At 62.0% G+C, this 56,452-nt stretch carries 52 protein-coding genes (1 of these 52 cut by a window edge); 26 read left to right on the forward strand and 26 right to left on the reverse strand.

All coding sequences use genetic code 11. The features are described 5' to 3' along the window. Positions 1-3,304 (forward strand): beta strand repeat-containing protein (locus FHR70_RS01855; protein WP_183446528.1); only part of this gene is annotated, 3,304 nt, incomplete at its 5' end. 411 nt (positions 3,305-3,715) lie between these two features. Here the strand turns inward: FHR70_RS01855 and FHR70_RS01860 are convergent. After that, positions 3,716-4,093 (reverse strand): hypothetical protein, encoded by a 378-nt coding sequence (locus FHR70_RS01860; protein ID WP_183446530.1) that lies wholly within the window; start codon positions 4,091-4,093, stop codon positions 3,716-3,718. Between the two features lie 201 nt (positions 4,094-4,294). On the opposite strand from FHR70_RS01860, the gene FHR70_RS01865 reads away from it, so the two are divergent. Beyond that, entirely contained in the window at positions 4,295-4,435 is a 141-nt protein-coding gene (locus FHR70_RS01865) for a hypothetical protein (RefSeq protein ID WP_183446531.1), read from the forward strand. A gap of 281 nt (positions 4,436-4,716) precedes the next feature. Then, complete coding sequence (locus FHR70_RS01870; protein WP_183446533.1) at positions 4,717-5,376, forward strand: transglutaminase-like cysteine peptidase; 660 nt, start codon at positions 4,717-4,719, stop codon at positions 5,374-5,376. Positions 5,377-5,433: 57 nt separating this feature from the next. On the opposite strand, the gene FHR70_RS01875 is transcribed toward FHR70_RS01870, so the two are convergent. Next, the gene (locus tag FHR70_RS01875; protein WP_183446535.1) at positions 5,434-6,036 is read right to left on the reverse strand and encodes a hypothetical protein; all 603 of its coding nucleotides are present in this window, start codon (positions 6,034-6,036) and stop codon (positions 5,434-5,436) included. A gap of 185 nt (positions 6,037-6,221) precedes the next feature. Between FHR70_RS01875 and FHR70_RS01880 the strand changes: the two genes are divergently transcribed. Beyond that, complete coding sequence (locus tag FHR70_RS01880) at positions 6,222-7,892, forward strand: methyl-accepting chemotaxis protein (protein ID WP_183446537.1); 1,671 nt, start codon at positions 6,222-6,224, stop codon at positions 7,890-7,892. A gap of 82 nt (positions 7,893-7,974) precedes the next feature. On the opposite strand, the gene FHR70_RS01885 is transcribed toward FHR70_RS01880, so the two are convergent. After that, entirely contained in the window at positions 7,975-8,424 is a 450-nt protein-coding gene (locus FHR70_RS01885; RefSeq protein WP_343058701.1) for a response regulator, read from the reverse strand. Between the two features lie 165 nt (positions 8,425-8,589). Here FHR70_RS01885 and FHR70_RS01890 point away from each other — a divergent pair, with 165 nt between their 5' ends. From FHR70_RS01890 to FHR70_RS01900, 3 genes are all read left to right on the forward strand, one after another. Then, entirely contained in the window at positions 8,590-8,982 is a 393-nt protein-coding gene (locus tag FHR70_RS01890; RefSeq protein ID WP_183446539.1) for a response regulator, read from the forward strand. Positions 8,983-9,021: 39 nt separating this feature from the next. Continuing rightward, positions 9,022-9,444 carry a response regulator gene (locus FHR70_RS01895; protein WP_183446542.1) on the forward strand — a complete coding sequence of 141 codons (423 nt, stop codon included), beginning with the start codon at positions 9,022-9,024 and terminating at the stop codon, positions 9,442-9,444. Positions 9,445-9,657: 213 nt separating this feature from the next. Next, entirely contained in the window at positions 9,658-10,071 is a 414-nt protein-coding gene (locus FHR70_RS01900) for a response regulator (protein ID WP_183446544.1), read from the forward strand. 443 nt (positions 10,072-10,514) lie between these two features. Here FHR70_RS01900 and FHR70_RS01905 read toward each other — a convergent pair whose 3' ends face one another. Further along, positions 10,515-13,985 (reverse strand): indolepyruvate ferredoxin oxidoreductase family protein, encoded by a 3,471-nt coding sequence (locus FHR70_RS01905; protein ID WP_183446546.1) that lies wholly within the window; start codon positions 13,983-13,985, stop codon positions 10,515-10,517. Positions 13,986-14,143: 158 nt separating this feature from the next. On the opposite strand from FHR70_RS01905, the gene FHR70_RS01910 reads away from it, so the two are divergent. Next, positions 14,144-14,599, forward strand: a complete 456-nt coding sequence (locus tag FHR70_RS01910; protein WP_183446548.1) for an Lrp/AsnC family transcriptional regulator — start codon at positions 14,144-14,146, stop codon at positions 14,597-14,599. Positions 14,600-14,605: 6 nt separating this feature from the next. Here FHR70_RS01910 and FHR70_RS01915 read toward each other — a convergent pair whose 3' ends face one another. Beyond that, a complete protein-coding gene (locus FHR70_RS01915; RefSeq protein ID WP_183446550.1) occupies positions 14,606-15,031 on the reverse strand; it encodes a PaaI family thioesterase in 426 nt (141 codons plus the stop codon). A 108-nt stretch (positions 15,032-15,139) separates the two neighbouring features. Next, positions 15,140-17,167: a phenylacetic acid degradation bifunctional protein PaaZ gene (gene paaZ / locus FHR70_RS01920; protein WP_183446552.1), complete on the reverse strand. Its 2,028-nt coding sequence runs from the start codon at positions 17,165-17,167 to the stop codon at positions 15,140-15,142. 204 nt (positions 17,168-17,371) lie between these two features. Here paaZ and paaX point away from each other — a divergent pair, with 204 nt between their 5' ends. The 7 genes from paaX to FHR70_RS01955 all read left to right on the forward strand — a co-directional run bounded on the left by paaX (position 17,372) and on the right by FHR70_RS01955 (position 22,993). Beyond that, positions 17,372-18,268, forward strand: coding sequence for a phenylacetic acid degradation operon negative regulatory protein PaaX (gene paaX / locus FHR70_RS01925; RefSeq protein ID WP_183446554.1), 897 nt, complete (start codon positions 17,372-17,374; stop codon positions 18,266-18,268). 221 nt (positions 18,269-18,489) lie between these two features. Further along, positions 18,490-19,485: a 1,2-phenylacetyl-CoA epoxidase subunit PaaA gene (gene paaA, locus FHR70_RS01930; RefSeq protein WP_183446556.1), complete on the forward strand. Its 996-nt coding sequence runs from the start codon at positions 18,490-18,492 to the stop codon at positions 19,483-19,485. A 14-nt stretch (positions 19,486-19,499) separates the two neighbouring features. Continuing rightward, positions 19,500-19,790: a 1,2-phenylacetyl-CoA epoxidase subunit PaaB gene (gene paaB / locus FHR70_RS01935; RefSeq protein WP_114944017.1), complete on the forward strand. Its 291-nt coding sequence runs from the start codon at positions 19,500-19,502 to the stop codon at positions 19,788-19,790. Further along, positions 19,790-20,548: a 1,2-phenylacetyl-CoA epoxidase subunit PaaC gene (gene paaC, locus FHR70_RS01940; RefSeq protein WP_183446558.1), complete on the forward strand. Its 759-nt coding sequence runs from the start codon at positions 19,790-19,792 to the stop codon at positions 20,546-20,548. Before paaB ends, paaC begins: the two co-directional genes overlap by 1 nt. A 13-nt stretch (positions 20,549-20,561) precedes the next feature. Beyond that, the gene (gene paaD / locus FHR70_RS01945) at positions 20,562-21,077 is read left to right on the forward strand and encodes a 1,2-phenylacetyl-CoA epoxidase subunit PaaD (protein WP_183446560.1); all 516 of its coding nucleotides are present in this window, start codon (positions 20,562-20,564) and stop codon (positions 21,075-21,077) included. 17 nt (positions 21,078-21,094) lie between these two features. Then, on the forward strand, positions 21,095-22,171 hold the full coding sequence (paaE, locus tag FHR70_RS01950) for a 1,2-phenylacetyl-CoA epoxidase subunit PaaE (protein ID WP_183446562.1): 1,077 nt from the start codon (positions 21,095-21,097) through the stop codon (positions 22,169-22,171). An 18-nt stretch (positions 22,172-22,189) separates the two neighbouring features. Further along, complete coding sequence (locus FHR70_RS01955; RefSeq protein ID WP_183446564.1) at positions 22,190-22,993, forward strand: Phenylacetic acid catabolic protein; 804 nt, start codon at positions 22,190-22,192, stop codon at positions 22,991-22,993. 29 nt (positions 22,994-23,022) lie between these two features. Here the strand turns inward: FHR70_RS01955 and FHR70_RS01960 are convergent, their stop codons facing one another. From FHR70_RS01960 to paaG, 4 genes are read right to left on the reverse strand one after another with little or no spacing between them, the layout of a single operon-like run. Next, positions 23,023-23,658, reverse strand: a complete 636-nt coding sequence (locus tag FHR70_RS01960) for a TetR/AcrR family transcriptional regulator (RefSeq protein ID WP_183446566.1) — start codon at positions 23,656-23,658, stop codon at positions 23,023-23,025. Between the two features lie 8 nt (positions 23,659-23,666). Continuing rightward, a complete protein-coding gene (paaK, locus tag FHR70_RS01965) occupies positions 23,667-25,022 on the reverse strand; it encodes a phenylacetate--CoA ligase PaaK (RefSeq protein WP_425487833.1) in 1,356 nt (451 codons plus the stop codon). Continuing rightward, positions 25,019-25,492 (reverse strand): hydroxyphenylacetyl-CoA thioesterase PaaI, encoded by a 474-nt coding sequence (gene paaI, locus FHR70_RS01970; protein WP_183446570.1) that lies wholly within the window; start codon positions 25,490-25,492, stop codon positions 25,019-25,021. Before paaI ends, paaK begins: the two co-directional genes overlap by 4 nt. Then, complete coding sequence (gene paaG / locus FHR70_RS01975) at positions 25,492-26,286, reverse strand: 2-(1,2-epoxy-1,2-dihydrophenyl)acetyl-CoA isomerase PaaG (RefSeq protein WP_210277446.1); 795 nt, start codon at positions 26,284-26,286, stop codon at positions 25,492-25,494. The genes paaI and paaG overlap by 1 nt, the downstream gene beginning before the upstream one ends. A 326-nt stretch (positions 26,287-26,612) precedes the next feature. Here paaG and FHR70_RS01980 point away from each other — a divergent pair, with 326 nt between their 5' ends. The 5 genes from FHR70_RS01980 (at position 26,613) to FHR70_RS02000 (ending at position 31,155) form a co-directional block, all read left to right on the forward strand. Beyond that, positions 26,613-27,779: an ABC transporter substrate-binding protein gene (locus FHR70_RS01980; RefSeq protein WP_183446572.1), complete on the forward strand. Its 1,167-nt coding sequence runs from the start codon at positions 26,613-26,615 to the stop codon at positions 27,777-27,779. A 77-nt stretch (positions 27,780-27,856) separates the two neighbouring features. Continuing rightward, the gene (locus tag FHR70_RS01985) at positions 27,857-28,729 is read left to right on the forward strand and encodes a branched-chain amino acid ABC transporter permease (protein ID WP_183446574.1); all 873 of its coding nucleotides are present in this window, start codon (positions 27,857-27,859) and stop codon (positions 28,727-28,729) included. A gap of 2 nt (positions 28,730-28,731) precedes the next feature. Continuing rightward, positions 28,732-29,679: a branched-chain amino acid ABC transporter permease gene (locus FHR70_RS01990; protein WP_183446576.1), complete on the forward strand. Its 948-nt coding sequence runs from the start codon at positions 28,732-28,734 to the stop codon at positions 29,677-29,679. Next, positions 29,676-30,458, forward strand: coding sequence for an ABC transporter ATP-binding protein (locus tag FHR70_RS01995; RefSeq protein WP_183446578.1), 783 nt, complete (start codon positions 29,676-29,678; stop codon positions 30,456-30,458). Before FHR70_RS01990 ends, FHR70_RS01995 begins: the two co-directional genes overlap by 4 nt. Further along, a complete protein-coding gene (locus FHR70_RS02000; protein WP_183446580.1) occupies positions 30,451-31,155 on the forward strand; it encodes an ATP-binding cassette domain-containing protein in 705 nt (234 codons plus the stop codon). Before FHR70_RS01995 ends, FHR70_RS02000 begins: the two co-directional genes overlap by 8 nt. Before the next feature lie 13 nt (positions 31,156-31,168). Here the strand turns inward: FHR70_RS02000 and FHR70_RS02005 are convergent, their stop codons facing one another. The 7 genes from FHR70_RS02005 to FHR70_RS02035 form a co-directional block, all read right to left on the reverse strand. Next, positions 31,169-31,387: a DUF2783 domain-containing protein gene (locus FHR70_RS02005; RefSeq protein WP_183446582.1), complete on the reverse strand. Its 219-nt coding sequence runs from the start codon at positions 31,385-31,387 to the stop codon at positions 31,169-31,171. Continuing rightward, a complete protein-coding gene (locus FHR70_RS02010) occupies positions 31,384-32,988 on the reverse strand; it encodes an FAD-dependent oxidoreductase (protein WP_183446584.1) in 1,605 nt (534 codons plus the stop codon). Before FHR70_RS02010 ends, FHR70_RS02005 begins: the two co-directional genes overlap by 4 nt. Positions 32,989-33,021: 33 nt before the next feature. Beyond that, entirely contained in the window at positions 33,022-33,978 is a 957-nt protein-coding gene (locus FHR70_RS02015; protein ID WP_183446586.1) for an MBL fold metallo-hydrolase, read from the reverse strand. Positions 33,979-34,125: 147 nt separating this feature from the next. Then, entirely contained in the window at positions 34,126-35,016 is an 891-nt protein-coding gene (locus FHR70_RS02020; RefSeq protein ID WP_183446588.1) for a TonB family protein, read from the reverse strand. Positions 35,017-35,025: 9 nt separating this feature from the next. Then, on the reverse strand, positions 35,026-35,472 hold the full coding sequence (gene tolR / locus FHR70_RS02025; RefSeq protein ID WP_183446590.1) for a protein TolR: 447 nt from the start codon (positions 35,470-35,472) through the stop codon (positions 35,026-35,028). Beyond that, on the reverse strand, positions 35,472-36,158 hold the full coding sequence (locus FHR70_RS02030) for a MotA/TolQ/ExbB proton channel family protein (protein ID WP_183446593.1): 687 nt from the start codon (positions 36,156-36,158) through the stop codon (positions 35,472-35,474). Before FHR70_RS02030 ends, tolR begins: the two co-directional genes overlap by 1 nt. Positions 36,159-36,168: 10 nt before the next feature. After that, positions 36,169-36,543, reverse strand: coding sequence for a Tat pathway signal protein (locus FHR70_RS02035; RefSeq protein ID WP_246407781.1), 375 nt, complete (start codon positions 36,541-36,543; stop codon positions 36,169-36,171). Between the two features lie 387 nt (positions 36,544-36,930). Here FHR70_RS02035 and FHR70_RS02040 point away from each other — a divergent pair, with 387 nt between their 5' ends. Further along, positions 36,931-37,137, forward strand: a complete 207-nt coding sequence (locus FHR70_RS02040; protein WP_183446597.1) for a hypothetical protein — start codon at positions 36,931-36,933, stop codon at positions 37,135-37,137. Between the two features lie 348 nt (positions 37,138-37,485). Here the strand turns inward: FHR70_RS02040 and FHR70_RS02045 are convergent, their stop codons facing one another. The 4 genes from FHR70_RS02045 to FHR70_RS02060 all read right to left on the reverse strand — a co-directional run bounded on the left by FHR70_RS02045 (position 37,486) and on the right by FHR70_RS02060 (position 42,064). Next, the gene (locus FHR70_RS02045; RefSeq protein ID WP_183446599.1) at positions 37,486-39,003 is read right to left on the reverse strand and encodes a UxaA family hydrolase; all 1,518 of its coding nucleotides are present in this window, start codon (positions 39,001-39,003) and stop codon (positions 37,486-37,488) included. Positions 39,004-39,021: 18 nt separating this feature from the next. After that, the gene (locus tag FHR70_RS02050; RefSeq protein WP_183446601.1) at positions 39,022-40,377 is read right to left on the reverse strand and encodes a TRAP transporter large permease; all 1,356 of its coding nucleotides are present in this window, start codon (positions 40,375-40,377) and stop codon (positions 39,022-39,024) included. Between the two features lie 14 nt (positions 40,378-40,391). Next, positions 40,392-40,994 carry a TRAP transporter small permease gene (locus tag FHR70_RS02055; RefSeq protein WP_183446603.1) on the reverse strand — a complete coding sequence of 201 codons (603 nt, stop codon included), beginning with the start codon at positions 40,992-40,994 and terminating at the stop codon, positions 40,392-40,394. 74 nt (positions 40,995-41,068) lie between these two features. Continuing rightward, entirely contained in the window at positions 41,069-42,064 is a 996-nt protein-coding gene (locus FHR70_RS02060) for a sialic acid TRAP transporter substrate-binding protein SiaP (protein ID WP_183446605.1), read from the reverse strand. Positions 42,065-42,188: 124 nt separating this feature from the next. Between FHR70_RS02060 and FHR70_RS02065 the strand changes: the two genes are divergently transcribed. The 5 genes from FHR70_RS02065 to lpdA all read left to right on the forward strand — a co-directional run bounded on the left by FHR70_RS02065 (position 42,189) and on the right by lpdA (position 48,049). Continuing rightward, the gene (locus FHR70_RS02065) at positions 42,189-42,905 is read left to right on the forward strand and encodes a GntR family transcriptional regulator (protein ID WP_183446607.1); all 717 of its coding nucleotides are present in this window, start codon (positions 42,189-42,191) and stop codon (positions 42,903-42,905) included. A gap of 161 nt (positions 42,906-43,066) precedes the next feature. Further along, positions 43,067-44,299 (forward strand): 3-methyl-2-oxobutanoate dehydrogenase (2-methylpropanoyl-transferring) subunit alpha, encoded by a 1,233-nt coding sequence (locus FHR70_RS02070; protein ID WP_183446609.1) that lies wholly within the window; start codon positions 43,067-43,069, stop codon positions 44,297-44,299. A gap of 3 nt (positions 44,300-44,302) precedes the next feature. Beyond that, entirely contained in the window at positions 44,303-45,316 is a 1,014-nt protein-coding gene (locus FHR70_RS02075) for an alpha-ketoacid dehydrogenase subunit beta (RefSeq protein ID WP_183446611.1), read from the forward strand. 1 nt (position 45,317) lies between these two features. Continuing rightward, positions 45,318-46,646 (forward strand): dihydrolipoamide acetyltransferase family protein, encoded by a 1,329-nt coding sequence (locus tag FHR70_RS02080; protein WP_183446614.1) that lies wholly within the window; start codon positions 45,318-45,320, stop codon positions 46,644-46,646. A gap of 5 nt (positions 46,647-46,651) precedes the next feature. Then, a complete protein-coding gene (lpdA, locus tag FHR70_RS02085; protein ID WP_183446615.1) occupies positions 46,652-48,049 on the forward strand; it encodes a dihydrolipoyl dehydrogenase in 1,398 nt (465 codons plus the stop codon). A 33-nt stretch (positions 48,050-48,082) separates the two neighbouring features. Here lpdA and FHR70_RS02090 read toward each other — a convergent pair whose 3' ends face one another. From FHR70_RS02090 to FHR70_RS24455, 5 genes are all read right to left on the reverse strand, one after another. Next, positions 48,083-49,126 (reverse strand): adenylate/guanylate cyclase domain-containing protein, encoded by a 1,044-nt coding sequence (locus FHR70_RS02090; protein ID WP_183446617.1) that lies wholly within the window; start codon positions 49,124-49,126, stop codon positions 48,083-48,085. After that, positions 49,123-49,500, reverse strand: coding sequence for a response regulator (locus FHR70_RS02095; RefSeq protein WP_183446619.1), 378 nt, complete (start codon positions 49,498-49,500; stop codon positions 49,123-49,125). Before FHR70_RS02095 ends, FHR70_RS02090 begins: the two co-directional genes overlap by 4 nt. Next, the gene (locus tag FHR70_RS02100) at positions 49,497-52,694 is read right to left on the reverse strand and encodes a response regulator (protein WP_183446621.1); all 3,198 of its coding nucleotides are present in this window, start codon (positions 52,692-52,694) and stop codon (positions 49,497-49,499) included. Before FHR70_RS02100 ends, FHR70_RS02095 begins: the two co-directional genes overlap by 4 nt. Before the next feature lie 24 nt (positions 52,695-52,718). Beyond that, positions 52,719-53,855 (reverse strand): branched-chain amino acid ABC transporter substrate-binding protein, encoded by a 1,137-nt coding sequence (locus FHR70_RS02105; protein ID WP_246407782.1) that lies wholly within the window; start codon positions 53,853-53,855, stop codon positions 52,719-52,721. Between the two features lie 738 nt (positions 53,856-54,593). After that, positions 54,594-56,452: the 3' portion of a S8 family serine peptidase gene (locus FHR70_RS24455; protein WP_343058703.1), read on the reverse strand. 70 nt of this gene lie beyond the right edge of the window; the window shows 1,859 of its 1,929 coding nt (coding positions 71-1,929); its start codon lies beyond the right edge, outside the window; it ends in the stop codon at positions 54,594-54,596.

The following is a 56,452-nucleotide window of genomic DNA, read 5'->3' on the forward strand; positions in this document are numbered from 1 at the left end:
AGCGCTCACGGCGGATCAGATCGGCGCGATCAGCGCCAAGGCGGTCACGGGCCTGTCGGCCGGAGTGATCGGCGAACTCTCGGACACGCAGCTGGCGGCGCTCCAGCCGGCTCAGATCACGGCGCTCACCACGACGCAGGTCAAAGCCTTCACGGCCGATCAGGTGGACAAGCTCTCGGACACGCAGGTCGCGGCGCTCACGGCCGCACAGGTCGCCGCCTTCAGCAACGAGCAGATCGCCAAGCTGGATGTGTCCAAGCTCAACCTCAAGGCTGTGGCCAGCCTGTCGGCGGGCCAGATCGGCGCCCTCGACACGACCCAGACGGGCTCGCTCTCGGCCGATCAGATCGGCGCGATCGGTGCCAAGGCGATCACGGGCTTGTCGACGGAGGCCGTCGCCCAGCTCAGCGATGCGCAGCTCGGCGGGCTCAAGGCCGCGCAGATCTCCGCGCTCAGCACCGGGCAGATCCAGGCTCTGACCGCCGATCAGGTGGGTAAGCTCGGCGACACGCAGGTTGCGGCACTCACGGCCGCACAGGTCGCAACCTTCAGCAACGAGCAGGTCGCTGAACTCGCCGTATCCAAGCTCAGCACCCAGGCGACGGCCGGTCTCACGGCCGGTCAGATCGGCGCCCTCGAGACCACCCAGGTGGCCTCGCTCACGGCCGCTCAGATCGGCGTGCTCAACGCCTCCCAGGTCGGCGGGCTCACGGTGGCTGGCGCCGGGGCTCTCTCGGCCGATCAGATCGGCGCGATCAGCGTCAAGGCGATCACGGGCCTGTCGACGGCTGCGGTTGCTGAGCTCACCGATGGCCAGCTCGGCGGGCTCAAGGCCGCGCAGATCTCCGCGCTCAGCACCGGGCAGATCCAGGCTCTGACCACCGATCAGGTCGGCAAGCTGGGCGATGCGCAGGTTGCGGCACTCACGGCCGCACAGGTTACAGCCTTCAGCAACGAGCAGGTCGCCAAGCTGGATGTGTCCAAGCTCAACCTCAAGGCTCTGGCTGGCCTCACGTCGAGCCAGATCGGTGCGTTGGATAGCGATCAGATCACCAGCATCACTGCTGCCCAGGTCGCTGCAATGAACACGGGGCAGCTCTCGGCATTGGATGGCAGTGACATCCTGCTGTTCTCGGCCGAGGAAATCGGCTCCATCAGCACCAAGGCCATTGCAGGCTTGTCGGATGAGGCGATCAGCCAGCTCAGCGATGCGCAGCTCGGCGGCCTCAAGGCCACCCAGATCGCTGCATTCACCACCGGGCAGATCCAGGCTCTGACCGCCGATCAGGTGGGTAAGCTGGGCGATGCGCAGGTTGCGGCACTCACGGCCGCACAGGTCGCAACCTTCAGCAACGAGCAGGTCGCTGAACTCGCCGTATCCAAGCTCAGCACCCAGGCGACGGCCGGTCTCACGGCCGGTCAGATCGGCGCCCTCGAGACCACCCAGGTGGCCTCGCTCACGGCCGCTCAGATCGGCGTGCTCAACGCCTCCCAGGTCGGCGGGCTCACGGTGGCTGGCGCCGGGGCTCTCTCGGCCGATCAGATCGGCGCGATCAGCGCCACGGCGATCACGGGCCTGTCGACGGCTGCGGTTGCTGAGCTCACCGATGGCCAGCTCGGCGGGCTCAAGGCCGCGCAGATCTCCGCGCTCAGCACCGGGCAGATCCAGGCTCTGACCGCCGATCAGGTGGGTAAGCTCGGCGACACGCAGGTTGCGGCACTCACGGCCGCACAGGTCGGCGCCTTCAGCAACGAGCAAGTGGCCGAACTCGCCGTATCCAAGCTCACCACCCAGGCGATGGCCGGTCTCACGGCCGGTCAGATCGGCGCGCTCGAGACAGCCCAGGTAGTATCGCTGTCGACGACCCAAATCGGTGTCTTGAACGCGACGCAGGTTTCCGGATTTGCCGTGGAGGACGTTCAGGCCCTCACGGCCGATCAGATCGGCGCGATCAGCGCCACGGCCACCACCGGCCTGTCCTCGGCTGCGGTTGCTGAGCTCAGCGATGCGCAGCTCGGCGGGCTCAAGCCGGCGCAGATTGGCGCATTCAGCACGGTGCAGGTGGCGGCTCTGACCACCGATCAGGTGGGCAAGCTCGGGGAGGCGCAGGTTGCGGCACTCACAGCCGTACAGGTCGCAACCTTCAGCAACGAGCAAGTGGCCGAACTCGCCGTATCCAAGCTCAGCACCCAGGCGACGGCCGGTCTCACGGCCGGTCAGATCGGCGCCCTCGAGACCACCCAGGTGGCCTCGCTCACGGCCGCTCAGATCGGCGTGCTCAACGCCTCCCAGGTCGGCGGGCTCACGGTGGCTGGCGCCGGGGCTCTCTCGGCCGATCAGATCGGCGCGATCAGCGCCACGGCGATCACGGGCCTGTCGACGGCTGCGGTTGCTGAGCTCACCGATGGCCAGCTCGGCGGGCTCAAGGCCGCGCAGATCTCCGCGCTCAGCACCGGGCAGATCCAGGCTCTGACCGCCGATCAGGTCGGCAAGCTCGGGGAGGCGCAGGTTGCGGCACTCACGGCCGCACAGGTCGGCGCCTTCAGCAACGAGCAGATTGCCGAACTCGCGGTATCCAAGCTCAGCACCCAGGCGACCGCCGGTCTCACGGCCATTCAGATCGGCGCGCTCGATGCAACCCAGGCCGGGTCTCTCACGAACGAGCAGCTCAGTGGCTTGAACGTGTTGCAGGTTGCTGGTTTCACCGCAGCTGCTGTCCAGGCCTTCTCGGCCGATCAGATCGGATCGATCAGCGCCAGCGCAACCAGGGGCCTGTCCGCTGAGGCGCTCGGCGGGCTCACGGCGGAACAAGTCGGCGGCTTTAAGCCGGCGCAGGTTGCCGCGCTCAGCACCAATCAGATCCAAGCACTGACTGGAACGCAGATCGGCGCGTTGACCTCGGACCAGCTGGTGGCCCTGACTGCAAGCCAGGTGGGTGCGCTTAGCAACGCACAGATTGCGGAGCTGGATGCCTCCGATGTTGCGGCGCTCAGCAATCAGGCAATCGTCGGCCTGACGACTGAGCAGATAGGGAGCATGACGACGGCTCAGGTCGAGGCGATCACCTCGACGCAGGTCGCAGCCATGAGCGCAAACCAGATTGCGGCACTCAAGGATGGGGACATCAAGCAGTTCTCGACCGACGATATCGCGGCGATCAGCACGACGGCCATTGCCGGACTGTCGGCAGAGGACATCGGCGACCTCAGCTTTGAGCAGCTGACCGCGCTGACCACCCCGCAGATCCAGGCGATGAATGTTACCCAGGTCGATGCGGTGCTCGCTGCCTATCGGTCCGTTTAGCGAGGGCCAATTTGCCCTCGCGCAACGAAGGCGCGGAGACACATGACAGCAAAGGCGGCGCTTCTACAGGGAGCGCCGCTTTTTTTGGCCGGCCAAAGCCGAAGCGGATTCCGCTCAGGCAAGATATTCGACTTTCCTCAGCCGCGGCGCATTGAGGATTTCCACGATAGTCATCTAGACCGCACCCTGCCATCGAACGGGCAGGTCTCGTGCTTGAGCGCCTTGAACGGCTCAACTCCACCGAGAGCGGGACTGCGAGGTGGTAGGTAGACGACACTGGCTTCGATTGCTCAGAGCCTCTTCTCGACCCGAGCCGAAATGCAAGATGCACGTTTGCTGGACATGCGCATATCTTTTGGCGAGGCAGCTAGCTTCAGGCCGCATCTGACTTGCGTGGGTTGCTACGATGGATCAGCCCTTGGCCCGCACAGCCACGATGACGCGCTCGGACACCGGCATAGCGTCGGACGGGGCGTGGACGACGTAGACCCCGTGACAGACCCGCGTGATCTGGCGGACAGGCATATGGTGCTTGTCCGCTCCCGTCAGATAGTTCACCGTATAATAGGGCTCGCCACCCACATAGGTCGTAGACTTTGTCTTGAAGACATAGCCGACCTGGGTGGCGTTGATGCGGTACACGGATGTGGGCGGGCCGTAGGCTGCGATGCGCGACGAGATCGGCTTCCCGATGTAATCCGAGCATGACATCTCGGCCGCCTCATAGGTGGCTGTCGTGCATCCGCCGAGACTGAGAGCAGTCGCAAGTAGAATGAGAATTGGTCTCAAGCAGGCCTCCCCATGACCTGCAGACCATATCACGGAATGAATGTCGCTCCGATCCACTGGATTGAACCTTCGCGTTGTTTGGTAAAGACAACATTCGGCTGAGCCGATCCCCGACCACGCCTGCTCGTGCCAGCTTCGCACAAGGCTTCTGATGCATGGTGCATATGGAACGATGATGCCGTCGGATCTTGGAGAGATGGAATGAGTATCATTCTGGTGCCGGTTGTCGCTGTATCGCTAATCGGTCTCGTCGGCACACCCGCTCTCCGCCTCATGGCATCGTCGAAGAGGGCCAGGACCTGGGCCAGGAGCCAGAGCGGAGCGCTGCGTCGCTACTACTGAACAACACCGTCTGGGGCAGGCGAGGGACGGCGGCGCTCCAACGGGTTACTTCACGAGAGCCGGTCGCTTCCTTCGAACCAAGACATTCCTGCGAGCTGGAGAGTCGATCCCTGCGCTCCTCTTCATCCGGAGAGTATCGGACGCGGCAGAATAGTCGTTCGGCGCTCTGTTGCTTGAAGTCAACACTGCGACATCGTTCTGTCATCTTGCTCTGAATCGCGCTTGCGTAGATCTCGTACGGCTGACAGCTTTGATCAAAAGAAGCGGATGGGTGCGGGGGCATGAACAGGACCGGTTTCTTAAAGCAGACAAAACGGGGGCTACTGGCCGCCGCAGGAATAGGGGCCGCGATCCTGTCGATTGTCGCGGCGGCGAATACGGCGCATGCGTTTCCGCAGCTGAGCCTGCCGGGGATGAGCGCCGCCATCCTGTCGTCCGGACAGGCTGGACCGACGCCGGCCTGGATCACCTTCTGCAAGCAGATGCCAGACGAGTGCGCGTTCGACCCCTCTGAATCCGCTGTCATCACGCTGAATTCGGAGACATGGAAGCTTCTCGTCGATGTCAACGAGCGTGTGAACGCCACGATCCTGCCGGTGACGGATCAGGACCATTGGGGTGTGGCGGATCGTTGGGATTATCCCGATGACGGGATGGGCGATTGCGAGGACATCCAGATCCTGAAGCGTCGCATTCTCGCCGAGGCAGGTCTACCGCGCCGAGCCATGCGCATGACTGTTGTCATCGACGAACTCGGCGCCGGTCATGCGGTGCTGATGGTGCGCACCAACCGCGGCGACTACATCCTGGACAACAAGCGTCCGGCCGTCCTGTCCTGGCAGGAGACCGGCTACCGTTATGTGAAGCGGGAAGGCTCGGAGGGTGCTGCCTGGGTGTGGCTCGGCAATCAGGCCGCCCCGATCGTGACAGCCACCAAATAAGCAGGATCATCAAACAACGCATGAGCGCGAGGTGCGCTCATGCGGATCAGGAGCGTTTCAGCTCGCAGCCTTCGCGGTGGGCCGCTGGCTGATCATGGTCTCGGAGGTCAGAACGACCCAGCCATTGTCGGAGCGCTCGATCGAGATGATCTGTCCGATGCCGGGAAGGGTCATTCCCGGTGTCACCCACCAGACGCCGTCCGGACCTTCGATCAGGGCGGACTCGCTTGTGGCGCGGTGGATCACGTAGCGCTGGAACTGGCTCTGCCGCGCGATGGCGAGAAGCGCCTTGTCGGTCTTCGCTTCTACGACAGCGTCCGTGGTCTTCTGGCGATTGAGCGAACCCGTGGTCGCCGGGCTGAGATCGGCCGCACGGGCATGGTTGGCGTCAGTGCCCTTGCTCATCACCAGGCCGTTGCCCGTGCTTTGGAGATAGGCATAGCCGTCGCTGAGATAGACCGCATAAACCGGCAGGGCGACGGCCGAGAGGGTGAGCGCCAGCCCAAGACACATGACGATGCGGTCGCCCATGGCCTCGCGGGCCCGGATCAAGTCTTCCAGGCGATGCACTTTCCGCTCGCGGGTTTCGATGGCGGCTCCGCGTCCGGCCTGTCCGGCCCTGGCCACCTGCTCCAACACTTTATCGAACCGTACGCCCATGGAACCCGCCGCTATGAAAATCGACTGCAATCATTCCTATGAGGTTATGCTTAACAATCCGTCACTTCACGTAAAGAAAGCCTGTTGATAACTTTGATGGGCAGGAGCAAGCCCTGCGCAAGCATCCCGTGACTACTGTGGACGATAGTCAAACGTTACTGCGAATCAAGCCGTTTGGGGGATGCATGAAGATCAGGACAAAGATATTTGCGCTTGTTGCTGCCTTGAGCTTCGTTGCGGTAATCATCGCCGCCGTCAGCATTAGCACCCTGCAAACCTATAATCAGGCCGTCGATGACGTGAGGCTCGCCGCCACGCGGGCCCTTTACGGCGAGCGCCTGAACCGGCTGGTGACGCATGTGGTCATGGAAGCGCGCGGCATCTATGCCTCGAAGACGACGGCCGATGCCCGCAAGTTCGGCGACGGAGTGACCGCAAGCTTGAACGAGATCGACACACTCCTGAAGGAGTGGAAGCCGATCGTTCCTGACGCGCACAAGGCTCTGTTCGATGCCGTGGTCGCGGACGCTGCCGCGTTCAAGACGTTCCGGTCCGAGACCGTGCGTCTAGGTGCCGAAGTATCGCCCGAAGCCGCCAACACCCAGGGCAACAACGAGGCCAACCGCGCCAACCGAAAGGCCTTCCAGACCAGCATCGATGCCTTGACGAAGAAGGGGAGCGAGGACATCGCAGCGGTCGACCGCTATTCCGCTGAGCTCTACAGCGAGCGCTTCACCCTGCTCGTCTCCATCGCGTTGGCCGGCACGATTGTGGCCCTCCTGATCGGCTGGCTCGTGGGTCACAGGCAGATCGCCCGTCCGCTGAAGATCGTCACCGAGGCGATCCAGAAGCTGGCCTCCGGCGACTACAACCTGCCGGAGGCGAAGATCAGCAACGATGAGGTCGGCGACATCTGGAAGGCCACGCAGGTCTTCGCCGGCACCATGCAGGAGGCGGACGGGCTCCGGCGCCAGCAGGCGGAGTCCGAAAAACAGGCCGGCGAGCGCCGCAGGCTCGAGATGATGAATCTCGCGCAGAGCTTCGAGGGCAGCGTGGGCGGTCTCGTCCAGCACCTCTCCGTCGCGGCTCAGCAGATGGAGGCCACGGCCCGCTCGATGGCCACCACCGCCCAGCAGACGAACCAGCAGTCGAACGCAGTGGCGGCCGCCGCCGAGCAGACCTCCAGCAACGTCCAGGCGGTCGCCGCCGCCACGGAGGAGCTCGCCGCATCGTCCAACGAGATCGGCACGCAGGTGGCGCAGACCTCGGCTGCCGCGGCCCGGGCCGTGCAGAACGCGCGCAAGACCAACGAGCTCGTGGAGACGCTCGCCGACGGCGCGCAGAAGATCGGCGAGGTCGTTGCCCTCATCAACAGCATTGCGAGCCAGACCAACCTGCTGGCGCTCAACGCCACCATCGAGGCGGCGAGGGCTGGCGAGGCCGGAAAGGGCTTTGCGGTCGTGGCCGCCGAGGTGAAGGAGCTCGCGAACCAGACCTCGCGGGCGACGGAAGACATCACATCGCATATCAACCAGATCCAGCAATCCACCAAGGGGGCGGTCGACGCCATCCGCGAGATCGGCCACACCATCGAGGAGGTGCACCAGATCGCCACCAACGTGGCGGCGGCCGTCGAGGAGCAGCAGGCGGCCACGCAGGAGATCGCCCGCAATGTCAGCGAGGCTGCCCGCGGCACGCAGGAAGTGACCCAGAGCATCGTCCAGGTCCAGGGGGCGGCGACCCATGCCGGGTCGGCAGCCTCCCAGGTACTGGCCGCGGCCGGTGAGCTCGCGACCAACTCGTCGACGCTCACCCGGGAGGTCGAAGGCTTCCTGGAGGGTGTCCGGGCGGCGTAGCGCTCAAGAGGGGCAATACGATCGGAAGGCGCGGCGCTTCGGCCCGCGCCTTTTCTGTTGTGGGCTGCCTGCTCGGGAGCGGTCAGGCCGTCTTGGTGACGTCCTCAGCCCGTGCGCCTGGGGCGCCTGCCTCGTCCCTGAGCCGACGCGTCTCCTGGGCCTTCCTGGCCGCATTCTGGACGTAAGACACCAGGGTGGAATTCAGATAAGGCTTCGGGAGAAAGATCGCTCCGGGCGGCAGATCATCCTCCCGCGGCCATTCGCGGCCCGAGGAGACGATAATCTCCACCCCGGGCCAGCCACGGTGAACATGGCCGACCAGTTCGTAGCCGTTCATGCCGGGCGGCATCTCCACGTCCGAGAGCAGCACGTCGATGGCGACCTCGGCCTTGAGAACGCGCAGGGCCTCCTCGGCGTCCCCGGCTTCGATGACGCGGAAGTTCGCCTCCAGCAGAATATCGGCCGTGACGAGCCGCACCAGCGGTTCGTCTTCGACCAGGAGAACGACGCCTAGGGGTTGCTGGTGGGACACGGCACCGAGGGGACAAGAGGATGGGGCAGAGGGCAAACGTGGCCATTGATAGACGGTTCCACTTGAGAGAGCCAGCCCTGACCGCGTCGTGATCGGGCGCACAAGGAATGAGAACCCATGGGGCGCCACCACGTTGTCCGCCTGTTGGTTGCGTCTGGGGCAAGAATGAGTGCTGCATCCGTTACGGTTCTTCCACGCCGGATCCCACCGACCATTCTGGTCGTCGAAGGGGATGTCCGGATCCGGTACCGTGTCAGCGACGAGCTGCGGGCCTGGGGGTTCAAGGTGCTGGAGGCCGGCTCGGCCCCAGAGGCGCTGACCGTCCTCGACGCCGTCCAGGTCGATCTCCTGTTCCTCGCCCTGGACCTGCCGGGCACCGGGGGCGGCTGGGACGTGGTTCATCACATTCGCGAGAGGCCGACGAAGATGATCGTCACGTCCCGCGAGACAGGCCCGTCGGACAGCCCTGGGCCGTTTGTCCGCAAGCCCTACCAGGCAGGCGAGGTCGCTGCGCTCGCAGCCCGCAGCCTGAACTGGCCGCCACCCACACAAGCTTGACCGCAGGAACAAAGGCAAAAGCACGGCGGTTAGCTATGCGTGAGCACGTCATCCACCCATCTCTCGGCTCAGGCCGACTCCCCTCTCCAGACCATTCTCGTGGTCGAAGACGAGGTGCTGATCCGGCTCGTGATCGCTGAATACCTGCGCGAATGCGGCTACCGGGTCCACGAGGCCGTCAGTGCCGAGGAGGCCATGCTCATTCTCCAAGCGCCTGAGGTGTCGGTCGACATCGTGTTCAGCGACGTGGAGATGCAGGGGGAGATGGACGGATTCGGGCTCGCCCGCTGGGTTCGGGCCAACATGCCCGAGACCCAGGTGATCCTCACCTCCGGGGCGGATCGCTCGGCGGACATCGCCGGAACCCTCTGCGAGGCCGGTCCTCTGATGAAGAAGCCGTATCACACGCAGGATGTGGTGGACCGGATCAAGCAGCTGAAGGCCACGGCAAAGCGCTTCTGAACCTCCGTCTCATCAACCAGCTCAACACATAAGCCCATCTTTCCTCTCCCTTGTGGGAGGAGGGGATCGCGTCGCGGCCTGCCGGACTGTGGGCGACCCCTTATGCAGGTTCGGCTCCAGCACGCCCGCCTCCCGCTCGGCAATGAGTGCGCTGGAGCACCCTGCCGGCTCAACTGTAGGGAACTGGACGGAGCAATCCCCGTTTCATGCAGGATGAAACCGCACCGCCGCATTGTGAACCAGCCTGTCGTCCTGCTCGTCGAGGATGAGCCTCTCGTTCGTCTCACCCAGGTCGACATCCTCAAGGAATCCGAATTCTGGGTCATCGAGGCCCAGGACGCCGATGAGGCGTTCGAGCTTCTGAAATCGCGGCCGGAAATCGACGCCATCCTGACCGACGTCGACATGCCGGGCTCCATGGACGGCTTCGAGTTCGCCCGTCTGGTGCGGCAGGGTTGGCCCGAGGTGGCCGTGCTGGTGATTTCCGGCAAAACCGGTCCCGGACCGGGCGACCTGCCGCCCAACGCCAGATTCCTGCACAAGCCCATCATGCCCGACGACCTGATCGCGGCGCTGCAGGACGTGATGGCCCGGCGGCCGCAGAAGAGCCTGACGCCGGAGGCTTAAGGGCCGCACCTTCAGACATATCGGAACGTCGTCTGCTACCCTCCAGGTCATCACTGCCTTGCGCCGGTGATCTCCCAATTTACCCCTCTGCCCTTATCCTGAGGAGGATTGCGCGAGCAATCCGTCTCGAAGGAGGTTCCAGTGGTCTCTGGACGCTCCTTCGAGACGCAGCCTCTCGGCTGCTCCTCTGGATAAGGCCGAGGGAGACAGGCAAGTGTCATCCCCGGCGGCCGCAGGCCGGGAAGGGGATCCATAGCGCCGTGTGTGCGAGTGGATTCCCTTCCCCTCCGCTGCGCTCCGGCCGGGAATGACACCCTCAACACCATCTTCGTCATCCCGGACGGCGCAGCCGATTCGGGATCGCGTGCAGGATGGAGCGCGGGCATCCCTCCCCCTCTCCCGCAAAGGGGAGAGGGCTTCTCGCCTCCCGTCCTTTGATTCACTTACGCGTGTGCAGTCTCGCGCTGGCGCGTGTCGATCACCTCCGGCTGCTCCGCCACACGCGACCACAGGCGCTCCACCTCCGCCTGCACCCTGTGGAGAGCCGCTTCCTTCACGGGGCCGTAGCCGCGGATGTCCATCGGGGCTTTCGCGATTGCCAGTAGATCGGGGAAATGGGGCGCGTCGAGGTTTTCGAGGATGCGCTCGACCTGGGCCTCGTACCAGCCGATGAGCGCCCGCTCCGTGCGCCGCTCGGCCGTGTAGCCGAAGACATCGAAGAGCGTGCCGCGAACAAACTTCATCTTCGCCAGAACCTTCATGGGCGTCTGGATCCATTGACCGAAGGCGCGCTTCTTCGGGCGGCCTCGCGCGTCGCGCTTCGAGGCCAGGAGCGGCGGCGCGAGGTGATACTTCACCGTATAGTCGCCGTCGAATTCCTGCTGCAGCGTGTCGAGAAAGCCGGTCTCCATGTGCAGGCGCGCGACCTCGTACTCGTCCTTGTAGGCCATGAGCTTGAACAATGAGCGCGCCACCGCGTCTGTGAGCGTCTCGGAGCCGAGCGGTTCTTCAGCCTTGCGCACCCGCGACACCATCATCTCGTAGCGGCCGGCATAGAGCGCATCCTGATAATCGGTGAGGAACGCAACACGCCGGGCGATCACCTGATCGAGCGTCTCGGGTTCTTCCGGCTTGTCGTTCGCGACCTCATGCACGGCGGCAGGATCGGCGCTGAGCAGGCGCCCCCAGGCAAAGGCCTGCCGGTTGCGCTCGACCGCCACGCCATTGAGTTCGATGGCGCGTGACAGAGCTTCAAAAGAGACCGGCACGAGCCCCTGCTGCCAGGCAAAGCCCAGCATCATCACATTGGCGAAGACCGTATCGCCGAGCAGCGTCTCGGCCAACGCATTGGCATTGACGGTTGCCATGTTGCCCGCGCCGATGACGCGCTCGATGGCGCGAAGCCGCGTGCGGCTGGCGAGATCCGCATCGCGGAAGCGCACCACGTCGCCGGTCGGCATCTCGGCGGTGTTCATCACAGCCCGCGTGCCGTGTCGATAGGTGCCGGAGGCCTTGGGCGAGGAGCTGACGACAAGGTCGCAGCCGATCAGCGCATCCGTCGCGCCCTGGTCGATGCGCACCTGGTTCAGCTCGCCCGGGTTGGTGGCGATGCGCAGATAGCTCAGCACCGGGCCGAATTTTTGGGCGAAGCCCGTGAAGTCCAGCACCGACACGCCGCGCCCTTCGAGATGCGCCGCCATGCTGATGAGCGCGCCAATCGTGACGACACCGGTGCCGCCGACGCCGGTGACGAGCAGGTCGAACGGCTTGTCGAGAGCGGGCAGAGCAGGGGCTGGCAGCGTTGCGGACCGTGCAACAGCATCGAAATCCGACGTGGCTTTCTTCCGGCGCGTCGCTCCTTCCACCGTGACGAAGCTCGGGCAGAAGCCCTCAAGGCAGGAAAAGTCCTTGTTGCAGGTGGAGAGGTTGATCTTGCGCTTGCGCCCGAACGGCGTCTCCTTCGGCTCGACGCTCAGACAGTTGGAGGCCACCGAGCAATCGCCGCAGCCCTCGCAGACGAGATCGTTGATGTAGGCGAAGCGCTTCGGATCCTCCATCTGGCCGCGCTTGCGCCGGCGGCGCTTCTCGGTCGCGCAGGTCTGCTCGTAGATCAGCACCGTGACGCCGGCGATGTCGCGCAATTCCTTCTGCACCCCATCGAGATCGTCACGGTGGTGGATCGTCACGCCGTTGGGCAGATCCGCCGGTACGAATTTCTCAGGATCATCGGAGACCAGCGCAATGCGCTCAACGCCTTCCGCGCGCACACTGTGGGCGATGGCATAGACGCTGATCGGACCGTCCACCGGCTGGCCGCCCGTCATGGCGACCGCGTCGTTGAACAGGATCTTGTAGGTGATGTTGGCGCCCGCCGCGATCGCCTGTCGGATCGCCATGGAGCCGGAATGGTAATAGGTGCCTTCGCCGAGATTCTGGAAGATGTGGCCCTGGCCGGTGAACTTGGACGAAGCCGCCCAGTTCACGCCTTCGCCGCCCATCTGAATCAGCGACGAGGTCTCCCGGTCCATCCAGCTCGCCATGAAGTGGCAGCCGATTCCGGCGAGCGCCTTCGATCCTTCCGGCACCTTGGTCGAGGTGTTGTGCGGACAGCCGGAGCAGAAATAGGGCGTGCGCGTCGCGCCCGGCACCGCGATCACGCGCTCCGGATCCGGCGACAGGGCGGCGACGCGCTGCGCGAGGTTGAGATCGGGAAAGATGGGATCGAGGCGCTTGGCCAGAACGCCGGCGAGGAAGCGCGGCGTGAGCTCGCCTGTCCAGGGGATCAAGCGCTCTCCGGTCTCGTCGTGCTTGCCGACCATGCGCTCGGGCTTCGAGCCCGGATAGTCGTAAAAATACTCCTTGAACTGGCTCTCGATGATGCCGCGCTTTTCCTCGACCACGAGGATCTCGCGCTTGCCCTTCACGAACTCCATGGCGTCGTGGAGCGGCAGCGGCCACACCATGCCGACCTTGTAGATGTCGATGCCATGCTGACGGCAGGCGGCCTCGTCGAGACCGATGAGGCGCAAAGCCTCCATCAGGTCGAGATGGGCCTTGCCGGCCGTGACGATGCCGTAGGACGCATCCCGGATGTCGTAGATGCGCCGGTCGATGGGGTTGGCTTTGGCGAAGGCATAGACGGCGTGCTTCTTCGCCTCCATGCGCTCCTCGATCTGCGGCCCCGGCAGATCCGGCCAGCGATAATGGAGGCCACCCGGAGGCGGCGTGAAGTCGGGCTCGACAAACTGGCGCGGCGGGTGCAGTTCGACGGAGGTGCCGGATTCCACGATCTCGGACACGGCCTTGAAGCCGACCCACATGCCGGAGAAGCGGCTCAGCGCATAACCGTATTCGCCGAACTCGAGATACTCGGCGACGCTCGCGGGATGGAGCGTCGGCATGAACCAGCTCATGAACGCCACATCGGATTGATGCGGCATCGATGAGGATACGCAGCCATGGTCGTCGCCCGCCACCACCAGCACGCCGCCATGGGGCGAGGAGCCATAGGCGTTGCCGTGCTTCAGCGCATCGCCCGAACGGTCGACGCCCGGGCCCTTGCCGTACCAGAGGCCGAACACGCCCTCGACCTGCCGGTTGGGATCGGTCTCCACCTGCTGCGAGCCCAGCACTGCCGTTGCGGCCAGGTCCTCATTGACGGCAGGCAGGAACTCGATCCGGTGTTCCTTCAGCTGCTCCTTCACGCGCCAGAACTCGAGATCGACGCCGCCGAGCGGCGAGCCGCGATAGCCCGACACGAAGCCGGCCGTGTTGAGGCCCGCCAGCCGGTCGCGTTTGGCCTGATCGAGCACGATCCGGATGATCGCCTGCGTGCCGGTCAGGAACACCCGGCCGGTCTCGCGGGCGTAGCGGTCGGAGAGCCGGTAATCGTCGAGCGACGGAACGCGTGTCATCAGCCTGATCCCGAGGAGAGAGCCATGTCCTGGCTAAGTATGGTAATCCCGAACGGCTGGTAGGTGCTTCCTATCCGTTCCTGCACCGGGCTTCTTCGTGGTAGATGTTTCGTATCTTGGCGTTATATCTGGTAAAAATTACCAGACGGGAGGGCGCCATGCTGGAAAAGCAGGACGAGCATATTCTGGCGCAGCTGCAGAGGGAGGGGCGCACCACCAACCAGCAGTTGGCCGAGGACGTGGGCATGTCCACCTCGGCCTGCTGGCGCCGCGTGCGGGCGCTGGAAGAGACGGGCGTGATCACCGGCTATTCGGCCCTGGTGGACCGGGAAAAGGCCGGCTTCACCACCTCGGCAATCCTGCACGTCTCGCTCGAACGGCACGACGCCAAATTCGTCGACGAATTTGTTTCACGTGTAACGGCGCGCGCAGAAGTCCTGGAGTGCTTCGCCACCACGGGCGATGCCGATTATCACCTGCGGGTCGTGGTGCGCGACATGAAGGCCTACAACGCTTTTCTTGATGAGTTCATGTTCCGCCTGCCCGGCATCCGATACGTGCGCACCAACGTGATCCTGAAGGAAATCAAGACCAGCGTGGCGCTGCCGTTTTGAATGGGGCTACTTGCTGTCGGGCAAAAGCGCGTAGGCGAGCTGCGCTATGGCGACGGGCCGGCTGTCACCGGCGGTGGTGAGCGTCACGCTGCCGAACGCCATGGTGCGCCCGAGCCGCACGACCCTGGCCTCCGCCAGCACATCCGCGCTCGCCGCCGGGCGCAGGAAGTGCATGGTCTGGTCCACCGTGGTCATGGGTCGGTAGGTGCCTCCGGCGGAGGAGACCGCAAACACCATGGCGGTGTCGGCGAGGCTCATCAGCGCCTGCCCGCAGATCACGCCATTGTCGCGGCAGAGCCGCTCCGAGAACGGCATGCGCAGAACGGCGCCTTCAGGGTTGAGGCTCTCGATAGAGAGCTCGAGCGCCTGGATCCAGGGCGCGAAGACGTCCGCGAGCATCCGCTCTGCGGTGGCTTGGTCGAATGTGGACATGGATCCCCCGGTCTTTCTGTTCTTCTGGTATCCGCTACCAGCCGTGACGAAGTGGCGGATACCAGTCTTATATCAAAGCAATTGGCATGTGCTGCCAATACTCTTCCATCACGGACGCACGGCGTTCATGGTGAGGAGGTCGTAGGTCGCGACCGTCTCGTCCTTATCCGTGGTGATCTCCACGTCCCAGCGCACCTCGCCATATTGCTCGTTGCGCGGCGATTTGGATTTGGCCGTCAGCCGGACCCTGATGGTCTCGCCCGGCTGAACGGGCTTGAGGAAGCGCAGGGAATCGAGGCCGTAATTGGCCAGAACCGGCCCTAGATCGGGATCCACGAAGAGGCCCGCTGCAAAGGACAGGAGCAGATAGCCATGGGCAACCCGGCCGGGGAAGAACGGGTGATCCTTCGTGGCCTCCTCGCTCATATGGGCATAGAAGGTGTCGTCGGTGAATTCGGCGAAGTGCTCGATGTCCTCCAGGGTAATCGTGCGCTCCTTCGAGATGAAGGTCTGGCCGATGGCGAGGTCCTCGAAGTAATAGCGGAAGGGATGCCGTCCCTCCTGGATCATCGGAGCGCCTTTGATCCAGCTCTGCGTCACGCGGGAGAGCATGGCGGGTGAGCCCTGCAGGGCCGTGCGCTGCATGTAGTGGTGCACGCCGCGCATGCCGCCGAGTTCCTCGCCGCCGCCGGCGCGTCCTGGTCCACCATGGACCATGTGCGGCATGGGTGAGCCATGGCCGGTCTGCTCCTTGGCGCAGTCGCGGTCGATCAGCACCAGGCGGCCGTGGAAAGCGCCCACGCCGAAGACGAGGTCAGACGCGATGGCGGGATCGTAGGTATAGACCGAGGCGACAAGGCTGCCATCGCCGCGATTGGCAAGAGCGATGCCCTGATCGAGCCCGTCATAGCCCATGACGGTGCAGACCGGGCCGAAGGCCTCGACGCTGTGCACATTGGTGGCGCGGATCGGGTCCGGGCAATGGAGCAGGAGCGGCGGGATGAAGGCGCCGCGCTCGCGGTCCGCGCCCTCGATCGTAAAGTTGTCAGGATCACCGACGACAATGTCCGCCTCGGCCCGCAGCTTCTCCACCTGCGCCAGCACGTCCCGGCGTTGGTTGAGGCCGACGACAGGACCCATACGGACGTTGTCGAGTTCCGGATTGCCGACCGTGATTTTCGAGAGCCGCTCACGCAAGGCCTCGATCACGGCAGGCACGTGCGCGTTCGGCGCAATGGCGCGACGGATGGCGGTGCACTTCTGGCCCGCCTTGACGGTCATCTCCTTGGCGACCTCCTTGATGAAGAGATCGAATTCCGGCGTGCCGGGGCTGGCGTCGGGTGCCAGGATCGCAGCGTTGAGGGAGTCGCGCTCCGCAATGAAGCGGACAGATTCTCGGGCGATCACAGGATGCCGCTGCAGCTTCTGGGCAGTGTCGGCGGAGCCGGTGAAGGACACCACGTCTTGGCAGGTCAAATGATCGAAGAGATCGCCGGTCGAGCCGATGATGCACTGGAGCGCACCGTCGGGAAGGATGCGGGATTCTGCAATCATGCGCATCAGGGCATGCGCCACATAGGAGGTGATCGTCGCCGGCTTCGTGACCACCGGCACCCCGGCCAGGATGGCAGGCGCCAGCTTCTCCAGCATGCCCCAGCAGGGGAAGTTGAAGGCGTTGATGTGGACAGCGACGCCGTGAAGAGGGGCCATCACATGTTGGCCGACAAAACCGCCGCCCTTCGACAGGGGTTCGACCGCGCCATCGATCAGGAAGGTGGTGTTGGGCAGCTCGCGGCGGCCCTTGGAGGCATAGACGAACAGCGTGCCGATGCCGCCGTCTACATCGATGAAGTTGTCGGAACGCGTGGTGCCGGTCTGATAGGAGAGCTTGTAGAGCTGGTCCTTGCGCTCTGACAGATGAATGGCAAGACGTTTCAGAAGCTCTGCGCGCTGATGAAAGGTCATGCGCCTCAGATTAGGGCCGCCGACCTGCCGGGCGTAAGTGAGCACCTCGCCCATATCGAGACCACCACTGGCGACCTCGGCGACCACATCGCTGGTGACGGCGCTGCGAACCTCGGCGAGGTCCTTGCCGGGCGACATCCAACTTCCGCGAACGAAGCTCTCAAGTCTCATGGGGGCACCTTGGATGATGAATGGCGGCTGCATTGGCATCGCCGCACCTTTGCGGCATTATTGACCGACCGGTCGGTTAGTCAAGCCTCTTGCTGAGGCGCAGGATGGACCATGGCTCGACAAGCAAGGAGAATAATCGATAGGAGGGAACCGAAGCCTCTCAGGTCAGGACACCCCTAAGAGAAGAAGCTGGAGCAGGTTTGAATGGCCGGTTTTGTCGACACTCTCCTGGACAGGTTTCATGGGCGGACCCCGATCAGGGCGGGCTCGCTCATCGTTACGGTCTTCGGGGATGCGGTTGTGCCGCGGGGCGGGGTCTTGTCCATGGCGTCGCTCCTTGAGATCATGCGCGCCTTCCGGATCAGCGACACCCTTGTCAGAACAGCCCTGTCCCGCCTCGTGTCCGATGGCTGGTTCGAGCGGTGGAAGGTGGGGCGCAACAGCTATTATCGGCTGACACCCCGAGGGCAGGAGGCTTTCGCCCAGGCCACGCAGCGGATTTATACCGGCCCGTCCGAAGATTGGCAGGGCGCCTTCGACCTGCTGCTGCTGGAGAACACCCAGGACCGGACCGCACTCAAAGCCGAACTTTCGGGGGTTGGATACGGGGCCCTCGGGGCGGATCTCATGATCGCGGCCTCCCCGGCGACCAGGGAACCCGGCTCCGTTCTCCGGCTCTCGGCGGCGCCGGCCGATATTGAGACGGCCCGGCGACTCGTGGAACGGGCTTGGCCGCTGGACGAGATCGAAAGCCGCTACAAGCGCTTCATCGACACCTATTCGGGCACGCTGGCAGCCCTCGAGCGGGGTGCCAAGTTCACGGATCTCGAGGCCCTCCTGGTCAGGATCCTCCTGATCCACGACTACCGCCGCGCCGTCCTGAGAGATCCCCTTTTGCCGGCCCAGCTCCTGCCGAAGCCTTGGGCGGGAGACCGTGCCCGTGCGCTCTGCGGGACGATCTACAAGACCCTGTTGCCAGCCTCCGAGCGATGGATCGACAACCATGCTCAGAACCACAGCGGGCCGCTGCCGGAGGCTGACAGCGGTTTCGAAGAACGGTTCGCGTCGCTTCAAGCCGCAGCCAAGCTGAAGGCCGTCTGAAAGATAAGTTACAAGAAAATATTGAACATCACAATTTTTGTGACATATTAAGGTCAACTCGTAAGACGCTTGCGGGGCTTTTTGCCGTGCCTTGGAGCGCCAACGACCGGAACAGCGTTGACTATGCGCCTGGAAAGGCGAGAGCCGAAACCTTAGCTGCTTGGCCTTCGTCGGGAGTGGCTTAGGAGGGGTGAAACGAACGGACGATAGGGAGAAGCGCCGTGTACGCACAGATGGTGAAGACGGGCGTCGACCATATCCAGTCCAAGGAAGAGATGTCTCCCGAGGAGCGCGCCTTTCAGGATCGCGTCGATCAGGACATCAAGATCGAGCCGAAGGAATGGATGCCGGAGGCCTACCGCAAGACCCTGATCCGGCAGATCTCGCAGCATGCACATTCCGAGATCATCGGCATGCAGCCGGAGGGCAACTGGATCACCCGGGCGCCGACCCTCGAGCGCAAGGCCATCCTGCTGGCCAAGGTGCAGGACGAGGCCGGCCATGGACTCTATCTCTACTGCGCCGCCGAGACGCTGGGCGTGAGCCGCGATGATCTGATGGAACAGCTCAACAGCGGCAAGGCGAAGTATTCGAGCATCTTCAATTATCCCACACTCACCTGGGCAGACATTGGGGCCATCGGTTGGCTGGTGGACGGCGCCGCGATCATGAACCAGGTGCCGCTGCAGCGCTGCTCCTACGGTCCTTATTCCCGCGCCATGATCCGTATCTGCAAGGAGGAGAGTTTCCACCAGAGGCAGGGCTACGACATCATGATGAAGCTGGCAAAAGGAAGCTCTGAGCAGAAGGCGATGGCGCAGGATGCGCTGAACCGCTGGTGGTGGCCCTCGCTGATGATGTTCGGTCCGTCCGATGCGGAGTCGGTGCACAGTGCGCAGTCCATGCGCTGGAAGATCAAGATCAACTCCAACGACGAGCTGCGCCAGAAATTCGTTGACCAGACGGTGCCGCAGGCCGAGTATCTCGGCCTCACCGTTCCTGACCCCGATCTTAAGTGGAATGCGGAGCGCGGGCATTACGAGTTCGGCGAGATCAACTGGGATGAATTCTATCAGGTGATCGCCGGCAATGGACCCTGCAACCGCGACCGGCTTCGCACGCGGGTAAAGGCCTATGAAGAAGGTCGATGGGTGCGCGAGGCTGCCGATGCGTATGCGGCCAAGAAGGCGGCGCGGGCACAAGCCAAGGCTGCGTGAGCGGGAGACACGACATGACTGACAAGAAGGAATGGCCGCTCTGGGAGGTGTTCATCCGCAGCCAGCATGGCTTGGCCCACCGCCACGTGGGCAGCCTGCATGCGCCGGATGCCGAGATGGCGATCATGAACGCGCGCGACGTCTACACGCGCCGCAACGAGGGCGTGAGCATCTGGGTCGTCAAGGCTTCCGACATTGCGGCCAGCTCCCCGAGCGAGAAGGGCCCGCTCTTCGACCCGGCCAACAGCAAGGTCTATCGCCATCCGACCTTCTACGAGATTCCGGAAGAGCTGGGGCATATGTGATGGTCGACTCCAGCGCGCTCTTCGAATACCTGCTGCGCCTTGGCGATAATGCCCTCATTCTCGGGCACCGCCTGTCGGAATGGTGCGGCCATTCGCCGGCGCTTGAGGAGGATCTGGCGCTGTCCAACGTCGCGCTCGATCTCATCGGGCAGACGCAGCTCTGGCTGAACCTCGCCGGCGAGGTCGAAGGCAGAGGCCGCAACGCGGATAATCTCGCTTACCTGCGCGACGCCCGCGACTTCCGCAATGTGCTGCTCGTCGAGCAGCCGAACGGCGACTTCGCCGCCACCATGGCGCGCCAGTTCCTCTTTGATGCCTGGCACTATCTGCTGCTGCGGGAATTGACGGGCTCAAAGGATGCCCGCATCGCCGAGATCGCCGCCAAGGGCCTCAAGGAAGTCACCTATCATCTGGAGCGCAGCCGCGACTGGGTTCTGCGCCTCGGCGACGGCACGGAGGAGAGCCATCGTCGCATGCAGGCGGCCATCGACGACCTCTGGATGTATACGGGCGAACTGTTCGAATCCGACGAGGTCGATCAGGCGATGGTTCGCGAGGGGCTCGGGCCCGATTTCGCAACGCTGCACGAGCCTTGGCTCGGCCTCGTCCGCGCGACGGCCGAGGAGGCGACGCTGACCCTGCCGCAACCCGGCTGGGCGCAGCGGGGCGGCAAGCGCGGCCTCCACTCGGAGCATCTCGGCTATATCCTGGCCGACCTTCAATTCCTGCAGCGGGCCTATCCTAACGCCACGTGGTAAGAGGCAGACGCCGATGGCAGACAGCCTGACACAATCGGATCTGGACCAGGTGAAAGCCTGGTTGGGAGAGGTTCCCGACCCGGAGGTGCCGGCCGTCTCTGTCATGGATCTCGGCATTGTCCGTGATGTGCGCTGGGATGATGATGAACTCGTCGTCTCGATCACGCCGACTTATTCGGGCTGTCCCGCGACCAGCGTGATCGCCCTCGACATTGAGGCTGCCCTGCGGGCGAAAGGGCTGGACCGTTTGCGGGTTGAACGCAGGCTCTCGCCCCCCTGGACGACGGACTGGATTTCGCCGGAGGGGCGCCGGAAGCTCGAAGCCTATGGCATCGCGCCGCCGGCCGAGAGCGTGGGCGATACTCCTTCTCCCTTTGATCGCTTTCTCCGCAAGCCACTGGTGATCACCTGTCCGCGCTGCAAATCCGAGAACACGGATCGGGTAAGCGAGTTTGGTTCGACGCCGTGCAAGGCGCAGTACCGGTGCCGGGACTGCCTTGAGCCCTTCGATTACTTCAAGTGCATCTGAAAGCGAGCGGCTGCTCCATGACCAAGTTCTATCCCGTCACCGTTGCCGATGTCAGACGCGAGACCCGCGACGCGATCGTCCTTACCTTGGATGTGCCGGATGAGCACAAGGAAGCCTTCCGCTTCTCGCCCGGACAGTATCTGACCCTGCGCACCCAGATCGATGGTGACGAGGTGCGCCGGTCCTACTCCATCTGCGCCGCGCCGACGGAAGGCCGTTTACGCGTCGGCATCAAGAAGATCGCTGGCGGGGTTTTTTCGAACTGGGTCAGTGAACAACTGGCGCCAGGGCAAACCATCGAGGCCATGCCTCCGATGGGCAATTTCTTCGTGCCGCTCGACAAGGAGCGCAAGCGTCACTTCGTCGGCTTCGCGGCGGGCAGCGGGATCACGCCGCTGATCAGCATCGTCAAGACAACCCTCCTGGCCGAGCCGCAATCCTCCTTCACGTTGTTCTACGGCAATCGCGCCTCAAGCTCGATCATGTTCCGCGAGGAGCTGGAGGATCTCAAGAACGAGCACCTTGATCGCTTCAGCCTGATCCATATTCTCAGCCGCGAGCAGCAGGATATCGATCTGTTCAACGGCCGTCTGACGAAGGAAAAATGCGACCAGCTTCTCGACCACTGGGTCGATGCATCCTCCATCGACACGGCCTTCATCTGCGGACCTCAGGACATGATGCTGGGTGTGGCCAAGAGCCTTGAGGAGCACGGCCTCGACAAGCGCCAAATCAAGTTCGAGTTGTTTGCGACCTCGACTCCGAGCCGCCGTCAGCGCACGCCCGAGCAGGCGAAGGCCGAGGAGGCTAAGAACCTCTGCGAGGCTACCATCATCATCGATGGACGCGCCCGAAGTCTCTCGTTCGAGAAAGGCACCGCATCCGTGCTCGACGCGGCGACAGCCGAGGGACTGGAGCTTCCATACGCCTGCAAGGGTGGCGTGTGCTCCACCTGCCGGGCGATGCTGGTGGAGGGCGAAGTCGACATGGATGCGAACTTCGCCCTTGAGGATTACGAGATCGCCCGCGGGTACATTCTGACCTGCCAGAGCTATCCAGTGAGCGACAAGATCCTGGTCGATTTCGACAAGTGATTTGAGGGAGGTGCTCCCATGGTCGATGAAGACAGCCTCGTGAGTTTCGTCGCCGGCGGCGGGCGCCTGAGCGCGCCCGACAATGTCACGCCCCGCTATCGCGGCGAGCTCATGCGCCTCATGGCAATCTTCGTTGATTCCGAGATGGCTGGAGCTTCGGGCTTTGCCGATTGCATCAATTTGGCGCCTGGTCTGAAGGAGCGGATCACGGCCACGCATATCGTCCTGCAGAAGTTCAATCATGCCCAGCAAGTGCTCAGCTTGATGGAGCAGTTCGGCGCCAACACCGATCAATATGTCGGGGCTCATCCCTGGGCCTCGCGCCTCGACCGCAGCGTCAACCTTGGGCTACGGCGTATAGGCGGCGACATGCGCCTCAACGTGTTTCATTACCCGATCAACGGCTGGGTCGACGCGGTGGTGATGAACTGCCTGATGGGGCAGGCGACCGTGGTGCAGCTCGACGAGCTCACCCGCGGCTCCTACCAGCCCCTTGCCGAAACTCTCGCCACGATCCTGCCTGTCGAGAGGCGCCATGCGGAACTTGGTGAGCATGGATTGCGAGCGGCGCTGGAGAAAGGTCACGACAGGACCGATGCCCAGGCATCGGTGAACTACTGGTATCCGCGCGTCGCTGACACCTTCGGCAGCAGCACGTCGGATCACTTCACGCAGCATCGGAAGTACGCGTTGCGTCAGAAGGGCAGGGAAGAGCTGCTCGCTCAATGGCAAGGCATCGTCCACCCGATCCTCTCGCAGTTCGGCCTCATTGCTCCGGACGACACACCACATGCGATGGGTGAACAGGTCTCGTTGCAGTAATCCTTGGCCCTTTCAGGCCATTCCATGCGCTATTCGGCGGCCGTGACGCGCCGTGGCGCCGCTGCAAGTTCGGCACGGAGATTGCGGGTGCCATCCATGATCAGTTGCGACACGAGTTCCGCATAATCCGCACGCGTGACCTCGCCCGTGCTCTTGAACCAGAGATAATGCCAGTTGATCATGCCGAAGAGGGACATGGTGACCGGCTTGAGCAGCTTGGTGCCCTTCAGCTGGGGTGCAACACCCGCCACCGCATCGGAGAAGATGCGCACGAGGTCGCGCTCCATGCCCTTGAGCTCCGCCTGCCGGTCAGTCGGCAGGAGGCGCAGGCCGTTGATCTGCACATTGTGCTGCGCATCTGCGTCCCGGTAAGCCTCAAGGAGAGCCGCCACGAGACTCTTGAGGCGGTCGCCGGGAGGAATGTCCGGCTGGTCAGCGCCCTCCACCACCTCGAGCAGTTCCTCCAGGTGGAAGCGGATGACATCGAAGAGCAGTTCTTCCTTGTCCTTGTAGTAATGGTAGAGGTTTGCCTTGGAGACGCCGCACGCCTCTGCGATCTTGCTCATGGAAGCACGGTCATAGCCATGCTCGGCGAAGAGCTCGGCCGAGCGATCAAGGATCGCGCGGCGCTTGTCGTCGTAATCTGTGGCGCGGGTCCGGGCCATGGGGGCTGCTATTCTTTCGGTCTGCGGTCGATCACGCGCCTCGCCTTGCCAAGCGAGCGCTCGATGCCTTCTGGGTCAAGGACATTGACCTGAGCGGTGATGCCAATAGTCTCCTTGATGGCCTGACTCAAGCGGTCGGCTGCGGCTTTCCGGGTTTCCGGGTAGTCAGCCTCGGGCCTGATCTCGGCCTTGATCTCCATCTGATCCATGCGCCCCTCGCGGGTCAGCACGATCTGGTAATGGCCGGAGAGGGACGGGATGGTCAGGAGCTTTTCCTCGATCTGGCTGGGGAAAACGTTCACGCCGCGGATGATCATCATGTCGTCCGTGCGGCCCGTGACCTTCTCCATGCGGCGCATGGTGCGCGCGGTCCCGGGCATGAGACGCGTGAGATCCCGCGTGCGGTAGCGGATGACAGGCATCGCTTCCTTCGTGAGCGAAGTGAAGACGAGTTCGCCTTCCTGTCCGTCAGGCAAAACCTCGCCGGTATGCGGGTCGATCACCTCGGGATAGAAATGATCCTCCCAGATGTGTAGGCCGTCCTTGGTCTCGATGCACTCGCAGGCGACCCCTGGTCCCATGACCTCCGACAGGCCGTAGATGTCCACCGCATGGATATCGAACGCCTCCTCGATCTCCGCGCGCATAGCGTTGGTCCAGGGCTCTGCGCCGAAGATGCCGACCTTGAGCGAGGATTGGCGCGGGTCGAGACCCTGCTTCTTGAACTCGTCGAGGATCGCCAGCATGTAGGACGGCGTCACCATGATCACGTCCGGCTGGAAGTCGGTGATAAGCTGAACCTGGCGCTCCGTCATGCCGCCCGACATGGGGATCACCATGCAGCCGAGGCGTTCGGCGCCATAATGCGCGCCTAGGCCGCCGGTGAAGAGACCGTAGCCATAGGCGACATGCACCTTCATGCCAGGGCGCCCGCCGCTCGCCCGGATCGACCGCGCCACCACGTCCGCCCAAGTGTCGATATCGCGCTTGGTGTAGCCGACGACCGTGGGCTTGCCGGTGGTGCCGGACGAACCGTGCACGCGGGCGATCTGCTCTTGAGGAACGGCGAACATCCCGAAGGGATAGTTGTCGCGCAGGTCGGCCTTGGTGGTGAAGGGAAACTTCGCCAGATCGCTCAGATCCTTGAAGTCGTCCGCATGCACGCCGGCTGCATCGAACTTCGCCTTGTAATGCGGCACGTTCTCGTAGGCGTGGCGCAGGGTCCAGGCGAGGCGCTCGCGCTGGAGAGCGGCCAGCTCGTCCCGGGTAGCCAGTTCGGCGCGATCGAGATGGGCCGGCTGAGGCTTGAGTTCGGATAGCTTGCGAAGCGGGATCTCGGCCAAGGAAACCTCCCATCCTGTCATTCTTGTTGGGTGCTGCTGTCTGGGGCGGATTCGAGCAGCGTGCCGGCGATGGTGCGCGAGTGTCCCCGGAACTCCGCGACAACCTCACCGCGACCATCGCGAACGGTCACATCGTAGATGCCGGACCGTCCCGACCTGTTGCGCTCGACCGCATGGGCTGTCAGCGTATCGCCCCTGCGTCCAGGCTGCAGGAACGTCACGGCGCAATGCTGAGCGACCGTACGCTGGTTGTAGGTGTTGCAAGCGAAGGCGAAGGCCGAGTCCGCCAGCGTGAAGATGAACCCACCATGGCAGATGCCGTGGCCGTTCGTCATGTCGGGGCGGATCGTCATGGAAAGCACCGCCTCGCCCGGCGCGACGCGCTCGACCACCATCCCGAGGCCCCGGCTCGCCTGGTCATCGGCCCACATGGCCTGGGCGCAGGCTTGTGCGATGTCGTGCGCGGCTATTTGCGGAGAGGACACGTCCATCAAGCTTTTCCCGTGAATTTCGGCGGCCGCTTCTCGAAGAAGGCCGTCACGCCCTCCATGTAGTCCGGCGTGCGGCCCGCCCGGCCCTGAAGATCGCGCTCAAGATCGAGCTGCTGGTCGAGATCGTTGGTTTCCGACACATCGAGCGCCTGCTTGATCAGCGCCAGTCCCGCCGTGGGCTGCGTTGCAAAGTGAGCGGCAAGACGATTTGCCTCGTCCATCAGGCTTGCGTCATCGACAGCCCTCCAGATCATGCCCCAGGCTTCCCCTTGTTCCGCCGTGACAGGCTCCGCCAGGAGCGTGAGCGCGCGGGCCCGCGCTGGGCCGATGAGGCGCGGCAGGAACCAGGTTCCGCCGGAATCGGGAACGAGGCCGAGCTTCGCAAAAGCCTGGATGAACTTTGCCGAGCGCGCCGCCAGAACGATGTCGCAGGCAAGGGCGATGTTGGCCCCGGCCCCGGCCGCCACGCCGTTGACGGCACAGATGACGGGCATCTGCAGCGCGCGCAGCTTGCGGACCAGGGGATTGTAGAGACGCTCAAGGGTGGAGGAGAGATCCGGTACCTGCCCGGGGTTGAAGACCCGGTCCGAGAGATCCTGGCCTGCACAGAACCCGCGTCCGGCGCCGGTCAGGACAAGCGCCCTGCAGCTGCCGTCAGCCTCTGCTTCGAGGAGCGCAGACATCAGCTCCGCATGCATGGCCTCGTTGAAGGAGTTCAAACGGTCAGGCCGGTTGAGGGTGATGACGCGGTATCCCTCTCGCCGCTCCGTGAGAATGAAATCAGTCTCCACCATGACCCTCCCGAACGATCGTCGATGGCAAGCGGGTTGCTGAACCTTTGTTTAGTATTGACCAACCGTCCGGTCAATTATATTGATGAAAGAAACAGCGTCAATGAGCCAACACTCGGCCCTTGAGGGAGCAGAACGGGATGGCATGTTTCGACGACGAACAGGATCCGCACGCCACGGGTTCCTGCCTGGATGATACTATCTGTGCTCGTCGGGCAACACGCTGCTTTCACCCAAGTTCACGCGCTTCTATCCCAGTATAATCCGCAGGTTCATGCAGCCTTGCGCAACAATAAGAAAAACATCGACAACGAACCAGGAGGAAACAAATGCAAACGAAAGCAACGCTCAAAACCCTGTTGGCCGCTAGTGTTGTGGGCTTCGGCCTGTCCCAGGCTGCCCTGGCGCAGGAGACCATCAAGATCGGTTCGGTTCTGTCGGTGACTGGGCCGTCTTCTTTCCTGGGCGAGCCTGAGGACAAGACGCTCAGGATCTATGTCGATAAGATCAACGCGACTGGCGGTGTTAACGGCAAGAAGATCGAGCTGGTGATCTATGACGACGGTGGCGATGCCAACAAGGCGCGCACCTTCGCAACGCGTCTTATCGAGGACGACGAGGTGATCGCCATGGTCGGCGGCACGACGACCGGCTCCACCATGGCGATGATCCCGGTGTTCGAGGATGCCAAGGTTCCGTTCATTTCGCTCGCGGGTGCTATCGAAGTGATCGATCCCGTGCGCAAGTTCGTCTTCAAGACGCCGCACACCGACAAGATGGCATGCGAAAAGATTTTTGAGGATCTGAAGAAGCGCAACCTCACCAAGATCGGCCTGATCTCCGGCACCGACGGCTTCGGCGCTTCCATGCGGGCGCAATGCGTGAAGGTTGCGCCCAATTACGGCATGCAGATCGTGGCCGACGAAAACTACGGCCCGCGTGACAGCGACATGACGGCTCAGCTCACGAAGATCAAGAACACGGCTGGTGTGCAAGCGGTGGTCAATCCCGGCTTCGGTCAGGGCCCCGCCATCGTGACCCGCAACTATGCCCAGCTCGGCATGAACAGCATCCCATTCTACCAGAGCCACGGCGTCGCCTCGAAGAGCTTCATCGATCTCGCGGGGGCTGCAGCGGAGGGCGTCCGCCTGCCGGCGGCCGCACTGCTCGTGGGCGACAAGCTGCCGGAGAGCGATCCGCAGAAAAAGGTCGTGACCGAGTACAAGCAGACCTATGAGAGTGCCACTAAGCAGCCTGTTTCGACCTTCGGCGGTCATGCCTATGATGGCCTCTTCATCCTGGTCGAAGCTATGAAGCGCGCGAACTCCACGGATTCGGAGAAGATCCGCGACGAGATCGAGAAGACCAAAGGCTTTGTTGGCACCGGCGGCATCGTGAATATGTCGGCGACTGATCACCTTGGCCTCGATCTCTCGGCCTTCCGCATGCTCGAAATCAAGGGTGGCGACTGGAACCTCGTGGCATCGGGCAGCTGATCCGCGCTGATAGGGACCAGACGGGAGGCCGATGATCAGCCTCCCGTTTGTCAATCTGACGAACGCGGGACTGCATCATGGCCGAGTTCCTCCAGTTTCTCATCTCCGGTCTGACGGTTGGCGCCGTCTACGCGCTCGTCGCACTGGGCTTCACGCTGATCTACAACGCATCCGGCGTGGTGAACTTCGCCCAGGGTGAGTTCGTCATGCTCGGCGGCATGGTGACGGTGTTCGCATCGGCCGCCGGTGTTCCGCTGCCGCTGGCTGCCGTCGTTGCCATCGTGGTCGCCGTCGTGATCGGCCTTCTCCTTCATCGCCTTGCCATCGAGCCTGCCCGCGGCGCATCGGCCGTGACGCTCATCATCATTACGATCGGCGCGTCGATCCTGCTCCGCGGCCTTGCCGCGATCATCTTCGACAAGCAGTTTCACAAGCTCCCCGGTTTCTCGGGCGAGACGCCCATCGACATTCTCGGCGCGGCCGTCCAGCCTCAGAGCTTCTGGGTTCTCGGCGGAACGGCGGTCGTCGTGGTGGCGCTCTACGTCTTCCTCGAGCACACGCTTCTCGGGAAGGCCGTTCTGGCAACGGCTGCAAACCGGTTGGCGGCGCGCTTGGTCGGCATCAACACGACCACGATCATGGCGCTGGCCTTCGGAGGTTCCGCCGCCATCGGGGCGATTGCCGGTATTCTCGTGACGCCCATTACACTCACGAACTACGATGTCGGCACGCTGCTGGCCCTGAAAGGCTTCGCCGCCGCCATGCTGGGCGGCATGGGTAATCCGTTGGGCGCTGTTGTGGGCGGACTTCTGCTGGGTCTGCTGGAAGCCTTCGGTGCGGGCTACCTGAGTTCCACCTATAAGGACGCCTTCGCGTTCCTGGTCATCCTCATCGTCCTGTTCGCAGCCCCACAGGGTCTGTTCGGACGCCGAGCCGTCGAGAGGGTGTGAGGATGGGTGCTCTCACGAACCAGCGCTTCCTGATTCTCGCCGTGCTGGCGGTGGTGATCGCCGTCCTGCCGTTCGTCTTTCCCTCAAGTTATTACTTCCGCGTCGCGTCGCTCGTGTGGGTGTCGGCGCTCGCAGCCATAGGCCTCAACATCCTCATGGGGCAGGCCGGCCAAGTCAGTCTCGGCCATGCGGCGTTCTTCGGAATCGGCGCCTATGCAGTAGCAATCGGACCGGCCCACCTCGGCATCCCGCCTTGGGCGGCGCTTCTCATCGGAGCTGCGCTCTCCGCCGTGCTCGCCTATCTTGTAGGGCGCCCGATCCTGCGACTGAAGGGCCATTATCTCGCCATTGCCACTCTTGGCCTCGGCGTGCTCGTTGCGCTGGTGATTTCGACGGAGAGCGGCTGGACCGGTGGGCCGGATGGTATGCCGGTGGAGCGGCTGATCCTGTTCGGCTGGCGCGTCAGCGGGTCGTATACATGGTATTGGGTGACAGGCGCGCTCCTGCTCGTCGGAACCTGGATCGCGCTCAACCTCGACGAGACACCGACGGGGCGGGCCTTCCGCGCGCTGCATGACAGCGAGGTGGCTGCACAGGTGGTGGGTGTCGACGTTGCCCGCTTCAAGCTGCAGGCCTTCGTGATCGCCGCCGTGTATGCCTCAATTGCCGGCTCGGCTCTGGCCTTCATGAACGGCTTTATCAATCCGGATCAGGCCGGCTTCCTGCACTCCGTGGAGCTCGTCACCATTGTGGTCCTCGGGGGGCTTGGATCAATCGTCGGCAGCATCGTGGGTGCCGCGGTTCTAGTCACGCTGCCGCAGGCGCTGACGATCTTCCATGAATACGAGCATCTTATGCTCGGCCTCATCATCATCGTGTCCATGATCTTCATGCGCAACGGCATCGTGCCGAGCGTCTCGGGCCTGTTCCTCAGGAGAGCACGGTCATGACGATCCTCAAAGCAACGGATATCGGCATCTCGTTCGGGGGCGTAAAGGCCGTCGATGGAGTGAGCTTTTCGGTGAGCCCCGGCCAGATCCTCTCGATCATTGGACCGAACGGGGCCGGAAAGACCACACTCTTCAACATCGTATCCGGGATCTATGCCGCGAACCGCGGCACGATCCACCTAGCCGATGAGGACGTCACAGGACTTGCCCCTCACAAACTGGCAGCGCGTGGGCTGTCCCGCACCTTCCAGAACCTGCAGATCTTCCAACGCATGACGGCATGCGAAAACGTCATGGTCGGGCGTCATCTCCGGGAGAAGTGCAGCCTCCTGCCGGCGCTGTTCAGAACTCCATCCGTGACGCGCCAGAATCGGGAGACGCGCGCTGCAGCGCTCGATCTCCTTGCTTATGTGGGCCTGAAGGATGTGGCGGATGTGCCGGCCGGCTCGCTTCCCTACGGGGCCTGCAAGCGTCTCGAGATCGCGCGATCCCTCGCGGCCGAGCCGCGCGTGCTGCTCCTCGATGAACCGGCTGCCGGCTGCAATGCGGTCGAGACCGAGGAGATCGACCATCTAATCCGGCAGGTCGCCGACAGAGGTGTCGCGGTGGTGCTCGTCGAGCACGACATGAAGCTCGTCATGAAGATTTCCGACAGGATCCTGGTTCTGGAGCGAGGCAGGCCGCTGGCCGAGGGAACGCCGCGGGAGGTGCGCGATGATCCAAAGGTCCTTGAGGCTTATCTGGGACAGCACGGCGCCCGGGAGGCTGCCCGTGCTTGAGGTGGAGAACCTGCGCAGCGCATACGGCCGCATCGAGGTCCTGAAAGGCGTCAGCCTCGAGGTGCGTGCCGGCGAAGTCGTGGCGCTTGTCGGTGCGAACGGTGCGGGAAAGACCACGCTGCTGCGCGCACTCTCGGGCGTGCAGCCGATGACCGGCGGCGAGATCCGCTTCAAGGGACAGCGCATCGACCGCCTGCCACCTCACCAGCGCGTGGAGCTCGGCATCACCCAGTCGCCCGAAGGTCGGCAGGTGTTCGGACCTCTTACTGTTGAAGACAATCTGAGGCTCGGGGCCTATCGCCGACGTGACAAGGACATCGAGCAGGATCGCGATCGGGTTTTTGCGATGTTCCCGATCCTGGCCGAAAAGCGCCATCTTCTCGCCGGCGGATTGTCGGGCGGTCAGCAGCAGATGCTGGCCATCGGCCGAGCCCTGATGGGGCGTCCTAAGCTCCTGCTGCTGGATGAACCGTCGCTTGGATTGTCGCCGCTCCTGGTCGATCAGATCCTCGATGCCATCGTGTCTCTGAGGAAAGACGGCATCACAGTGCTACTGGTGGAGCAGAATGCCAGTGCGGCACTGGCGATCGCGGATCGGGGCTACGTGCTTGAGACGGGAAAGGTGGCCTATAGCGGAACCGGCTCTTCCTTGCTCTCCGATCCTCAGGTTAAGGCGGCTTATCTTGGAATCGAATAACACGTCGATCCGATTATTCTGACGCTGTATCCAGCGACTCCATGCTCTGTTTCGCGAGGGCAATCGCTTCCTGAAGCGCCACGTGCTCGCAGATGTGGTTGGCCAGGATCAGGACGAGGCGGCTGTTGAGCGCTGCACTCTCCTCCTCTGAGAGACCTCGATGCGCTTCGATCAGCGCGCGGTAGGCACGGTCCGGGTCAATAAAACGGCTTTCAGTCACAAGCGTGCTCATGCATGACCCTCCCCAAAGCCTCTCAGGCGGCGCGAAGCTTCTTCAATCAGCGAGGGTGCGGCATGGCGCCAGCGCGCTGCAAGGTGTTGATCGGGACGCACGAGATAGGTGCTCCCAGGATGTGCGTCAAATCGCTGGGTAAAGAATCCGTGCTCGTCGACGAGATCCTTGCCGATGATGAGAACACGAGAGCCCACTGGGGGTTGCGCCTCGTTTTGAACATGCAGGATCGTCTCCTCGCCCCCAATGGCATCAAGCAGCCAGATCGGCTGTCCGCTGTGGTCGCGCATGGGAGCGTCGGGAAGAGGCGCTCCCAGATGCGCAGATCCGGACCACCTGTCTGTATCGGGCGTCGAGAGAGGCGAATCATAGGTGGATGGCATCGACAGCCTGCCCGAGTTCACCATCCGTTTGGCGAAGGGAGCATGGCGCGCAAGAGCCAAGGTTGCGTCGCGAAAGCGAAGCTCCTGCGCCGAGCGTGGTGCGATGAAGTCCGTCGATCGGGTCGAGTGGCCGATATTCTCATCGGCCGCGGCGGAGCGCTCGAGATCGTACGACGCAATCAGGCTCTCCGGTGCCTCTCCCTTCAGGACGAATGCGAGCTTCCAGGCCAGGTTCTCCGCATCCTGAATGCCGGAATTTGCGCCTCGCGCTCCAAAAGGCGAGACCTGATGAGCTGCATCTCCGACAAAGACCACGCGACCATGAACGAAACGCTCCAGACGACGGCACTGGAAGGTGTAGACCGACACCCACTCCAGCGAGAAATCGTCATGCCCCAGCATCTGCCTGAGCCGCGGGATGACGCGTTCGGGCATTTGCTCGGCTTTCGCGTCCGCATCACGCCCAAGCTGCAGGTCGATGCGCCAGACATCGTCCGGCTGCTTGTGCAGAAGAGCGGAATGGCCCTCATGGAACGGCGGATCGAACCAGAACCAGCGCTCGGGCGGAAAATCGCCTTTCATCTTCACGTCGGCAATGAGGAAGCGGTCCTCGAAGGCCTCTCCCTGGAACGGGAGTCCGAGCATCCCGCGTAAGGCGGAGCGCGCACCATCGGCAGCGACGACCCAGTCGGCATCGAGATCGTAGCGGCCTTCGGGCGTTTCGACCGTGAGGGTCGCCCCGTCATTGCGGTGCTTCAGGCCAACCACCTTGTTGCGCCATCGGATCTCAAGGTTCGGCAATGCTGCAGCACGTTCCACCAGGGCATGCTCCAAGTAATATTGCTGGAGATTGATGAAGGCCGGCATCTTGTGCCCATCTTCGGGCAGAAGATCGAAGGCGTAGAGCAGATCGTTGCGTTGAAAGACCTTGCCGATCTTCCAAGTCACGCCCTTTTCGAGGCAAGGATCTGCGGCACCGAGCCGGTCGAGGATCTCGAGAGTGCGCTTGGCATAGCAGATGCCGCGCGAACCTTCGCCGATCCTGTCCGCATCATCGAGGAGAACGACAGGAACGCCGCGCTGTGCGAGATCGATGGCCGTGCACAGCCCGACAGGTCCGGCACCAACGACGACAACGGGATGCCGGGCAGGGGAGGAGCGATCCTGGTCGAGGCAGCGGCGGTAGCCGTATTGATAGAGGATCTTGCGGGTGTTCATGACCCTTTCCCTTCCTCCACCCTGTTCTGAGCATCAGCCCTGAAGGGCAGCCCACATCTCGCGGTCCCGCTCGGCCGTCCAGATCACCGGATGATCGATGCCGGAGGCCTCATCAAAGGCGCGGGAGACGTTGAAGGGGAGGCAGTGTTCATAGATAGCGAAGTCCCCGAACTTCGGGTCCATGACCTCGCGGGTTGCGGCAAAGGTCTCTCTCAGCGAGCGCCCGCGCACCACCGACAACTCGGCTGCGCCATAAAGGGTGGTGACGAAATCGCGAGTCATGGCCACCGCCTCGCGCACCTGCCGGCTGCCCTGGAGGGCTGCGCCGCGACCGGGAGCGATGGACTGAGGCTGGAAGTCCAGGATGGCGTCGAGTGTCAGCGGCCATTCTCGCAAATGAGCATCGCCGCAATAACAGGCCGAGTGATACTCCACGAGGTCGCCGGTGAACATCACCTCCGCATCCGGCACCCAGGCGACAATGTCACCCGCCGTGTGGCCGGCGCCAAGATGAAACAGCTTCACCTCACGCTTGCCGAGAAACACCGACATGCCGCTCTCGAAGGTCAGGGTAGGCCACGTGAGGCCGGGCGGGATGCTGCTCTCGCCTTTGAACAGGCGTGGGAAGCGGCCGATCTCCGAGGCCTTGTCCTGCTCGCCGCGCTCGACGATCAGGTCATAGGTGGCGTTGGAGGCGATGATACCTTGTGCGTTGTAGGCGGAGGCGCCGAGGACACGCACGGCATGGTAATGGGATAGAACAACATACTTGATCGGCTTGTCGGTCACGGATCGCACGCGCGCGATCACGTCCTCGGCCATCATTGGGGTCGCCTGCGCGTCGATGACCATGCAGCCGTCGTCCCCGACGATGATACCGGAGTTGGGGTCGCCCTCAGCTGTATAGGCATAGAGACCCGCCCCGATTTCGGTGAAGGACACGGTTTTCTCAGACAGATCTCCCGTCGAGGCAAAAGCCTTTTCGGTCATGGCGTTTCTCCCATCCTGGCGTGTCACTCATGCTACTTGCCATAGGGGGCAGATGCGTGAGCTTTTTGTCGACAGTTGCTCAGGAGGCAGGTTAGCCGTGAACCTTTGATCGTCAAGATCGTAAAGGTGGCTGGGTGTAGGACCGCTTCACCGGATTTTGGTAACCAACCTTATGATGAACCTGCGCTGGGAAACGGACGCCGGCGCCGGTGGTACGGATGATCCAAGCCTTGCAGCATCGAGAGCTGCCTGATCAGCCGCAGGATGGCCCGAACTGCCTGTAATCGATGAGCTGATGATGCGGCCGGAATCATCGATCGTGAACGATACCGTTGCAGATCCGTTGAAGCCCTGACTGCGCAGAGCATCCGGAATGCGGAAACGACTCTGTAGAGCGGCTCTTACGCGCGCGCCATAACTTCTGAGCACATCCGGATCGGCCGAGGCTGCGGAACCCTGCGTATTCTCACGGGAAGAGGAGGCTTGGCCTTGCCGAGCCTCGGATGGTGGCCTCGTCTCGGCAACAGTCCGGCGCGGAGGAGGCTTGCGCTCAACAGGCTTCTCGACTGGTTTTCTCTCGGGTCTCTTCGGTGGGGGCCTATTCTCCAGAGGCTTCGCGAAAACCGTCTCGGGTGGCGGAAGGGCGACCACAGGTTCGGGCTCCGCCGCCAACTCTGTTGCGGCAAGAGGAACTTCGGCGACGTCCTCTCGTTCGGAGACTTTCGCCACTTCCTCGGGCTGTTCCGCGGTCACTTCGTCCGGAGGCAAAGGCTCGACCGCTTCCGGTTCCGGCAGCACCTCCTGCGGGTCGACCGGAGGGGCTTCCATGGCAGCGACTTCCGCCGATGCGACGGACGGCGCCTCTTCCAGGGCGGGAGCTACATCGATGGTAATTTCCTGCTCGCCGGGCGGATCGTCTGTTTCATGCGGCCAGAAGGTCACTGCCGCCGCCATGGCGGAGTGCAGGGCAAGCGCCGTGATGAAGGCAATCCCAAGCCGCCTCGGCTCCTGCAGCGGTTCTATGCTCTGAACTGACATGGGGAGATCTTACTGGGCCGGGGTTCCGCTCGGTGCCTGGGCGATGAGAGAGACCTTGCTGAAGCCGGCTGCACTGACCTGCCCCATGATCTCGACGATGCGCCCATAAGGGACAGCCCTGTCTCCGCGGACCAGCACCACCTGGGTCGGATCGGCGCTCGCCAGGGCTCTGAGCTTAGGCATCATCGTGTCGGACGTGAGCGGCTCCTTGTCGAGGAACGGCTGGCCCTGCGCGTCGATGCTGACCACAACAGGCTGCTTTGGCTGTGACACCTTCGCGGCGGCTGTCTTCGGCAGGTTCACTGGAACGCCGACGGTCATAAGAGGCGCTGCCACCATGAAGATGATGAGCAGTACGAGCATCACATCGACGAGCGGCGTGACATTAATCTCGGACAGAGGTGCAACACCGAACTCGTCGTCCAGCTCGCCTGTGCGGAGCGGTCCCATACCCATTATTCGGCGGCCTCTGCGCGCAGATGGGGCTTGCGATCGCGCGCGAGCCGGTCACCGAGGGCCGTGATGCCCGCCGTGAAGGATTGCTGCAGGCGTCCGAGATCGGTGGTGAGCTTGTTGTAGGCAATCACGGCCGGAATGGCGGCGACGAGGCCGATCGCTGTAGCAAACAGGGCTTCGGCGATGCCGGGCGCCACCACCGAGAGGCTGGTGTCCTGGCTGGCTGCGATGGCGGAGAACGAATTCATGATGCCCCAGACCGTGCCGAACAGACCGATGAAGGGCGCAGCCGATCCCGTGGTGGCCAGGAACGGCAGCCCCACCTGGAGTTGGCGCATGTCGGCAGCAAGCGCAGCCCGCATGGCGCGCTCGATCCGCTCCCGCCGCTCCGCGCGGCTCTCCGACGGATCCTGATCGCGCCAGGCCTCCTGACCGGCGAGAATGATCCGCCCTGTCATCCTGGCTGATTGGGGGTGAAGCTTCTCGGCCGAGCGGGCTGACCGCTCAAAGGCACGCGCCTGATGGCGAACGCTCCTGAAGCGCATGAGTTTCTCGACGACAATTGTCCAGCATCCAAGCGAGGCCAAGACAAGCAGGATCATCACTCCTTTGACGATCGGGTCGGCCTGCAGAAACAGGCCCATGAAAGAAAGATCGTGCGGGGCGGCAGGGACGATGTCATTCATCACAGCAATCTCATTTCGTGAATGAAACGGTGTCGATCTTGGAAGAGGTCTCAAGGGCGGACAGGCACTCCTCCCGTGCACTCGCCGCGCCCTCGCAGGTCATGACATCATTGAGCAGAACGCTCCCGAACCGCGAGCAGCTCAAACCTGGAAAGTCGAAGAGCTTGATGAGGGTCTTGCGGCCCGGCACCGGGCCAACGTCGACGGCCAGCCTCTTGGCTGCGACACCGTCCGTGTCGAGGGCAAACAGATCGAGTTTCAGTGAGCGCCAGCTGTCGCCCTTCTGGTTGTCGATCAGGAAATAGGTTCGGCAATTCTCGCCCGCAGCCTCGATCCTGTTCAGTTCGATACGCAGAGGCGGGGGCGAAGCGCGGTCCTGGGCCAAAGCCGCTCCGCTGAAGGGAAGAAGCAGGGCAAGGCATGCCCATATGCTGCCTGTGCAATATCCAGGCTCGTTCCACGTGCTTGTCCCCATGAACTCTTCCCTCTCGTTCGTATGGACGAGGGCGCAGGATGCGCCGTCTCACCGATGCGGAATCAACCGCAGATGCTCCTTGGTTCGCCGGTCCGGCATAGGCTTGGAACCAGCGGGAGCTTCTCGTGAGATGATCAGAGGAAATATCTGGGAGAACTCATTCAGATCAAGGGGTTATCCGAAAATCAGAGGCGTTCTAAAACAAGCCCTACGGTGTTGAGAACGGGGGTGATTTCGGCTCTTTAAAAAGCTTTCAAAGTAAATTTTTCCCATTTTTGATCGGGGTGATCCTGCCTGATGCCTCTCGACTATTCACGAATGTGCATCATCTGCGTTTCACAAAAATACCGCTTTGGAGAAGAACAAGGGGCGGACATAGGCTTTACATCAAGGAGTTTCAGCGTGGGTTTCAAAGGTCACGACAAACCCTTTCCCGCTTGGTATCCCTATGCCTTCGTCGGCGGGATCGCTGCCCTTGCAACAGCGCTTTATGTGCTGGGCTGACTACGTCGAGGCCACCTGGCTCACCAAGTCAGGCGCTTCCTGCCGAGGCGCTATGTTTCTCTCATGTCAGAGTCAGATCATGAGTTTGCGGGCTTCATCATGCCCGTGACACTGCATCCCAAAGCGAAGCGAGGCAGTACATCCGTGCCTCGTTCACTTTTGGGAGAGTGTTGATCCTTGTGCAGGATCAACACGGTCATGATTGCCGGAATATGGTTAACACAATGTTAAAATTTGCTTCCCTAACGGAAGAGCTGGCGGCTGGCACTCCTCGAGTGCCCCAACCATCGAATCCGTTGAAGAAAGGAGGGCAAGTTCGACAGAGGAAACTTCCTCGTCCGCCCCTGGTCACATGACGGCGCCCACCTGCCAGGGAACGAACTCAAGGTCGCCATAGCCCAGCTCTTCCGATTTCGTGTGCTCTCCGGAGGCCACCTTCAGCAAAGTCTCGAAAATCTCCTGCCCTTTCGCCTCCAGGGAAACGCCATCGAGAATGTCACCGCAGTTGATGTCCATGTCGTCTATCATGCGGCGGTAAATGTCCGAGTTGGTAGAGAGCTTGAGGGACGGTGCCGGCTTGCAGCCGAAAGCGGAGCCACGACCCGTGGTGAAGGCGATGAGGTTCGCGCCGCCAGCCACCTGGCCCGTTGCGGCAACAGGATCGTAGCCGGGCGTGTCCATATAGACGAAGCCATGATCCTTGACCTGCTCGGCATATTCGTACACGGCCTGCAGTGTGGAGCGCCCACCCTTGGCGGAGGCGCCCAGGGACTTTTCGAGGATCGTCGTGAGGCCGCCTGCCTTGTTGCCCGGTGAGGGGTTGTTGTTCATCTCGCCGCCGTTGCGTTCCGTATAGGCCTCCCACCATCTGATCCGTGCAACGAGCTTCTCGCCGACTTCCCGCGTTGCAGCCCGGCGGGTGAGCAAATGCTCTGCGCCGTAGATCTCCGGCGTCTCAGACAGAATGGATGTCCCGCCGTGCCGGACAAGCAGGTCGGAAGCGACGCCCAAGGCCGGATTGGCCGTGAGGCCGGAATAGCCGTCAGATCCGCCGCATTGGAGAGCCAGGATCAGCTCGGAAGCCGGGCGGGTCTCACGCTGGGCTCTGGCGGCAATCGGCAGCATGTCTTTCACCGCGTCGACGATGGCTTGGACCGTCTTTCGAGTGCCGCCTGTCTCCTGGATGGTCAGCGTGCGAAATGTCTCCGTTTCGGTGAGGCCATATTCCTGCTTCATGCGTCCAATCTGGAACACTTCGCACCCCAGACCGACCATAATCACGCCCGCGAAATTGGGGTGGCTAGCATAGCCCCACTGGGTCCGGCGCAGGATCTCGAAACCCTCGCCATAAGCCGCATGGCCACAGCCCGTGCCATGAACGATGGCCACGATGCCGTCGATTCCAGGATAGTCGCGCAAGACGCCTGAGCGCTCCACCTCTGCCGCGGCAAAGCGGGCGACCGAGGCCGAGCAGTTCACGGAGGTGAGGATGCCGATATAGTTGCGGGTGCCGGTCTTGCCGGAGGCTCGTCGGTAGCCCTGAAAGGTCGCCTGCAGCTCCGGCGGCAGCAGATCGTCGTCTCCTGCCTCGGCGCAGAAGGCATAGTCCCGCTCGAAATCGTGCAGGCCCACATTGTGTTCATGCACCCACTCGCCCGGCGCGATATGGCTCTTGGCGAAACCGATGATCTGGCCGAACTTTCGGATCGGCTCTCCCTCGCTGATCGGTTCCACGGCCATCTTGTGGCCGCGCAGGATGCGCTCGCGGGCCGTCAGCCCGGCAGCGTCGGCGCCCTGGTTCACGAGATCGATGGCAATGACGACGTTGTCGTCAGGTGAAAGACGGATGGTCCGTGGTGTGTTCATGACAATCACTTTTCGAAATCAAAGGTAGCCGATTTCCTTGAGGAATCGCGGCAGCCAAAGAACGGTTTCTGGGACAAAGGTGATGAGGAGGAGGACGAGGAGCAAGGGCACCAGCCAAGGAGCACAGGCCTTCATGCACTCCTCGAAGGATATTTTTGCCACACGGGTTAGCACGTAAAGGACCATCCCGACAGGAGGGGTCAGCAGTCCGATCATCAGGTTCAGCACCATTATGAGCCCGAAATGAACCGGGTCGATTCCGAGCTTTATGGCAACCGGTAGCAGCACTGGCGTCAGGATGGTAATGGCTGCAATCGTCTCCATGAAGCAGCCGACGATCAACAGGAAGACGTTCACCAGAAGCAGGAAGGTGATCGGATCGGCCGCATAGGTGATGATCCACTCACCAAGGGCATCGGTGGTGCGGGTCGTGGTCAGCACCCAACCAAAGATCGAAGCCCCTGCCACGATGAGAAGAACCACGGCTGTTGTCTCAATCGTGTCCATGGTGACACGGATAAACTGGCGCAGGCTCAGCACCGAATAGCGGGGTCGCTGCCCGCGCGCCGCAAGCACCAGGTTGAAACTGCGATGAATTACGGTCGACAGCAGAAGTGCGTAGGCGCAGGCGAAGACAGCCGCTTCCGTGGGAGTAAACAGGCCGAAGCTCATGCCGCCGATGATGATGGCAGGCGTCAGAAGAGGCAGAAAGGCATTGAGGAACGAACGCCCTAGGCGGCCAAGCTCGAACCGCGCATCGCGCCCGATTCCATAATGATGCGCATAGAGAGCCACAGTGGCCGACATGAAGAGGGCCATGATCAGGCCGGGGATGATTCCTGCAACGAAGAGCGCATTGATCGAGGCATTGGCCACGACGCCGTAGATGACGAGGGGGAGGGATGGCGGAATGATCGGCCCGATGGTCGATGAGGCGGCCGTGAGGCCCACGGCGAATTTTGTGTCGTAGCCATGGTCACGCATGGCCTTGATCTCGATCGTCCCGAGGCCGCCTGCGTCCGCAACGGCGGTTCCGGACATTCCGGCGAAGATGACGGAACCGGCGACGTTCACGTGGCCAAGGCCACCCCTGAGCCAGCCGACAGCTGCAACGGCGAAATCATAGATCTGCTTGGTGATCCCGGCGGAGTTCATCAGGTTGCCGGCCATGATGAAGAAGGGAACGGCGAGTAGCGGGAAGGAGTCGACGCCATTCACCATGCGGTGAATCACCGTAATCACCGGAGTGGTGATTTCGCCCGTCAGGTTTCCGACAAACAGAAACAGGAGCGAGGAACCGGCCAGGGCCACTGCAATCGGGACGCCGATGACGATCATGACCAGCAGCGCGACAAGCATCAGAGTAATGAGCATGGAGATTTCCGCCCTTAGTCGATGGTCAGGCCGTGAGGGGCATCCGCCTCACGGCCGCGGAGACGCCGCAGGAAGCGCAGGATCGCATGCACGGTCACGCCAACCAGGGCCGCGGAAACCGCCCAGTAGAGATAGCTTTTCGGAATGTCGATGGAGACCATGTAGCCCGGAGCAAGGGCGCCGAGCTGATAGGCATACCATGCCATGGCGCCACAGAAGAGGGCAACAAGGCCGTCTACTGCAACAAGGGTCCAGTGCCTGGCCCCACGGGGAAGGTAGACGAGAAGGGCCTCCACGGCGATATGGGAGCCCTTGCGCATGGCCGTCACCGAGCCGACAAAGGTGACGAGGATGAGGAGATAGCGGGCAATCTCCTCCGTCCATCCCAAGGAGTTGTTCAGGACGTAGCGGGTGAAGAACTGCAGGAAGACGATTCCGAACAGAATCCAGAAAATCGCAAAAATCACGGCATCGGACCACCGAAGGTCGGAGAGATCCACATGCGCTTCCTCTTCCCGCCATTGCTCGAAGAGCTCATCCATCTCCCGGTGAATGTCGTCCGGGGGAGTCGCATCGACCCTCCCTTTGGTCATGACGGGGGCCTGGGTGTTCTGCATTACGGGCATTCTTTCCAGCTTTCCTCAACGAGGGGCGTGAGGCTCTCTCGAGGAAGAGGGCCTCCGCTGTCGTGCTAGTTGGTGGTTGCCTTGATCGCCTGGAGACGGTCGTAGACTGTCTTGTCCCAGGTCGCGTCAGGACCCATGTGCATCTTGACCACGGCTTCGCGGAACGGCGTCCGATCCACCGCGACCACGTTCTTGCCCTGTCCCTTGAACCAGTCGACCAACTCCTTCTCCATCTTGACGATGTCGTCGGTGCATTTGTCGGCCGCCTCCTGCAGGATTTCGGTCAGGGCCTTCTGCTCGTCGGCCGAGAGGCGCTTCATCGTGCCGCCGGACACGATGGTGAGAAGGGCATCCGTGATGTGCCCCGTCAGCACGATATTCTTCTGAACCTCGTGGAACTTCTTGGCCTGGATGGTGACGAGCGGGTTTTCCTGCGCGTCCACCACGCCTTGCGAGAGCGCCAGATAAACCTCCGCGAAGGCGATCGGCGTCGGGTTGGCCCCGACAGCTCTCGGGAACATGGTGTAGAGCGGCGCATCGGGCACGCGGATCTTCACCCCCTTCATGTCCTCGGGCTTGGTGATGTCCTTGTTCGCCGTCACGTGCCGCTCGCCGTAGTAGGTAAGGCTCACGACCCTGTGTCCGGTCTTCTTCTCGTATCCCTGGCCAAGCTCCTTGAAGAGATCGGATTTCCGGAAAGCATTCCAATGGCCAAAATCGCGGAACATGTAGGGTGCGCCGCCGATGGCGACCGGTCCATGGGCGCGGCCGGCGAAGAGCTGGCCCGTATAGATGATATCGACTGTGCCGAGGGACAGGCCTTCGTTGATGTCGCTCTCCTTGCCAAGCGATGAGGCCGGGAAGACCTCGATCGTATACTTCCCATTGGTCCGCTTCTTAAGTTCCTCACCTGCCCAGAGGGCCCACTTATGATAAGGCTCGGATGCCTCATAGACATGCGCCCATTTGAGCTTGGTCTGAGCGCTGGCCGGCAAGGCGGGGAGGGCGACAGTCGCGGCCGCAATCAGGCCGAAGGCTAGGCGGCGGGTCAAAGATGGCATAGGCGTTCCTCCGAAAAGCCCGGCTCTGCGGCCGGTGCGTGATGACTGGCGGGTGATGTTCCCGCCAGAGGCACCCGACAAGCTGGTGGCTTTCGCCCATCGGTTGGGCTAACATGTTAGGCAAATGGACGCGTTCGACAAGAGAAAATACTACGAATTCCTAACTCCCTTGGAACGAGGCCCGCGGGGAAATACGACCGAGCAGGTTGAGCGCTCGCTTCGGGCAGCCATCGTCGATCTCGAGTTCGCGCCTGGCGAGTTCATCGACAAGGGGGCGGTTTGCGTCGCCCTGGGGGTGTCCCGGTTCCCCATTTCAGAGGCACTGACACGCCTTGCCACGGAGGGACTTGTCGAAATCCTGCCTCAACGCGGCAGCCGGGCCGCCCGCATCCGCCTGTCGGAAATCCAAGAATCGATGCTGATTCGCCAAGCCCTCGAATGCATGGTGGCGGAAAAGGCGGCCGAGCACCTTTCGGCAGCCGATATGGAAGCTCTTCGTGAAAACCTGCTGGCCCAGCAGGAGGCCGTCGAGCGGGGGGATCGCCCTGGCTTCTATGCTCTCGACCTGCAGTTTCATGCGATCCTGGTCGAAGGACTGAATCTCCCCCGCGTGGCTGCCGTGATCGATGCATCCCGTGCCAATATCGACCGGGTGCGCCGACTCCTCTCATCGCCACGGCGGCATACCGTGACCTTGGCCGAACATCGTGAGATCTTCCACGCCCTGGAAACCCGGAACTCTCATGCGGCGCACAAAGCCATGGCGGCTCACCTCCAGGCGGTGATGGACGAATTGGGACGCTTCTCGGCCGAGCATGCGGATGTCTTCGTGCATAGCTGATTGGTGGAGACGAAAGGGTTGGCCGGATTGGTTCGGCGGTGGCTCGGCAGGATTAGTTGAAGGGTCTGGAAGCCCTATCCCCAGGCCTAACATCCGCATTGTTGCACCTATGGCCAGATGGTGTTTCTTTCCTAGTTCTCTCCTGAGGAGAACGACCAATCATGACAGCTGACGCACCTCTGTCCCTTCACGTGCCGGAACCGGCCGTTCGTCCGGGGGGATCCCCGGATTTCTCGAATGTCAAAATCCCCAAGGCAGGGGCCGTCCCCAGACCGAACATCGATGTTGAGCCGGAATCCATCCGGGATCTTGCGTTCTCGATCATTCGTGTTCTGAATCGGAGTGGCGAGGCCGTCGGCCCGTGGGCGGGCCTGCTGAGAGACGAGGAGCTGATCGAGGGCATGCGTCATATGATGACGCTACGGACCTTTGATGCCAGGATGCTGATCGCCCAACGCCAGGGCAAGACATCCTTTTACATGCAGCACTTAGGCGAGGAGGCGATCAGCTGCGCCTTCCGCAAGGCACTCTCGCCCGGTGACATGAATTTTCCGACGTATCGCCAGGCCGGCCTCCTGATTGCGGACGGCTATCCCATGGTCGACATGATGTGTCAGGTCTATTCCAATTCGCGCGATCCGCTGAAGGGGCGTCAGTTGCCTGTCATGTATTCCTCTAAGGAGCATGGCTTCTTCACGATCTCCGGCAACCTCGCGACCCAGTACATCCAGGCGGTCGGCTGGGCGATGGCCTCGGCGATCCGTAACGATACCAAGATCGCTGCAGCGTGGATCGGCGACGGCTCGACGGCCGAGTCCGATTTCCATGCAGCGCTCGTCTTCGCCTCCACCTACAAGGCGCCGGTCGTCCTCAACATCGTCAACAACCAATGGGCGATCTCGACCTTCCAGGGCATTGCGCGCGGAGGATCGGGCACCTTCGCGGCGAGGGGCTTGGGCTTCGGCATCCCGTCGCTCAGGGTCGACGGCAACGATTATCTCGCCGTTTATGCCGTGGCCAAGTGGGCCATCGAGCGGGCCCGGCGCAATCTCGGGCCGACCCTCGTCGAGTATGTCACTTACCGGGCCGGGGCACATTCCACGTCAGACGATCCCTCAGCCTACCGGCCTAAGACCGAATCCGACGCTTGGCCTCTCGGCGATCCGATCATCCGCCTGAAGAACCACCTGATCGTGCGCGGCGTCTGGTCTGAGGAACGGCACAAGCAGGCCGAGGCCGAGATTCTCGATACGGTGATCGCCGCCCAGAAGGAGGCGGAGAGCTACGGCACGCTGCATGCGGGCGGCAAACCATCCGCACGCGACATGTTCGATGGCGTCTATGCCGAAATGCCGCCTCATCTGCGCCGGCAGCGCCAGCAGGCGGGGGTCTGATCCATGGCACGCATGACGATGATCGAAGCCATCCGGGACGCGATGGATGTGATGATGGCGCGCGATGAGCGTGTCGTGGTCTTCGGCGAGGATGTCGGCTACTTCGGCGGCGTCTTCCGCTGCACGGCAGGCCTCCAGCAGAAATACGGTAAGACCCGGTGTTTCGATGCTCCCATCAATGAGGCCGGCATCGTCGGAGCGGCGATTGGCATGGCGGCTTACGGGCTTCATCCCTGTATCGAGATCCAGTTCGCCGATTACATGTACCCGGCCTATGACCAGATCGTATCCGAGGCAGCCCGCCTGCGGTATCGCTCGAACAGCGAGTTCACCTGTCCGCTCGTCGTCCGCATGCCAACCGGCGGCGGCATCTTCGGTGGGCAGACTCACAGTCAGAGTCCCGAAGCCCTGTTCACCCATGTATCGGGATTGAAAACCGTCGTGCCGTCAAATCCTCACGATGCCAAAGGCCTCCTCATTGCGGCCATCGAGGATCCGGATCCGGTTATCTTCCTGGAACCGAAGCGGCTCTATAATGGACCTTTCGATGGCCATCACGATCGCCCGATCACGCCATGGTCGAAGCATGACCTCGGCGAGGTGCCAAGCGGCCATTTCACGTTGCCACTCGGAAAGGCATCGATCGTGCGGGAGGGAGCGGCCGTGACCGTGCTGGCCTACGGGACAATGGTCTATGTGGCTCAGGCGGCTGCGGCCGAAACGGGCGTCGATGCGGAGATCATTGATCTGCGCACCTTGCTTCCCCTCGATATGGAGACCATCGTTGCGTCCGTCAGGAAAACGGGACGTTGCGTGATCGTCCATGAGGCGACGCTCACGTCCGGGTTCGGGGCTGAGCTGGCGGCCCTTGTCCAAGAGGCCTGCTTCTTCCAACTCGAGGCGCCGATAGCGCGTGTGACGGGATGGGACACGCCATATCCTCATGCACAGGAATGGGACTATTTCCCAGGACCTGCACGGGTCGGACGTGCGCTTGTCGAAACGCTGGAGGCCTGACATGGGTGAGCACCTGATCAAGATGCCCGATGTCGGCGAGGGAATCGCCGAGGCCGAACTGGTTGAGTGGCACGTCAAGGTCGGCGACCTCGTGCGCGAGGATGCTCTGCTCGCAGCCGTGATGACTGACAAGGCAACAGTTGAAATTCCTTCTCCCGTCGATGGGGAAGTTCTGTGGCTCGGCGCGGACATTGGGGACGTGGTCGCTATCGGATCCCCCTTGATCCGCCTGAAGGTGGGAGACGAAGAGGGGGCTGCTTCCAGTCGCGATGCCACCGATAAGGCACCTGAACCGCCAGCCCGGCCCAAGGAGATCGAGGCACAGGCTGATGGCGCGGTCAGAACCTCTGACGCCATCGTCGAGAAGCAGGCGAGGGAAGCTCCAAAGCCTCAGCCTGTCGAGGTTCCGAAGACTCCACCTGTGAGAACGCACCGCCCATCAGTCCCACGCACAGAGGGTGACAAGCCGGTTGCCTCCCCGGCCGTTCGGCTGCGGGCACGGGAAGCCGGGATCGACCTGAGGCAGGTTCCGGGCACAGGCCCTGCCGGTCGGATCACACATGAGGATCTGGACGCGTTCTTCACCCATGGCCCGCAAGTCGTGCGGGCTCCGGGATTGGTTCAGGATACCTCCGTTCAGCACGTGAAGGTGATCGGACTGCGCCGCAAGATTGCGGAGAAGATGGCGTTAGCAACATCGCGCATTCCGCACATCACCTATGTCGAAGAGGTCGATGTGACCGCTCTCGAAGACCTGCGGGCGTCACTTAATGCGGCCAAGCGATCCGACAGGCCGAAGCTGACTCTCCTGCCGTTTCTGATGCGCGCAATGGTCAAGGCTATTGCCGAGCAGCCGAACCTGAACGCGATCTATGATGACGAAGCAGGAATCATTCACCAGTACGGCGGCGTTCATATCGGCATCGCCACGCAAACAGGTACGGGCCTGATGGTGCCGGTCGTCAGGCATGCGGAGGCGCGGAACCTCTGGGATTGTGCTACGGAGATGGCCCGCTTGGCCGAGGCCGCCAAAGCCGGTCTAGCCACCCGCGAGGAGCTGAGCGGCTCGACGATCACGATCACGTCGCTCGGAGCGATGGGCGGCATCGTCACGACGCCGGTGATCAATCATCCGGAGGTCGCCATTATTGGCGTCAACAAGATCATGGTGCGGCCGGTCTGGGATGGGTCGACCTTCATTCCCCGCAAGATGATGAACCTGTCCTCCAGTTTCGATCACCGGATCATCGACGGCTGGGATGCGGCGGTCTTCGTGCAGCGCATCAAGACGCTGCTGGAGACGCCTGCGATGATCTTCGTGGAGGCTTGACGTCAATGAAGGATATTTCCTGCAAGCTCCTTGTTATCGGAGCCGGGCCGGGCGGCTATGTCTGTGCCATTCGCGCCGGACAGCTTGGCATCGACACGGTGATCGTCGAAGAAAGAAAGCCGGGTGGGACCTGCCTCAACGTAGGTTGCATTCCGTCCAAGGCGCTCATTCACGCGGCTGAGGAATACGACCGCATCGTTCATCTGGCATCGGGGAAGAACCCGCTCGGAATCACGACGACAAAGCCCGAGCTCGACCTATCCCAGACCATCGCCTGGAAAGACACCATCGTCGGCCGCCTGAACAGTGGCGTTTCGGGTCTCCTCAAGAAGTCCAAGGTCAAGATGGTCCAGGGCCGGGCGCGGTTTCGCGATGGCAAGACGGTCGAGGTGGAAACAGAAACCGGTCAGCAGATCATCCGTGCCGAGAATGTGGTGATCGCAACCGGGTCGGCTCCGGTCGAGCTCCCGAGTCTGCCGTTCGGCGAAACCGTGATCTCGTCAACTGAAGCGCTTGCGCTGACATCGGTTCCGGAGAAACTGGTGGTCGTCGGCGGTGGCTATATCGGTCTCGAGCTTGGAACAGCTTTTGCCAAGATGGGCGCGAAGGTGACTGTCGTCGAGGCGCAGGCACGCATCCTGCCGCAATACGATGCGGAACTCACCCGTCCTGTGGCCAAGAAGCTGCAGGCCTTGGGCATCGACGTCATGACACGCGCAAAGGCCAGGGGGCTGGCCAAAGCCGGCGGGACCCTGCTGGTAGAAGCCGAGAGCGGATCTGAAGTACAGCTTGCCGCCGACAAGATCCTTGTCACGGTGGGCCGGAGGCCGGTCACGCAAGGATGGGGAATGGAAGAACTCGTCCTCGATATGGATGGTCCCTTCATTCGGATCGACGAGAGATGCCAGACGTCGATGCGAGGCATCTATGCCATCGGTGATGTGACGGGCGAGCCGATGCTGGCCCATCGCGCCATGGCGCAGGGTGAGATGGTGGCCGAGATTGTTGCCGGTCATAAACGGGTGTGGGACAAGCGAGCCATTCCGGCAGTGTGCTTCACCGATCCGGAGATCGTGGCCGTCGGCCTGACGCCTGATGAGGCTCAGAAGGCCGGCAGTGAGGTTCGCGTCGGTCATTTTCCGTTTTCGGCCAATGGACGCGCCATGACGAAGCTTGGGGAGGAAGGCTTCGTTCGCGTCTTAGCCCGGGCGGACAATCACCTGATCCTTGGCATTCAAGCCGTCGGACAGGGCGTGTCTGAGCTCTCCGCTGCATTCGGGCTTGCCATCGAGATGGGCGCGCGTCTTGAGGATATCGCCGGCACCATCCACGCGCATCCTACGCAGGGAGAAGCTTTCCAGGAGAGTGCCCTGAAATCCTTGGGTCGCGAACTTCATATCTGAAGGCGGATGGTTTCTGAGCATCCGTCCTGTCTATCAGGGAGGGGCAACCCTGTAAGCTTCGACAACGCCTTTGCCCTTGATAGGAACAGGCCCCAGAGGAGCGGCGTCAACACGGGTCTTGACCCGCTCCCAAGCCGAGGCGCTGAGATTGATACCGCTCTGTCTGCCATATCCAGCGAGGCGTGCCGCGACATTCACCGTATCGCCCCAGATGTCGAAGCTGAATTTCTGCCGGCCCACGACGCCAGCAACGACCGGGCCGATGTGGATGCCGACGCGGACATCCCAAGGCAGGGGAAGGTCACGGGCCGAGGCGATGGTCGATCTGGCGCATTCAATGCTTGCCATCACCGGATCCGGGTTGGGCAGGAGAAGACCAGCCGTGGCAAGAAATCCATCGCCGATCGTTTTGATTTTCTCCAGGCCGTGCTGTGATGCGACGTCCTCGAAGGTCGAGGCGTAAACATGAAGATTTGCAACGATCTCCTCTGGTGCAAGAAGATCGCAATAGGCCGTGAACCCGACGATATCGGCGAAGAACACAACGACGTCTTCATAGCGGCGAGGCGTCACTGTATGAAACTGCTCAAGCTCGCCCACAGCCTGTGACGGCAGAATGGCATGAAGGAGCGCTTCAGCCCGGCGACGCTGATGATCGATCTCGGCGAGGTAACTGAGCTCCTGGTCATGCAGTCTCTTCTTCTCGAGGCAGGCTCTTACGCGTGCTCTCAAGAGCGCCGGATTGAACGGTTTCGGGAGATAGTCCTCGGCTCCGAGTTCGATGCAGCGGACAACACTCTCAAATTCCGACAAAGCGGAGATCATCAGAACTGGGATGTCGCGTGTAGCCGGGTCCGTCTTAAGATGCTTCAGGACTTCGTAGCCGTTGATCTCAGGCATCATGATATCGAGAAGAATGAGATCAAAGCGATCGTGGGCAATCCGATCAATGGCTTCCCGGCCATTTTCGGCCGTCACCAGATCCGTCCATCCCTCGCGCTGCAGCCTCCGTGTCAGTGTGTACCGGTTGTCCTCGTTGTCATCCACGACAAGGATGCGGACCCCAGCATCGGTCATGGAAGGCTCCGCCCGCGAATAAGAGAGTCGATTTTCTCAAGCAATCTTTCGAAGGTGATTGGCTTGGCATCATAGTCGTCACATCCAGCAGCGAGCGCTTTTTCCCGGTCTCCCGGCATTGTGTGTGCGGACAGGGCAAGAATGGGAATGTCCCTGGTGTCGGGTGACTGCTTGAGGTGACGCGCTGCTGTCCAGCCATCGAGAGCCGGCAGGCCGAGATCCATGAGGATCAGGTCTGGCTTCTCCTTACGGGCGGTTTCGATGCCCTGCACGCCATCCGAGGCGACGCTGACCTGGAAACCGTGTCTCGTCAGACGCTGGGTCAGCATGTAGACATTGTCCTCGTTATCCTCGACATAGAGAATCTTGATCATGCTTGTTCCTGGTGCTCTGTTCGGCCGAGCCGCAGGCAATCGGCGATGACGTCCCGCAATGTGGCGAGAACCTCATCCCGATCACCCAATCTCTTGCGCAGGATTCTTCGGATTCCCCCGCTCAGACGACGTTGAGCCTCCTCATCAACTTCGGCTGCTGTCAGCACGATGAGAGGAAGGTGCCGCATTTCCTCCTTCCGGTGAATCTCATCGACGAATTCGAAGCCGTCCATTTCCGGCATCATGAGGTCGAGCAGGATGATGTCAGGCTTGACGAGCGGAAGCCGGTCCAAGGCAACTCTCCCGTTCTCGGCCTCGGCCACCTCCCAACCATCCTCCCGCAAGATCCGGGTGAGCCAGCCCCGGGTGTGAGGGTCATCCTCCACGACGAGAACGCGAGAGCTCGCGTGATGGGGGCGGCAGGCGGCAAGGGCCCTCAGAAGGCACTCGCGATTAATCGGCTTAGTCAGATAGGCGGCAGCCCCAAGAGCATATGCCCTGTTTTCCTCGTCTACGATGGTAACCATGATAACGGGTATGTCCTGGAGCTCACGCTCACGCTTCAAGTGCTGAAGGGTGCTCCAGCCATCGAGGCCCGGCATCAAGACATCCAATGTGATAATGGCCGGCCGGATCTCCCGGGCGATCTCGATTCCCTGCCGGCCATTCTCCGCCGTCACGACTTCGAAACCTTCACGCAACAGAATCTGACGCAGGATCTCCCGCGATGTCGCGTCGTCATCAATGATCAGGGCACGTAGGCCTCGCCCGACAGATTGCGGGACGACAGAAGATTTGCCCCTGCTCATTCGCACCCTGGGAGTACCCGCGACACCTCCGGCCGGCAGCGAAATGGTGAAGGTACTTCCAGCCCCTACGGCACTTTGTACGGTGATGTCCCCTCCCATAAGACGGCAAAGCCGGCGGCTGATGGCGAGTCCGAGTCCGGTTCCTCCAAACTTTCGTGTTGTTGTACTGTCGGCCTGACTGAACTCCTGGAAGAGCTTGTCGCGCTGCTCCGGTGTCATGCCGATGCCCGTATCGTGAACAGCAATCGTTATAGTGTCTCCTCCGCGATCCACGATCCGAGAGGCCGTCATCGTCACGGTGCCACCTTTGGTGAACTTGCAGGCATTGCTCAGCAGATTGAGCAGAACCTGTCGTAGGCGCACGGGGTCGGTCTGCATCCTGCCGATGTCGGATGCGATCTCGACCTTGAGATGGTTGTTGTTCCGTCTTGCGAGAGGCTCAGCCGTCATGGAGACTTGTCCGATCAGGTCACGGAGATCGATCTCTTCCGGATGAAGTTCCAGCTTGCCTGCCTCGATCTTGGCAAGATCCAGGATCTCATTGATCAGGGCCAGGAGATGCGTACCGGCATGGCGGATCCTGTCGAGCGGTTCCACCAGCGGCTTATCCCCGGTCTCCTCAGCTTCCTCCTTGAGCATCTCGGTAATGCCGATGATCGCATTCAGCGGCGTTCTCAGCTCATGACTCATGTTCGTGAGGAACTGGCTCTTCGCCCGCGTCGCCGCCATAGCCTCATCCCGGGCAAGTTCCAGCTGTGCGGCATGATGCTTGACTTCGGTGATGTCGGTGTATACCGCAACAGTTCCACCCCCGGCAATCCTCCGTTCGCAGACCTGGACCCAGCGATCGCCATCGCGATGCTGGATCTCGGCTGCGACCGGATTGCGGTGCCGGGCCAGCCGCTCGGCCACCCAGGTGTCGACCCGCCCTTTCGCTTCCAGGATGAGGCCGCGCTCCGCCGCGCGTCGGATCACCGTCTCGAAGGATGTTCCGGATTCCATGGGAACATCCGTTCCCGGGTAAAGGAGCTCCTCATACCGGCTGTTGCAAAGGATGAGGCGATCATTGGCGTCATATAGGGCAAACCCTTCATTGATGCTCTCGATCGCGTCGATCAGCCGCTGTCGGGCATCGGCGATTTCACGCAGGTTCTTTTCCTCAACCTCCACCGCTGTGTCACGGAAAACAGCAAGAGCTTTCGCCATCTGTCCGATCTCATCGCTGCCATCCCTGGGCAGGGGAGCGCGTAGGTTGCCTCCCGCGATTGCCAGCATGCTGTTGCTCAAGCCTTGCAGCCGCGCGACGAGATTGCGATCGACATAGAGCCAGACGATAAGCAGAGAGCTCAAAAGGCTGAGCGACACGACGCTCAGCAGAATATTCCGCCCGATCCGCTGCGCCATCATCGCCTCTCCGCTGGCCGAACGAATATCGCCGCGGGCGGTTGCGATTAGGCCATCGACTGCTTTTGTCAGCTGTGCGGAAAGACCTGCATTCTCCGCCAGAAGGCGCTCGGCATCCCCCAGGAGAATAAGTTCTGTCCTCCTCGCGGATAAGATGCTGTCCTGCCCTTCAACCAATCTGGCAAAGTCCGATATCCGAAGATCGAAACGGGACCGCAGGCGCTGATCCGCCAGCTCGGACGCGATCTGGCGCAATGCTGACAGAGAGCGGTTGAGCGGAAAGCTCATTACGGCAATATCGGCAGGTTTTTCGGCGAGGGACGCCTTGAGCAAGCCGTCACTGATCGAGGCGAATTCGAGCTGTGCCTTCTGCATGAGGAAATGCTCGGCGATTTCCTGTACGATCACCGAGGGAGGTTGTGGGAAGCCGGCAGTCGTCTGTTCGCCACGGTCGATGCGGCGGGATGCTGCGAACTTGGCATCCAGAACCACAAGGGCCGGGGCGATCAAGCGTTGCGCTGCAACCGATGCATTTGAAAGGCGCTGGACCAGCACATCCTTTTGCCCCGCCACAGCGAGCCGTCCTGCCACAAGGCCGGCGAGCGCCGTGAGGTTCCGCCTCAATCCCGCAACAGCGGGTTCCATGGCGGCGACCGCTGTAGGGTCAACCTCACTCCGAACCTGGGCAAGAAGATCCTCAAGACGCTCAACTTCGGCTGTAATGGCGGCGGATATTTCCCGGTACTGTGCTTGTGACCGGGCCGTGAGAAGCGTCGGTGCGGCCGCAACAATGCGTTCTGCTTGCCGCGACAGGTCAAGAGCAGCAAGTGCAGAGGGTACGCGCTGCTCCGTGATCCGCTCAATTACATGGGCCATTTGGCGGAAGGCATATGTCCCTGTCGCTGCAGCGAGCACGGCAAAGGCACTGATGCCGAGAAAAGCGAGGAGCAGGCGCCAGCGGACGCTCAGGTAGAAAGGCATTCCAGCAGGGGCAGCGCCCCTTCCTCATTCCAGGGGCACATATCGGCCACTCCGCCAGATGAACCATTCGAAGCCGGGCTGTCGCACATCGCCCTTGGCATCGAAGCTGACCCGCCCAAGTATGGTGTCGAACTCGTTCGAGCGTAGAGCGCCCATCACGGCTTGCGGCTCAATCGAACCTGCTTTGGTGACTGCCTGAGCCCAGGCCTGAACGGCACCGTAGCTATAGAGTGTGTAGCCCTCAGGTTCGAAACCCGTTTGCCGAAAGCGCTCCACGAGGGAGGCGACACCGGGATTCCGACGAGGGTCGCGAAAGGAGGTGAAGATCGTTCCCTCGCCGGCCTCACCCGTGACCTGCACGAAGGCTTCGCTTGCAATGCTGTCGCCAGACACCAGTTGCAGATTATAGCCCTGCTCGCGGGCATTGCGGATCAGTATTGCTGCCTCCCGGTAGTATCCGCCGAAATAGGCAATCTGAATTCCGGCCGCCTGCAGCTTTGCGATGAGGGGGGAATAGTCGTTCAGACCCGTTTCAATCTCGTCGAGGAGCGTCTCTGCGCCACCATGCTGGTGGAGGTGACGCTGAGTCTCCTCGGTAATTCCTTTGCCATAGATCGAGCCGTCATTGAGGATGGCGATTTTTGCGTTCCGTCCTCGTGCTGCGAGATAGGCACCTGCTATCGCGCCTTGCTGGTCATCCCTCCCACATATGCGAAAAACGTTCGGGCGGCCTTCTTCCGTCAATCGTGGATTGGTTGATGCTGGAGTCATCTGGATGATGCCGGCCCTTTCATAAACGCCGGCTGCTGGAATGGAGGCGCCCGAGCACTGGTGCCCGACGACAAAGACGACTTTCTCGGCCGCAAGTTTGTGAGCCGCTGCAATCGCCTGGCCGCTATCGCACGCATCGTCGACGGAGATGAGCCTCAATGGCTGGCCGAGCACGCCGCCAGCAGAATTGATGTCAGCAATGGCCATCTCCACGCCCTGCTGCTGCTGCTCGCCCTGATATGCGTTAGGGCCAGTGAGAGCTCCTGCCATACCAATGAGGATCTCCGCACTAGCCGGAGCAGCCCCTGCTACAGCAAAGATGACGGCTGCAGCGAAACGTGACAATATTCGTTCCATGGCGAGCCTCCCGCCACATGGCTGCATCAGCATCTTCTAAGCATTGGCCTGCTGCAAACCAAAGCTAACTTTACACCGCAAGTGATCAGCTTGCGCTCCAGATTGCATCCTAATCGATACGATAACTATGGTCGATTCATGAATGGTCCCGGTCGTGGGGCTGTCAAGACTATAAGGGAATACGCCACAAGGAGTGCAGCTAAGATCCATCAGGATCGATAATGAGAGACTAGATCGCACCATCCCATAGGACTTTGGCACAGTCCCCCCTCTGAGGCTGCAATGTTGACATTGTTACAGTCAGTGTTGATGGATGGAGGGAAGTCACTCCTTCGATCAGCTCTCCTGCTCAGGACGGCTCCAACCGGCAGCCCAAATTCATCCTGCCATAGGCGCGAGATCGGCTGAAAGCTGGTGCACAGGGTTGGCTCTCGTGTCAGCCCTGTGGTGTCGCTATTGCGCAGGCCTGGACGATCAAGGCCAATCGATCGCTCTGGACAATCCGAATGCCAGTCGCCTGACACCGGCTGCATTGGCTGCCAAGAGATGATGCGTCTGCATTCCTGATCCTCAAAGACATCTTTGGTGATGTTGCCGAGAGTCCAGTCTTTCAGTCCCGGTTCGAGGCAGCGTTGAGCGGGCTCTGGCACGAAGGCACTCGCGCGACCCTGCAGCGCAGCGGAGTTCTCTAAGGCTACGATATGCGCCGAGAGCAAATCCTCCTGGCGCATGAGGTGGTTCCTCGACGTGCCGTGCTACAGCCCGTGTTCCTCAAGGAACCTTGGCGCTGAATCCGAGGCCTGATTGTGCAACAGGCGTTTCGTTTGTCTGCATCGGGCATAATTTCGCGGCCTGGAGAAGTCCATACCCGTAGGTTTTGTCTCGGCCCGGCTTGCCCAAATCCATCGTGTTGCTCTCAAGAGTAGCCTGGAGCCCGTCCGGATTCAGGTTTGTGCCCGAAGCCTGCAGGACTGCAGCGGCGGCGGAAATGAACGGTACGGCATAAGATGTGCCGCTCTTCGTCGTGCCGCCTCCGCCCGGCGCTGCAACCCACAGATCCACACCGGGTGCCGCAAGATCAATGTACTCACCCTGGGTTGCGCGGCGGTAGACATCGCGCTTCCTGTCGACGGCTGTTACGGCAATCACTCCTGGATAGGCAGCAGGGTAGGAGGGGTCGGCGCCTGCGCCATTGTTTCCAGCGGCGGCGATGATGATCATGCCCTTCTCCTGAGCCGATGCAATGGCTTGCTTAAGCACCTCGTTGGGAGGACCGGACAGGCTCATGTTCACGACACGGACATTTCTCTCCGCCAAAGCTTCCAGAGCCATGACCAGTGTCGTCACATCTGTCCGATCCGCCGTTCCACCATCACGATAAAAAGCATCTATTGCCAAAAGGCGCGCTTCAGGCAGGAGGCCTGGAGCGCTGCTGTCGCCCCGCCCGATGAGGAGAGCCGCCACAGCCGTCCCGTGATCGCGCTGTGACGGATTTCCGCGAAGCTGTAGTTCGGAAACGATCTCAATTGATTGGCCTCGTAGGGCTTCGTGCTCGCGGTCAATCCCCGTATCGATAAGGCCGATTGTTGGAGCAGGGCCGCATTGTTTGGTCATCGGCAGATTCCAACCCACGAGGGAGACCGCCTCGCAGCCGTTCCCTGTGCAGCCTGGGCCCTCGTCAGTGTAATAGAAATGGTCAAGGTCAGTGACAGCTCTCGCGTCAGCCATGCGAACGGCGCGCTGTGCCTGAGCAATCGACATGCCGCGGGGAAGGATAAGCCTCACGACGCTCGCGAGGGCGCCTTTGGTCTGCTTCTCAGCTTGGAATCCTCGCGTCCTCAGCCGCGCGAGGCTCTCCGACGTCAGACCGGCAGCCACGATTGAGCGCGATGCCTGTTTGGGTTTTGGCAAGGTTTGATCCGCAGATGGGCGCATCGTCTGGGTTTGTGCCTCGGGTGAACGCCTGACGGATCTCGCAGAAGCAGCCGCGGCCCTGCTGGGATTGAGGCCAGTTTTGCCTGGCCGGGCCTCCTTCCGCGAGGAAGCTGGCTTGGATTTTGCGGATCGAGCAGAGCTCTTCTTCGAGGAGCTCCTGGGTGTCACGGCTCTCTCGATTACCTTGACAGGAGCTGTCACAACGGGGCGGAGACTATTTGTGATCACCCCTAGAACGTTTGGCAACCCTCCAGGCACTGTGGAACGCGAAGCGCGGCTGCTCTCGGAAGCATTCCCTCGGCCTGAGGAATTCCCTCGGGCGGATGAATTGCCTTTGCCCGACGACCCTCCGGCGTTCGAGGATCCTCCATGCCCTGAGGATCTACCTTGGCCGCCTCCCTCATTGCCATTGCCGGAGGAGGTGCTTCCTGAAGAATGCCCAGCTCCTCCGGCATTCCCGTTTCCGCTGCCGTTGTTGCCTGAGGCCCCCTGACTTCCTGCGTTCCCACTGTTGCCGCGATCGCCTGCATTGCCGCTATTGCCGGAGTTTCCTGGAGGCCCGCCGTCGCCCCTTCCAGCTCCATTGCCGCTTCCGTTGTTGCCACCGTTGCCATTGCCGCCATCATTGCCGGACTTGGCCATGGCCGGAGCCTCGGTGAGAGCTAACCCGACACCTTCTCCGACCGCAAACTGGA

Source organism: Microvirga lupini (assembly GCF_014191055.1).
GTDB classification, from domain to species: domain Bacteria; phylum Pseudomonadota; class Alphaproteobacteria; order Rhizobiales; family Beijerinckiaceae; genus Microvirga; species Microvirga lupini_A.

What these genes read in the sequence shown, in the direction of transcription:
- FHR70_RS01865 (WP_183446531.1), top strand. Translation starts at nt 4,295, where the DNA reads ATGAGTATCATTCTGGTGCCGGTTGTCGCTGTATCGCTAATCGGTCTC.
- FHR70_RS01870 (WP_183446533.1), top strand. Translation starts at nt 4,717, where the DNA reads ATGAACAGGACCGGTTTCTTAAAGCAGACAAAACGGGGGCTACTGGCC.
- FHR70_RS01875 (WP_183446535.1), bottom strand. Translation starts at nt 6,036, where the DNA reads ATGGGCGTACGGTTCGATAAAGTGTTGGAGCAGGTGGCCAGGGCCGGA.
- FHR70_RS01880 (WP_183446537.1), top strand. Translation starts at nt 6,222, where the DNA reads ATGAAGATCAGGACAAAGATATTTGCGCTTGTTGCTGCCTTGAGCTTC.
- FHR70_RS01890 (WP_183446539.1), top strand. Translation starts at nt 8,590, where the DNA reads ATGAGTGCTGCATCCGTTACGGTTCTTCCACGCCGGATCCCACCGACC.
- FHR70_RS01900 (WP_183446544.1), top strand. Translation starts at nt 9,658, where the DNA reads ATGAAACCGCACCGCCGCATTGTGAACCAGCCTGTCGTCCTGCTCGTC.
- FHR70_RS01905 (WP_183446546.1), bottom strand. Translation starts at nt 13,985, where the DNA reads ATGACACGCGTTCCGTCGCTCGACGATTACCGGCTCTCCGACCGCTAC.
- FHR70_RS01910 (WP_183446548.1), top strand. Translation starts at nt 14,144, where the DNA reads ATGCTGGAAAAGCAGGACGAGCATATTCTGGCGCAGCTGCAGAGGGAG.
- FHR70_RS01915 (WP_183446550.1), bottom strand. Translation starts at nt 15,031, where the DNA reads ATGTCCACATTCGACCAAGCCACCGCAGAGCGGATGCTCGCGGACGTC.
- paaZ (WP_183446552.1), bottom strand. Translation starts at nt 17,167, where the DNA reads ATGAGACTTGAGAGCTTCGTTCGCGGAAGTTGGATGTCGCCCGGCAAG.
- paaX (WP_183446554.1), top strand. Translation starts at nt 17,372, where the DNA reads ATGGCCGGTTTTGTCGACACTCTCCTGGACAGGTTTCATGGGCGGACC.
- paaB (WP_114944017.1), top strand. Translation starts at nt 19,500, where the DNA reads ATGACTGACAAGAAGGAATGGCCGCTCTGGGAGGTGTTCATCCGCAGC.
- paaC (WP_183446558.1), top strand. Translation starts at nt 19,790, where the DNA reads ATGGTCGACTCCAGCGCGCTCTTCGAATACCTGCTGCGCCTTGGCGAT.
- paaD (WP_183446560.1), top strand. Translation starts at nt 20,562, where the DNA reads ATGGCAGACAGCCTGACACAATCGGATCTGGACCAGGTGAAAGCCTGG.
- paaE (WP_183446562.1), top strand. Translation starts at nt 21,095, where the DNA reads ATGACCAAGTTCTATCCCGTCACCGTTGCCGATGTCAGACGCGAGACC.
- FHR70_RS01955 (WP_183446564.1), top strand. Translation starts at nt 22,190, where the DNA reads ATGGTCGATGAAGACAGCCTCGTGAGTTTCGTCGCCGGCGGCGGGCGC.
- FHR70_RS01960 (WP_183446566.1), bottom strand. Translation starts at nt 23,658, where the DNA reads ATGGCCCGGACCCGCGCCACAGATTACGACGACAAGCGCCGCGCGATC.
- paaK (WP_425487833.1), bottom strand. Translation starts at nt 25,022, where the DNA reads ATGACAGGATGGGAGGTTTCCTTGGCCGAGATCCCGCTTCGCAAGCTA.
- paaI (WP_183446570.1), bottom strand. Translation starts at nt 25,492, where the DNA reads ATGGACGTGTCCTCTCCGCAAATAGCCGCGCACGACATCGCACAAGCC.
- paaG (WP_210277446.1), bottom strand. Translation starts at nt 26,286, where the DNA reads ATGGTGGAGACTGATTTCATTCTCACGGAGCGGCGAGAGGGATACCGC.
- FHR70_RS01980 (WP_183446572.1), top strand. Translation starts at nt 26,613, where the DNA reads ATGCAAACGAAAGCAACGCTCAAAACCCTGTTGGCCGCTAGTGTTGTG.
- FHR70_RS01985 (WP_183446574.1), top strand. Translation starts at nt 27,857, where the DNA reads ATGGCCGAGTTCCTCCAGTTTCTCATCTCCGGTCTGACGGTTGGCGCC.
- FHR70_RS01990 (WP_183446576.1), top strand. Translation starts at nt 28,732, where the DNA reads ATGGGTGCTCTCACGAACCAGCGCTTCCTGATTCTCGCCGTGCTGGCG.
- FHR70_RS01995 (WP_183446578.1), top strand. Translation starts at nt 29,676, where the DNA reads ATGACGATCCTCAAAGCAACGGATATCGGCATCTCGTTCGGGGGCGTA.
- FHR70_RS02005 (WP_183446582.1), bottom strand. Translation starts at nt 31,387, where the DNA reads ATGAGCACGCTTGTGACTGAAAGCCGTTTTATTGACCCGGACCGTGCC.
- FHR70_RS02010 (WP_183446584.1), bottom strand. Translation starts at nt 32,988, where the DNA reads ATGAACACCCGCAAGATCCTCTATCAATACGGCTACCGCCGCTGCCTC.
- FHR70_RS02015 (WP_183446586.1), bottom strand. Translation starts at nt 33,978, where the DNA reads ATGACCGAAAAGGCTTTTGCCTCGACGGGAGATCTGTCTGAGAAAACC.
- FHR70_RS02020 (WP_183446588.1), bottom strand. Translation starts at nt 35,016, where the DNA reads ATGTCAGTTCAGAGCATAGAACCGCTGCAGGAGCCGAGGCGGCTTGGG.
- tolR (WP_183446590.1), bottom strand. Translation starts at nt 35,472, where the DNA reads ATGGGTATGGGACCGCTCCGCACAGGCGAGCTGGACGACGAGTTCGGT.
- FHR70_RS02030 (WP_183446593.1), bottom strand. Translation starts at nt 36,158, where the DNA reads ATGAATGACATCGTCCCTGCCGCCCCGCACGATCTTTCTTTCATGGGC.
- FHR70_RS02040 (WP_183446597.1), top strand. Translation starts at nt 36,931, where the DNA reads ATGCCTCTCGACTATTCACGAATGTGCATCATCTGCGTTTCACAAAAA.
- FHR70_RS02045 (WP_183446599.1), bottom strand. Translation starts at nt 39,003, where the DNA reads ATGAACACACCACGGACCATCCGTCTTTCACCTGACGACAACGTCGTC.
- FHR70_RS02050 (WP_183446601.1), bottom strand. Translation starts at nt 40,377, where the DNA reads ATGCTCATTACTCTGATGCTTGTCGCGCTGCTGGTCATGATCGTCATC.
- FHR70_RS02055 (WP_183446603.1), bottom strand. Translation starts at nt 40,994, where the DNA reads ATGCAGAACACCCAGGCCCCCGTCATGACCAAAGGGAGGGTCGATGCG.
- FHR70_RS02060 (WP_183446605.1), bottom strand. Translation starts at nt 42,064, where the DNA reads ATGCCATCTTTGACCCGCCGCCTAGCCTTCGGCCTGATTGCGGCCGCG.
- FHR70_RS02065 (WP_183446607.1), top strand. Translation starts at nt 42,189, where the DNA reads ATGGACGCGTTCGACAAGAGAAAATACTACGAATTCCTAACTCCCTTG.
- FHR70_RS02070 (WP_183446609.1), top strand. Translation starts at nt 43,067, where the DNA reads ATGACAGCTGACGCACCTCTGTCCCTTCACGTGCCGGAACCGGCCGTT.
- FHR70_RS02075 (WP_183446611.1), top strand. Translation starts at nt 44,303, where the DNA reads ATGGCACGCATGACGATGATCGAAGCCATCCGGGACGCGATGGATGTG.
- FHR70_RS02080 (WP_183446614.1), top strand. Translation starts at nt 45,318, where the DNA reads ATGGGTGAGCACCTGATCAAGATGCCCGATGTCGGCGAGGGAATCGCC.
- lpdA (WP_183446615.1), top strand. Translation starts at nt 46,652, where the DNA reads ATGAAGGATATTTCCTGCAAGCTCCTTGTTATCGGAGCCGGGCCGGGC.
- FHR70_RS02090 (WP_183446617.1), bottom strand. Translation starts at nt 49,126, where the DNA reads ATGACCGATGCTGGGGTCCGCATCCTTGTCGTGGATGACAACGAGGAC.
- FHR70_RS02095 (WP_183446619.1), bottom strand. Translation starts at nt 49,500, where the DNA reads ATGATCAAGATTCTCTATGTCGAGGATAACGAGGACAATGTCTACATG.
- FHR70_RS02100 (WP_183446621.1), bottom strand. Translation starts at nt 52,694, where the DNA reads ATGCCTTTCTACCTGAGCGTCCGCTGGCGCCTGCTCCTCGCTTTTCTC.
- FHR70_RS02105 (WP_246407782.1), bottom strand. Translation starts at nt 53,855, where the DNA reads ATGCTGATGCAGCCATGTGGCGGGAGGCTCGCCATGGAACGAATATTG.